General features: G+C 44.9%; 49 protein-coding genes (2 of these 49 only partly in view). 27 read left to right on the forward strand and 22 right to left on the reverse strand.

What is annotated here, in order from left to right:
* From DTQ70_RS24145 to DTQ70_RS24160, 4 genes are all read right to left on the reverse strand, one after another.
* Positions 1 to 1,103: the 5' portion of a PLP-dependent aspartate aminotransferase family protein gene (locus DTQ70_RS24145; RefSeq protein ID WP_122933167.1), read on the reverse strand. Its footprint begins 88 nt before the window's first position; the window shows 1,103 of its 1,191 coding nt (coding positions 1-1,103); its start codon is at positions 1,101 to 1,103; its stop codon lies off the left edge, out of view.
* A gap of 39 nt (positions 1,104 to 1,142) precedes the next feature.
* Complete coding sequence (locus DTQ70_RS24150; protein ID WP_122933168.1) at positions 1,143 to 2,051, reverse strand: sulfite exporter TauE/SafE family protein; 909 nt, start codon at positions 2,049 to 2,051, stop codon at positions 1,143 to 1,145.
* The gene (locus DTQ70_RS24155) at positions 2,051 to 2,827 is read right to left on the reverse strand and encodes a DUF2490 domain-containing protein (RefSeq protein ID WP_122933169.1); all 777 of its coding nucleotides are present in this window, start codon (positions 2,825 to 2,827) and stop codon (positions 2,051 to 2,053) included. The genes DTQ70_RS24150 and DTQ70_RS24155 overlap by 1 nt, the downstream gene beginning before the upstream one ends.
* Positions 2,828 to 2,910: 83 nt before the next feature.
* Complete coding sequence (locus DTQ70_RS24160) at positions 2,911 to 4,092, reverse strand: acyltransferase family protein (protein ID WP_122933170.1); 1,182 nt, start codon at positions 4,090 to 4,092, stop codon at positions 2,911 to 2,913.
* A gap of 131 nt (positions 4,093 to 4,223) precedes the next feature.
* On the opposite strand from DTQ70_RS24160, the gene DTQ70_RS24165 reads away from it, so the two are divergent.
* Positions 4,224 to 5,294 carry an MBL fold metallo-hydrolase gene (locus DTQ70_RS24165; protein ID WP_229600004.1) on the forward strand — a complete coding sequence of 357 codons (1,071 nt, stop codon included), beginning with the start codon at positions 4,224 to 4,226 and terminating at the stop codon, positions 5,292 to 5,294.
* A gap of 144 nt (positions 5,295 to 5,438) precedes the next feature.
* Here DTQ70_RS24165 and DTQ70_RS24170 read toward each other — a convergent pair whose 3' ends face one another.
* The 5 genes from DTQ70_RS24170 to DTQ70_RS24190 form a co-directional block, all read right to left on the reverse strand.
* Positions 5,439 to 7,256, reverse strand: a complete 1,818-nt coding sequence (locus tag DTQ70_RS24170) for a glycogen synthase (RefSeq protein ID WP_122933172.1) — start codon at positions 7,254 to 7,256, stop codon at positions 5,439 to 5,441.
* A 385-nt stretch (positions 7,257 to 7,641) separates the two neighbouring features.
* Entirely contained in the window at positions 7,642 to 8,337 is a 696-nt protein-coding gene (locus DTQ70_RS24175; RefSeq protein WP_122933173.1) for a response regulator transcription factor, read from the reverse strand.
* Between the two features lie 3 nt (positions 8,338 to 8,340).
* Positions 8,341 to 10,176 carry a sensor histidine kinase KdpD gene (locus DTQ70_RS24180; RefSeq protein ID WP_122933174.1) on the reverse strand — a complete coding sequence of 612 codons (1,836 nt, stop codon included), beginning with the start codon at positions 10,174 to 10,176 and terminating at the stop codon, positions 8,341 to 8,343.
* Between the two features lie 30 nt (positions 10,177 to 10,206).
* Positions 10,207 to 10,947, reverse strand: coding sequence for a GLPGLI family protein (locus DTQ70_RS24185; protein ID WP_122933175.1), 741 nt, complete (start codon positions 10,945 to 10,947; stop codon positions 10,207 to 10,209).
* 130 nt (positions 10,948 to 11,077) lie between these two features.
* Positions 11,078 to 13,873, reverse strand: a complete 2,796-nt coding sequence (locus DTQ70_RS24190; RefSeq protein ID WP_164490188.1) for an outer membrane beta-barrel family protein — start codon at positions 13,871 to 13,873, stop codon at positions 11,078 to 11,080.
* A 266-nt stretch (positions 13,874 to 14,139) separates the two neighbouring features.
* Here DTQ70_RS24190 and DTQ70_RS24195 point away from each other — a divergent pair, with 266 nt between their 5' ends.
* The gene (locus DTQ70_RS24195) at positions 14,140 to 14,964 is read left to right on the forward strand and encodes an aminotransferase class IV (RefSeq protein WP_122933177.1); all 825 of its coding nucleotides are present in this window, start codon (positions 14,140 to 14,142) and stop codon (positions 14,962 to 14,964) included.
* 83 nt (positions 14,965 to 15,047) lie between these two features.
* On the forward strand, positions 15,048 to 15,458 hold the full coding sequence (locus DTQ70_RS24200) for a DUF6326 family protein (RefSeq protein WP_122934542.1): 411 nt from the start codon (positions 15,048 to 15,050) through the stop codon (positions 15,456 to 15,458).
* On the opposite strand, the gene DTQ70_RS24205 is transcribed toward DTQ70_RS24200, so the two are convergent.
* The 5 genes from DTQ70_RS24205 to DTQ70_RS24225 all read right to left on the reverse strand — a co-directional run bounded on the left by DTQ70_RS24205 (position 15,430) and on the right by DTQ70_RS24225 (position 18,259).
* Positions 15,430 to 16,008, reverse strand: a complete 579-nt coding sequence (locus DTQ70_RS24205) for a Crp/Fnr family transcriptional regulator (protein WP_122933178.1) — start codon at positions 16,006 to 16,008, stop codon at positions 15,430 to 15,432. The genes DTQ70_RS24200 and DTQ70_RS24205 overlap by 29 nt on opposite strands.
* A gap of 50 nt (positions 16,009 to 16,058) precedes the next feature.
* The gene (locus DTQ70_RS24210) at positions 16,059 to 16,544 is read right to left on the reverse strand and encodes a hypothetical protein (protein ID WP_122933179.1); all 486 of its coding nucleotides are present in this window, start codon (positions 16,542 to 16,544) and stop codon (positions 16,059 to 16,061) included.
* A 6-nt stretch (positions 16,545 to 16,550) separates the two neighbouring features.
* Entirely contained in the window at positions 16,551 to 17,027 is a 477-nt protein-coding gene (locus DTQ70_RS24215) for a helix-turn-helix domain-containing protein (protein WP_122933180.1), read from the reverse strand.
* A 68-nt stretch (positions 17,028 to 17,095) separates the two neighbouring features.
* Positions 17,096 to 17,524, reverse strand: coding sequence for a hypothetical protein (locus DTQ70_RS24220; protein WP_122933181.1), 429 nt, complete (start codon positions 17,522 to 17,524; stop codon positions 17,096 to 17,098).
* 159 nt (positions 17,525 to 17,683) lie between these two features.
* On the reverse strand, positions 17,684 to 18,259 hold the full coding sequence (locus DTQ70_RS24225) for a Crp/Fnr family transcriptional regulator (RefSeq protein ID WP_122933182.1): 576 nt from the start codon (positions 18,257 to 18,259) through the stop codon (positions 17,684 to 17,686).
* Positions 18,260 to 18,418: 159 nt separating this feature from the next.
* On the opposite strand from DTQ70_RS24225, the gene DTQ70_RS24230 reads away from it, so the two are divergent.
* Complete coding sequence (locus DTQ70_RS24230) at positions 18,419 to 19,456, forward strand: alpha/beta fold hydrolase (protein WP_164490189.1); 1,038 nt, start codon at positions 18,419 to 18,421, stop codon at positions 19,454 to 19,456.
* Between the two features lie 20 nt (positions 19,457 to 19,476).
* Positions 19,477 to 19,977, forward strand: a complete 501-nt coding sequence (locus tag DTQ70_RS24235; protein ID WP_122933184.1) for a cupin domain-containing protein — start codon at positions 19,477 to 19,479, stop codon at positions 19,975 to 19,977.
* On the opposite strand, the gene DTQ70_RS24240 is transcribed toward DTQ70_RS24235, so the two are convergent.
* From DTQ70_RS24240 to DTQ70_RS24255, 4 genes are read right to left on the reverse strand one after another with little or no spacing between them, the layout of a single operon-like run.
* Positions 19,974 to 20,648, reverse strand: coding sequence for an ABC transporter ATP-binding protein (locus tag DTQ70_RS24240; RefSeq protein WP_122933185.1), 675 nt, complete (start codon positions 20,646 to 20,648; stop codon positions 19,974 to 19,976). The genes DTQ70_RS24235 and DTQ70_RS24240 overlap by 4 nt on opposite strands.
* A gap of 24 nt (positions 20,649 to 20,672) precedes the next feature.
* On the reverse strand, positions 20,673 to 21,929 hold the full coding sequence (locus tag DTQ70_RS24245; protein ID WP_122933186.1) for an ABC transporter permease: 1,257 nt from the start codon (positions 21,927 to 21,929) through the stop codon (positions 20,673 to 20,675).
* Positions 21,926 to 23,026: an efflux RND transporter periplasmic adaptor subunit gene (locus DTQ70_RS24250; protein ID WP_122933187.1), complete on the reverse strand. Its 1,101-nt coding sequence runs from the start codon at positions 23,024 to 23,026 to the stop codon at positions 21,926 to 21,928. The genes DTQ70_RS24245 and DTQ70_RS24250 overlap by 4 nt, the downstream gene beginning before the upstream one ends.
* 29 nt (positions 23,027 to 23,055) lie before the next feature.
* Positions 23,056 to 24,354, reverse strand: a complete 1,299-nt coding sequence (locus DTQ70_RS24255) for a TolC family protein (RefSeq protein ID WP_122933188.1) — start codon at positions 24,352 to 24,354, stop codon at positions 23,056 to 23,058.
* 161 nt (positions 24,355 to 24,515) lie between these two features.
* Here DTQ70_RS24255 and DTQ70_RS24260 point away from each other — a divergent pair, with 161 nt between their 5' ends.
* The 4 genes from DTQ70_RS24260 (at position 24,516) to DTQ70_RS24275 (ending at position 27,711) form a co-directional block, all read left to right on the forward strand.
* Complete coding sequence (locus tag DTQ70_RS24260; protein WP_122933189.1) at positions 24,516 to 25,652, forward strand: DUF819 domain-containing protein; 1,137 nt, start codon at positions 24,516 to 24,518, stop codon at positions 25,650 to 25,652.
* Between the two features lie 14 nt (positions 25,653 to 25,666).
* Positions 25,667 to 26,296, forward strand: coding sequence for a hypothetical protein (locus tag DTQ70_RS24265; protein ID WP_164490190.1), 630 nt, complete (start codon positions 25,667 to 25,669; stop codon positions 26,294 to 26,296).
* Between the two features lie 79 nt (positions 26,297 to 26,375).
* Positions 26,376 to 27,248: a glycosyltransferase family 2 protein gene (locus DTQ70_RS24270; RefSeq protein ID WP_122933191.1), complete on the forward strand. Its 873-nt coding sequence runs from the start codon at positions 26,376 to 26,378 to the stop codon at positions 27,246 to 27,248.
* A 46-nt stretch (positions 27,249 to 27,294) separates the two neighbouring features.
* Positions 27,295 to 27,711, forward strand: coding sequence for a DUF1801 domain-containing protein (locus DTQ70_RS24275; RefSeq protein ID WP_122933192.1), 417 nt, complete (start codon positions 27,295 to 27,297; stop codon positions 27,709 to 27,711).
* Positions 27,712 to 27,767: 56 nt separating this feature from the next.
* Here the strand turns inward: DTQ70_RS24275 and DTQ70_RS24280 are convergent, their stop codons facing one another.
* Entirely contained in the window at positions 27,768 to 30,572 is a 2,805-nt protein-coding gene (locus tag DTQ70_RS24280) for a pitrilysin family protein (protein ID WP_122933193.1), read from the reverse strand.
* A 179-nt stretch (positions 30,573 to 30,751) separates the two neighbouring features.
* On the opposite strand from DTQ70_RS24280, the gene DTQ70_RS24285 reads away from it, so the two are divergent.
* Positions 30,752 to 31,366 carry a YigZ family protein gene (locus tag DTQ70_RS24285; protein ID WP_122934543.1) on the forward strand — a complete coding sequence of 205 codons (615 nt, stop codon included), beginning with the start codon at positions 30,752 to 30,754 and terminating at the stop codon, positions 31,364 to 31,366.
* On the opposite strand, the gene DTQ70_RS30870 is transcribed toward DTQ70_RS24285, so the two are convergent.
* Both DTQ70_RS30870 and DTQ70_RS24290 read right to left on the reverse strand, forming a co-directional pair.
* Entirely contained in the window at positions 31,359 to 31,535 is a 177-nt protein-coding gene (locus DTQ70_RS30870; protein ID WP_164490191.1) for a hypothetical protein, read from the reverse strand. The genes DTQ70_RS24285 and DTQ70_RS30870 overlap by 8 nt on opposite strands.
* Positions 31,536 to 31,902: 367 nt before the next feature.
* Positions 31,903 to 34,158: a S9 family peptidase gene (locus tag DTQ70_RS24290; protein WP_122934544.1), complete on the reverse strand. Its 2,256-nt coding sequence runs from the start codon at positions 34,156 to 34,158 to the stop codon at positions 31,903 to 31,905.
* 156 nt (positions 34,159 to 34,314) lie between these two features.
* Here DTQ70_RS24290 and nth point away from each other — a divergent pair, with 156 nt between their 5' ends.
* From nth to gldG, 3 genes are all read left to right on the forward strand, one after another.
* A complete protein-coding gene (nth, locus tag DTQ70_RS24295) occupies positions 34,315 to 34,974 on the forward strand; it encodes an endonuclease III (protein WP_122934545.1) in 660 nt (219 codons plus the stop codon).
* A 55-nt stretch (positions 34,975 to 35,029) separates the two neighbouring features.
* Positions 35,030 to 36,115, forward strand: coding sequence for an aminotransferase class V-fold PLP-dependent enzyme (locus tag DTQ70_RS24300; protein ID WP_122933194.1), 1,086 nt, complete (start codon positions 35,030 to 35,032; stop codon positions 36,113 to 36,115).
* A gap of 238 nt (positions 36,116 to 36,353) precedes the next feature.
* Entirely contained in the window at positions 36,354 to 37,985 is a 1,632-nt protein-coding gene (gene gldG, locus DTQ70_RS24305) for a gliding motility-associated ABC transporter substrate-binding protein GldG (RefSeq protein WP_122933195.1), read from the forward strand.
* A gap of 52 nt (positions 37,986 to 38,037) precedes the next feature.
* Here the strand turns inward: gldG and DTQ70_RS24310 are convergent, their stop codons facing one another.
* Positions 38,038 to 39,924 carry a DNA topoisomerase IV subunit B gene (locus DTQ70_RS24310; RefSeq protein ID WP_122933196.1) on the reverse strand — a complete coding sequence of 629 codons (1,887 nt, stop codon included), beginning with the start codon at positions 39,922 to 39,924 and terminating at the stop codon, positions 38,038 to 38,040.
* A gap of 406 nt (positions 39,925 to 40,330) precedes the next feature.
* Here DTQ70_RS24310 and DTQ70_RS24315 point away from each other — a divergent pair, with 406 nt between their 5' ends.
* From DTQ70_RS24315 to DTQ70_RS24380, 14 genes are all read left to right on the forward strand, one after another.
* Positions 40,331 to 42,817, forward strand: a complete 2,487-nt coding sequence (locus tag DTQ70_RS24315) for an SLBB domain-containing protein (RefSeq protein WP_122933197.1) — start codon at positions 40,331 to 40,333, stop codon at positions 42,815 to 42,817.
* Positions 42,818 to 42,841: 24 nt separating this feature from the next.
* A complete protein-coding gene (locus tag DTQ70_RS24320; RefSeq protein WP_122933198.1) occupies positions 42,842 to 43,921 on the forward strand; it encodes a hypothetical protein in 1,080 nt (359 codons plus the stop codon).
* Positions 43,922 to 44,191: 270 nt separating this feature from the next.
* Positions 44,192 to 45,034, forward strand: coding sequence for an ABC transporter permease (locus DTQ70_RS24325; protein WP_122933199.1), 843 nt, complete (start codon positions 44,192 to 44,194; stop codon positions 45,032 to 45,034).
* Between the two features lie 35 nt (positions 45,035 to 45,069).
* Entirely contained in the window at positions 45,070 to 46,320 is a 1,251-nt protein-coding gene (locus tag DTQ70_RS24330; RefSeq protein ID WP_122933200.1) for an ABC transporter ATP-binding protein, read from the forward strand.
* 21 nt (positions 46,321 to 46,341) lie between these two features.
* Positions 46,342 to 47,415, forward strand: coding sequence for a DegT/DnrJ/EryC1/StrS aminotransferase family protein (locus tag DTQ70_RS24335; RefSeq protein ID WP_122933201.1), 1,074 nt, complete (start codon positions 46,342 to 46,344; stop codon positions 47,413 to 47,415).
* A 2-nt stretch (positions 47,416 to 47,417) separates the two neighbouring features.
* Positions 47,418 to 49,487 (forward strand): glycosyltransferase family 39 protein, encoded by a 2,070-nt coding sequence (locus DTQ70_RS24340; RefSeq protein WP_122933202.1) that lies wholly within the window; start codon positions 47,418 to 47,420, stop codon positions 49,485 to 49,487.
* Positions 49,488 to 49,577: 90 nt separating this feature from the next.
* A complete protein-coding gene (locus tag DTQ70_RS24345) occupies positions 49,578 to 50,276 on the forward strand; it encodes a WbqC family protein (RefSeq protein WP_122933203.1) in 699 nt (232 codons plus the stop codon).
* A 4-nt stretch (positions 50,277 to 50,280) separates the two neighbouring features.
* Positions 50,281 to 50,934 (forward strand): acetyltransferase, encoded by a 654-nt coding sequence (locus tag DTQ70_RS24350; RefSeq protein WP_122933204.1) that lies wholly within the window; start codon positions 50,281 to 50,283, stop codon positions 50,932 to 50,934.
* A 93-nt stretch (positions 50,935 to 51,027) separates the two neighbouring features.
* Positions 51,028 to 52,020 carry a glycosyltransferase family 2 protein gene (locus DTQ70_RS24355; protein ID WP_122933205.1) on the forward strand — a complete coding sequence of 331 codons (993 nt, stop codon included), beginning with the start codon at positions 51,028 to 51,030 and terminating at the stop codon, positions 52,018 to 52,020.
* A gap of 3 nt (positions 52,021 to 52,023) precedes the next feature.
* Entirely contained in the window at positions 52,024 to 53,127 is a 1,104-nt protein-coding gene (locus DTQ70_RS24360) for a glycosyltransferase (protein ID WP_122933206.1), read from the forward strand.
* 93 nt (positions 53,128 to 53,220) lie between these two features.
* Complete coding sequence (locus DTQ70_RS24365) at positions 53,221 to 54,405, forward strand: glycosyltransferase family 4 protein (protein ID WP_122933207.1); 1,185 nt, start codon at positions 53,221 to 53,223, stop codon at positions 54,403 to 54,405.
* Positions 54,406 to 54,492: 87 nt separating this feature from the next.
* Positions 54,493 to 55,470 (forward strand): glycosyl transferase, encoded by a 978-nt coding sequence (locus DTQ70_RS24370; RefSeq protein ID WP_122933208.1) that lies wholly within the window; start codon positions 54,493 to 54,495, stop codon positions 55,468 to 55,470.
* A gap of 147 nt (positions 55,471 to 55,617) precedes the next feature.
* Complete coding sequence (locus tag DTQ70_RS24375; protein WP_164490192.1) at positions 55,618 to 56,541, forward strand: hypothetical protein; 924 nt, start codon at positions 55,618 to 55,620, stop codon at positions 56,539 to 56,541.
* Between the two features lie 83 nt (positions 56,542 to 56,624).
* Positions 56,625 to 57,671 carry the 5' portion of a glycosyltransferase family 1 protein gene (locus tag DTQ70_RS24380; protein WP_122933210.1) on the forward strand. 63 nt of this gene lie beyond the right edge of the window, so only the first 1,047 of its 1,110 coding nucleotides appear in the window; the start codon lies at positions 56,625 to 56,627; its stop codon lies off the right edge, out of view.

A 57,671-nucleotide genomic window follows, 5' to 3' on the forward strand; every position in this document is an offset into this window, starting at 1 on the left:
GAAATGCGAATCAAGCCTTCCGTAATTCCCAAGGCTGCTTTTTCATCGGGTTTCAATTTAGAGTGAGTAGTCGTGAACGGATTGGTAATGATGGTACGAGTATCTCCTAAGTTTGACGACAAAGTCGGAATTTGGAGGGCTTTCATAAAAGCACTTACTCGTTCAAAACCACCTTCTAATTCTATCGTGACAATGGCGCCACCTGCGTTCATTTGCGCTTTGGCAAGCTCGTATTGGGCATGACTTGGTAAAAACGGATAGTTAACCTTTTTCACTTCGGGTAATGCCTCCAACGCTTCGGCCAATTGCAATGCGTTTTGGCTGTGTTTTTCCATACGCAATTCTAGCGTTTCGAGGCTTTTGCTCAATGTCCACGCATTAAACGGCGACATCGACGGCCCCGTGTGGCGGCAGAAGAAACGGATAGGAGCGATGTATTCGGCTTTCCCAACCACTACCCCACCCAATACACGGCCTTGCCCATCCATGAATTTGGTAGCTGAGTGAACCACTAAATCGGCGCCAAAATCAATCGGTGTTTGGATGATAGGCGTAGCAAAACAGTTGTCAACGTTGAATATCAAATTGTGTTTTTTGCACAAACGGCCAATCATCGCCAAGTCCACCAATTCCAATCCAGGGTTGGAAGGGGTTTCTAGGTAAACCATGCGGCTGTTGGGCTGTACGGCTGCTTCCCACTGTTCTTCGGTAGCGTCGGCGTCCAAATAGGTATAGGTAATACCCCATTTGGCAAAAATTTGGGTAATAATTTGGTGCGCCGACCCAAACAAGGCACGGCAAGCAATGATATGGTCGCCAGACTTGAGAATACCCGCCATACTTGCGAAAACGGCTGCCATACCTGTAGCGGTGGCGAGGCCATCTTCCGCTCCTTCGAGCATACACACTTTGTCCACAAATTCTTGAACGCTAGGGTTAGAGAAGCGGCTGTAGATATTGCCTTCTTCTGTTTCGTCAAACAATGCCTTACCTTGTTCTGCCGACTCAAATGAAAAACTTGAGGTAAGAAATAGGGGCGTTGAATGTTCGCGGTACTGCGTTTTTTTCGTTTGCGTACGAATCGCTTTCGTCTGACGTTTCATGATTTTCCTTAAAATTAGATCGCAAAATTACACATTATACTATAATATCGCTTTTAAAACTACGCGTAAGCCCAAGAAAATAACCAAACAACCTACAATGACCATCAGCGGTTTACGATTGACTTTGTTGACCAAATAAGCCCCAAGGGGTGCCGCCATGATACCGCCTATCATTAGCCCTAACACCACTTGCCAGCTGTTGATTCCTTCAAAAAGCAAGAAAGTAATGCCACTTGCGAAGGCAACCGCAAATTCGGCGGCATTGACCGAGCCAATGGTGTAGCGAGGGTCACGTCCGCGGCCGATAAGTGTAGAGGTAACGATAGGCCCCCACCCGCCGCCGCCAACGGCGTCCATAAACCCGCCAAAAAGCGCCAATCCTCCTAAACGCTTGGTTGGCTTTTTAACGGTGGTTTTCTTCAACCCTTTGCTGACAATGATGCAGCCAAGCACAACCATGTAGGCGGAGATATACGGCTTAATGAGGTTTCCGTCGATGACGTCTGATAATAAATAAGCGCCTGTTATTGAACCAATTACGCCAGGAATCAAAAGCGTGCGAAAGAGCTTTTTATTGATGTTTTTAAACTTAAAATGTGAAATGGCAGATGCACCCGTGGTAAACATCTCTGACAAGTGAACGCTCGTACTGCTCACAGCTGGCGGTACGCCTAAAGTAAGTAAAAAGGAAGTGGCACTAGCTCCGTAGCCCATTCCTAACGCTCCATCCACGAGCTGGGCGAAAACCCCAACCAACAGGAAAAAAGCAAAGTCAGAATTAAATCCCGCTTTAAAATTCTCGAAAGAAAATTCAGACCCGTGTTTAATGAGGAGATACCCGAGGGTGAGGGTAAGCAATGTGACAGGAATCCCAATCCACATCCACCTTTCGGAGTCGGGTTGGTTTTTTTTTGCTGAAACAGGGGCCGTTTTCGTGGCTGAGTTCATCAGGGTTTTAGGTTAATTCGGTGGTATATCGTAAGTCTCGTAATATCTCGATTAAAGAACTGATACCCATTACTTCGCTGCTGGTACCAGTGTAAATAGCCTAGTTCGAGGGCTAGTTTTTTGCCAAGGCTTTGTTCAAGTCCGATGTAAATTCGGTTTTGATCAAATTGGTTGAGGGTGACGTTCTTGCCCGCATTTACCATCAATTCGTTGGCTATTTTAAGATAGGTGCTATGGTCGGTACTTTGCTTCGACAATAACACAATGGCTTGCGCCCGTAGTCGTATCCTAAAATTGAAATCATAGCCATCTAGCAATTGCTTTCCGTCATTTCTATGAATAAACCGCTCGTCAACTCTTAGCCGCTGAGCCAATACCAGCCGTTTTCCAAAAGGCATTGTTAGGTTTATTTCCTGAAAAGGCCGAAGCTCAGGAACAATCAAATACACCGTTGCGTCAGGACTTTGGGGACTTTGCCGCGAATACGTAAAACCCGCTGCAATGTCAACGTTAGGCAAAACTTTGTAATGAAGATGGCTGTGTATAATCAAGTGATGTTGGGTATTGGCCTGTAAAAACCGACGATTGTCGATTTCGTTGTGCCAAGTCCACCTTGGGTGAAAATTCAACTGATTATAGTAGCGCGTCCAGTACAAAGTTTGACGAGTTACTTCTTTTTGTTGGGCTATCGTTTTATAACCAATTGCTTGAAGAAGAATGAAAATAATAATCCTAATTCCAGATATGGTATATAATCTATATAGACTTTTTCGCATAAATTAAATGCCGCCCTTTCGGAACGGCATGACAAAAGTAGGTGCTCTATTTGAATAGTCCAAAAAAGGGCGTGAAAATCTGATTAAATTCTTACAAAAATCCGATTTTTATACATCCAGTACAAAATTGACCACTCTACAAAAAGAATAAGCCCGCCGCGCACAAGCGGTTCATAGGTCATTCCAAAGGCTTGGTCATAGGTTTTTGAGATGTGAATTTGAATAGAGTGATGAATAAACTCTACTATGGTGTGGGAGATTACGTAGGCCGCAATGGAGTTCATGCCAATCACAATCAGCCAAAAGAAAGCCTTTCGGTAACCCTGAATATCTACCAACCAAAAGAAAGCGGCCAATAAAATAAAGCACCAGCCACCGCTGAACAATACCCAGGTGGGCGTCCAGATGCGTTTTACATTGGGGCAAATACCCAACCAGTTGAGAGTTAAGGCAATGATTAATAAACTGACGCCCATGGCCACAAATTTCAGAGCTTTTTCTTTAGGGGAAGTTTCGTCTTTGAGCCATTGCCCTGCCAATAGCCCCAGCGTCATGGTACCGAGGGTAGGGATAAAACTTAGCGTAGAATAGCCGCCACCGTTACGAATAAAGGGTTTTTCACGTGGGAAAAGGTTCATAAACCATTGGTCAAATGCCCAAGCTGCATTGGTGTTTTTGTTCCAATGAGCCGCCAACCCTTTCAAATTGTGTTCCCAATCGGGCGTAACACCCACGGCCGCGTAGTCAAAACTGGCATCAGGAAGTGGATAAAGGAAAAAAAACAGCCAATAGCCTACTAAAATAGTAGCCAATGCAATCAGCTGGGTACGAACCGACTTGAAGCCAAACCAAAACAAAAATGGGTAACCCATCCCGATTTGCGAAAGGGTATCTTCAAAGGTAAAGTTGGTTTGTTCACGGTGCATGGAGCGCAAAAATACCCCCAAGAAAATAAGAATAAGCGACCGCTGAAGCGTATGGCCAAACATATCGCGGAAAGTTTGGCCTTTAGCCACCCGACTCGCGACGGAATAGGGCAGTGCTACTCCTACCAAGAATGAAAACGACGGCTGGATAAGGTCGTGAAGCGAACAACCCACCCACTCGACGTGGTCTTGGTTAAAGGCTAAAAAAGCCCAAAATGAACTTTCGGGAAGGGCTTTTGAAATATGACCAAATTCGAGGACTTCGGCCATCATCAAGAACATCACAAAGCCACGGTACGCGTCAACAGAAGAAATTCGGTTAGGTATAGTTTGTGCCATGAGAGAAAAGGGTTTGATGCAAAAAGGTAATGCAAAGAGTTTTATAACCTTGGCGAACTATGAACTTCTCAAGGGTGTTTCTGATACTACTAATTCTTTGTGCTTTGATACCTTTTCTTCGGTCAAAAAAAATGCTGGTACTTCTGGTTGTAGCTTCCTTGGGGAGCGTATTTTATTTTTTTATGTACGAAAAGTTCGACTGGAAGGTTGAGGGCTTTCGTTCAAATCCTGACTTGAAAACCATTCGAGCCGATTGGAAAGGGAACCCTGTCAATCAGCAAGGGCGTTTTTTGAACGATCCCATTTCTCCCCTTCCTGCTTTCAGTGAATTGTGGCGGTGGCAAACGGAAACAAACCCACAAAAGAAAGAAAAGAAAACCGATACATTTCGCCTGACTGTTACCAAAAATTCGGACTTTCTACACTCAAACGAAGATTGTGTGGTATGGCTAGGGCACGCTACGTTTTTTATCCGACTCAATGGGGTTACTTTTTTGACCGACCCCGTACTCGATAGTCCTTCGTTTATGATGAAACGTTTTAGCGAACTTCCCGTGGCGATTTCAGACCTCAAAAATTTGGACTACATCATCGTTTCGCACGACCACCGCGATCACTGCGACGAACAAAGCCTAAAAGCGCTAGCTCCTCAAAACCCCAATGCAGTCTATTTGACTGGTTTGGGGGTAGAGACGATATTTGGAGATTGGGTAAAAAGTACAAAAATTCAATCAGCGGGCTGGTTTCAGGCGTATCAAACCGATACCACAAAAATTGAAGTCATTTATTTGCCTGCGCGTCACTGGGGGCGGCGCTATCTCAACGATACCAACAAAAACCTGTGGGGTTCGTACTTGATTCGGGCCAATGGAAAAAGTGTATATTTTGGGTCAGATTCGGGCTACGGGGCGCATTATCAGGAGTTGGGTCAAATGCTGGGCGGAGTGGATGTAGCGTTGTTGGGCGTAGGTGCGTACAAACCCGAATGGTTTATGTCAGCCAGCCACATGGGTCCCAAAGATGCTGTAAAGTCAGCCCATGAACTTAACGCAAAACGTTTGATTCCGATGCACTACGGAACGTTTGATTTGTCGGATGAACCACTGGGCGATCCTTATCGGGTGTTGCAAGAATTACAGAAAAAGCCCGAAAATCAAAACCTCATTCACTTGGCGGGAGTAGGAGAAGTGGTGAGGCTGTGATGGAAAATTGTGGAATCGGGAAAGAGGAGATGAGAGATGAGAAATGAGAAGAGCGGCGAAGAAAACCCTTCGCCGCTCTTGTTTTTAAGTGCCTAGGTCGTGGTGGCCACGGTTAACAAATAACAGTTAACAATTAACAGTGCTCTAGCTAACTCTTGTTTTATGTGCTCTTTTGGCGGCCAAGTCGTGGGCGGTGTCGTAGTACGAACGGAGGTTGTTCCAATCGAACACTTCGGCAATGTTTTCCACTTTATTACGCTGTTGAATGCGTTCGCGGAGGTTCATTTTGACAAACTTGAATAAAATGTTGGCAAGTTGGTCGGCTGCTTGGTCGAAGTTCTGTGTGTTACGATTGATAACATAAATACCACGGTTCTCATAGTCGCGCATGATTTGCATGATAAAGTCCCCAAAACCAGACAAATCACTCGTCACGGTCGGAATTCCACGCACGACGCACTCAAGTGGCGTATAGCCCCATGGTTCGTAGTAACTTGGGAAAATACCTAAGTGACATCCACGCACAAATTGCCCATAATCTAAACCAAAGAGAGGATTGGTAGATGCAATAAAGTCGGGGTGATATACAATCTTCACGCGGTCTTGCTCGTGGTTTTTAAGTCCCGAACGCTCGCAGAATTCGGTGATAGAATCGGGCGTTTTTAAGTCGTGCGTCACGTACGGCGGAAGGCGTTTTGTTTTCCACGTCTGAATCGTACGACGTAAACGCAAGCGCCAGTATTCGTCCACAAACTGGTTTAAATCAGGTAAATTGTGGTCGCTCGATGCGGCCGAAGCCATGTACAATTTCTCGCCTAATTGTTTTTCGATGGCGCTACACGTATCCTGAATTTCCCCTAGAACGGCTCGTGATTGGAGTACATCAGGATTAATAGAATGATATGGCTGTTTGGTTACGATAAACATCACCACCGTCATGTCCATTTTGGCTTGTACCATTTTCCAGTTGAGGCGCGCTAGGGCTTCAAGGGTAATGTCGTAGCCTTTGTTGACAAACTCATACCGCCCCGACGTGAAGAAATAGAGCGTTTTATCAAGATTGAAGGAATAGCTTTGGAAGAAATGCCCCATCACGAAATCGTGGATATTCTCCTTGTATTTCATGTGAAGGTTTTGGAACTCGTGGACAGCCGCAAATCGCTGAATGTTAAGGCCGTTGGGGAGAACGAGGTCAGGCGTTTTTCCAAGAAATACTTCACATTCGCGAGCGGTTACGTCGCTGACCGTGGTGCTGACGTGGGCATTCAAGTACGCGAGTCGTTCAACCGTCGCTTGTGCTTCAATGCCATAGTGTCGAGCTTCGTGTTTCCAGTCGAAGTAAGGGAGTTTGTGGTAAAAATCGCGCTCGTTGGAAGCGATATAACGCCCTAGCATGGTGGCATGGGTAGTAAATACGGTCGCTACCCGCACGTCGTCGCGGCGCAAATCAGGCAATCCCGAACTTGCCATCCACTCGTGGAAATGAGCCGTAATATCAAACTTACGAGCGTAATCTTGGGCGTAATAGGTCAAAAACATCCGCACCATTTCGCCAAAGCAAAGGGTTTGGTTGACGAGGTCTTCAACATTGACCGTCGAGATTTGGTGGCGTTCCCACAAGCCATATTTGATGGCATCTAGGCGCGGCATCATGCTACGAATGTCAAACAAAACCACGCGCGGTTTGCCCGTAATGAGCCAATATCCATACTCGACTGCCAAGCCTTCTTCGCGCATTTTTTGAACAACTTGGTAAAGACCTGAGCCGTCGTCCGACGTGATGGGTTCATATTCGGTGAGTGCGCGTTGTGGGAAATAAGGGCCAAGACAGACGTATTCGTCGCCCCACTGGTCAACCATGGCAGGGACCTTGCTTCTTATCACGGTATAAATCCCCCCAACTTGGTTGCAAACCTCCCAAGCGATTTCAAAGAGGAGACTCTTTTTTTGTTTTTTTTCCACGGTTAAGTGCGGGTTAATGTACAATTCAAAGTAAAAAATGAATTATTTCAAGATTGTATTTTGCAATAATAATGGATATTTAGCCTTCCACCAAAAAATGAATCTTCTAAGTGGCGTTGTGAAAAATTAATACTATTTGGTAAAAATACACCAGCCTCAGCGTGTCTAATTATTGTCCTACAAATACCCCGATTTTTGGGTGCAATGGCTTGAAATAACCCAAAAACAGGTTTTTAGGAAAAGAATATTTAGAGTTTCACTAACAATTGTGGCGAGTTTGCTACTTCAAAAAAGTAGTTTCTTCTCCAACAATACTAAAGAAAAAATGAATAAAAAACTACGGTGGCTTTGAAGGAAAGTAATAATTTGTTGACAAAGAGTAGGGTTAAGCTTTAAAAAGATAACCAACTCCTTTGAGGGTAATGATTTCGAGGGTGGAATCGTCGCGGAAGTAGTCGCGGAGGCGGGTGATATAGACGTCAAGGTTGCGTGAATTAAAAAAGGAGTCGTCGCCCCAAACGCGCAAAAGGATGTCGCGACGCTGTACGGTGAAGTTGAGATTTTCGGTCAAAATAGAAAGCAGTTCGGTTTCGCGGTGGGAGAGTTTCCGAACGTTTCCTGCTTGGTGAAGTTCGTAGCGGTGTGGTAAAAATTGGTATTGGCCAAGGGCGATGGCTTGGCTGGGTGTGGAGGCCGCAGAAGAAGCAGCTTTTTGTTGAGTAAGGAAAAGCAAATTCTGAATCCGCACGATAAGTTCTTCCATGCTGAATGGTTTTCGGATAAAATCATTGCCACCCACTTGAAAGCCCTTCAAAACGTCTTCGGTTTGGGTTTTGGCCGTCAAAAAAATGATGGGCATATCGGGTTGTAATTGCCGAATATCTTGTGCCAATGCGTACCCGTCGCGGTAGGGTAGCATAATGTCGAGCACACAAATAGTCGGACGAAACGATTTAAATTGAGTAATAACTTCCCTCCCGTCGGCAACCATACAGACCTCAAACCCGCGGCTTTCGAGGCTTTCCTTTACAATTTTTCCTAAAAATGGTTCGTCTTCGACGTAGAGAATTTTGGTTGACATGGCTTACGCTTTGGGTAATGTAATGGTAAATGTACTGCCTTTTCCTGCTTCGCTGTTCACGGAAATCGTTCCCTGATGCTGTTGTACTACCGAAGCGACGTAGTTGAGTCCCAAACCGTAGCCTTTGACGTTGTGGGTGTCGCCCGTGGGTACGCGGAAAAATTTATCGAAAACACGGGTTTGGTATTCAGCGGGGATGCCAATGCCCTCGTCGCTAACGGTGAGGGTAAGTTGGGTGGGTGTTTCAGACAACTGTAAGGTGATTTCGGGAGTATTTTCGCTGTATTTCAGGGCGTTGTCTAATAAATTATAAATAACGTTGGTCAAATGAACGCGGTCAGCGGTGAGTAAAAAGTTGCTGCCTTGGGTTGTAAACTGCACGTTGGCGCGGAATTTCTCAAACTGAATTTTCATGGATTGAAGCACTTGCTCGACCAATTGCGCGGCATCCAACTCCTCTTGATTAAGCTGCAAACCTTGTTGCTCGAAAGTTGCCATCTTTAGTACTTTGTCCACCAAAAGCGTCAGCCGACTAAGCTCATTTTTAGAGATTTCGAGGTATTCTTGGGTCAACTTGGGGTTTTGAGCAGCGCCAAAATTTTGCAATGCTTCGATGGCAACACTCACCGTAGCAATGGGCGTTTTTAGCTCGTGGGTCATATTGCTGATAAAATCATTTTTCAGCTCGGTCAATCGGCGTTGCTGCTGTAAGTTTCGGTAAATAGCCCCAAAAGCCAAGCCCGTGATGGCCAACAAAAGGAACGAAAATAGACTTTGGGGAATGATTTTTTTTAACAAATATCCTTGATAGTCAGCAAAAACGGCGCGATAAGTACTTCCCATCGGCAGGGCTGTTTTTACGGCCGACGTGGCGAGGGAGGCCAGCGAGTCGGAGGTAGCGGTGGTATCGGTTGTTTTCTTACGAATGACCTTAAACGGCAAAGGAAGGCGTGCTTGCCGAATTTGACGCTCATAGACTTGCTTTATGTCGTTGAGCTGGATCGAATCTTCGTCGAAACGAATGACGAACTGCTTTTCTGAGGCAGTGGTACTTTTTACAGTAGAGAGTCCCAATTCTTGTTTCTTGCTTTCCGTTTCCGTTTTACGAATGGATATTTTGATATTACCGATTTGTTTAAAATCGGATGGCTGACGAATACTGTCTTTAGGGACATTGAGACGAATAAATGCCCTCGCGACTTTTCCCACCATATCTTGTAGGGTATCTGTTTTGGGTAAAGAACGCACAAACATAATGTCTGACTTCCCCGTCGCAGAAGTATCTTGAATAGTCATGGTGGTAATCGTAATATTTCCAACCTGATTAACTCGAATGGCACGTATGTCCTTCGGTTTGGTATTCATCAACACTTCATGAAACTTATCTTTTGCGAAAACACTGCTGTCTTTGAGGTGAGGAGCGTTAAAGCGGGAAGTGAAACGATAAACAGAAGCGTTAGTATCTTTAAACGTTTTGTTAGATTTGATGATAGTGTAAGCAGGAATCGGCGGTGTAAAGTTTTCTACTTTAGACGAAGCTCTCACGGTTGCTTTAGGAAAAGCCTTTTTTTTGAGAGTGGTTTTTGTCGTTAGGGTTTTGATGGAGTCAATAGGCGCAGAAATCTTCCGCTGAATGACCGAATCTTCCATGCTTTGAATGGTGGTTCGGAAGACAATATCGGTTTCTTTTTGTAGGATACTTTTTTGTTCTTGGTATTCTTTACGCAGCCAAAATACCAGAAAGGCCGCTAGTAATAGCATACTAGCGACCATAAGCAGCCCTCCTGTGCGGGTAGCGTACGACCCCGACGATAACGTATTTTGCGTTTTTTTGCTCATTTTTCTCCCCTTTTACTGGGTCAAGAGTTTTTAATTCCGAATAATCCGAAAACCGCCTCCCGAAGCACCCATTTCTTTCATGTACTCGTCGCGCTTCTTGTTAAACTCGGCATTGGTGATTTTCTTGCCTCCTGATGGCGCTTTTAAATCGTTACTTGTGAGGCTTTTGAAGTCAATTTTGGTGGTTTGGTATACCATGTCACCATCGTTGACATCAACTTCCAAAATTAAGCCAGGAAGTCCACCAAAACTAGCAGGGCCGCTTGGAACTGGAATTGCTTCGGTAAACCACGCTACGATTGGCTGATTGTTGACTTTGTTCACCATCGTGGCTTTCATGCAGTCGTAGTTCTGAATTTTCTTGGTTTCGCCCGTCAATTTCCACGGCATCCGTTTGAGGGTATCTTCTACCAAAAACTTTTGCCCCGCTAATTCACGAATTTCGATGTTTTTTTGCAAATCATAATTACGATAGGTCTCGTTTTGTGGAACCCGAATCACCATCCGTACCGTTGCACCATTACCGTCGGTACTTTCCGATTCTTCATTGGCTGGTTGTTCGGCGGCTTTGTAGAGCGATTCGCTACCTTTAAAACTAAGCTGCATTTTGTTGGTACGAAATTCAGGAATCATGGCCTTCATCGATTCATCTTGGAGGCGTTTGTGCATGTTGATTTTTTGGTCGTACGACACCATTCCTTCGTTTTGCTGGGCCATGACGGTCACTAAAGGACTCACCGCCAAAAGAAATACTAAGAGTTGTTTTTTCATTGGGTTTGATGGTTAAAGTTGATTATTCGTTTTAATGTCGAATTTGGAATTGTTGTACACTCGGGTTGTGAGCAACCCTCAGCACTGACACACAAATTCGACACTCTGTACTCTACATTCGACACTCCCTCTATCCTCGTTGAATCACTCGAATACCGCCTGAAGGCGCGCCGCCCAGTAGGTTTTTGAGGCTGTAAGTAAAGCTTAGCAAATAGTAGCGTCCGAGCGAACGAATGCGCTCATCTTGAACAAAATTTGCCTGCGCCGTTCGGTTGATACCCACGTTGCGATTGAGCATATCTACAACCGAGAATTTGAGTTCTCCCCGTTTGTTTTTCAAGAAAAACTGTGAGATAGAAGCGTTCCAAATGGGTACTTTTTGGTTGAACGACGAACCCGCAAAGTTGTAAATACTGTAATCGAGCGACGAGCTTAGGTTGAGCGACTTGGTGAGTTTAAAGTTTCCTTCTACGTCGTAGCGTTGGTTGACAAACGATTGATTTAGAGCGCTATTGAGCGAATAGGCCGTTTGGTTGTACGTGATGCTTCCGCTGCTCGAAATGTCAAAAAACTCTTTAAAGCGGTATTCCAAACGGAGGGTGTTGCGGCTTTCGAGGCGGCGCGTGCGATTATCGACATCATTGACGGGAGTGATGCCACGGTTGAGGAGCAAATTGCTACTAAAATTCACCCGCGTATTGAGTGCCTTAATGCGGAAGCCTTTCGATAAGTTGGCGTTTAATGTATAGTCGTCTTTGACATTAACGGGGCGGTAGGTTCGCACCAAGTTTGCATCTACTTGCTGGGCGTTGGTAATGCGGTTAGCGGTGTAGGTAAAATTGGCAAACGCAAAGAAATTGCTAAAGTTCAACTGGTTGAAATTGAAAAAGTTGAGATTCAGGCGATGGTTGTATTCGGGACGTAAGTTGGGGTTTCCCAAGACAATGTTAAGCGGGTCGCTGTTGTCAACAATCGGGGAAAGTTGCTGAATACTCGGCTCACGCACGTCGGCGTCGTAGGTAAGGCTGAGGTTACGGCTGGTTGAGAAATTATATTGGTAACGGAGGTTGGGCAAAAGATTGGTAAACGAGCGTTTGATTTGGGTATTTTGTAAAATCAATTCCCCGTCCAAGGTCGATTGCTGCACGCTTAACCCCGTCGAAAAGTTGTGTTTTTTGCCGTTGAAACGCAGGTTAAAACCGCCTCGTTGATAGATAAAATCATTACGGAATTGATTGCTCAACAGCGCATTGAATCGAGGCAAGCGGCCGTCGCCGTTGACGTCAAAGACTTGTCGGTTGACGTCGTTTTGGGTCAAATTGAGGGCATAATTTAATTCCAAAAAGCGACGTTTTCCCAAAGGCTCCGTGTAGGAAGCCGTAAGCCCATAACTTTGGCGGTCGTTGGTTTGGGTATTGGTTTGGCGCAGGGTATCCACGCGGTTTTTCGCTCCCGACGGCGCATAGAATGAATTGACGGCTTGAAGGTTCCCGTTACGATCGCTTTGTTCTACCCCAAAGGTGAGGTTGGTAGAAAGTGTACGTCCTTTTTTTGCAAACTTATGACGCCACAACAACTCTGAGTTCAACCGAAAGGTATTGCCTTTGGAAAAAGACTGGCGCGTACCCTCGTTTTCCAATAACCCATTGGCGTTGGTGGTGCTGGAGCTGCTACCCGTGTTGGCACTGTTTTGGGCGTAGTTGGCATTATTCGTCCATTTGAGGGAGTTGAGTGAGTCAATTTTATGGTCAATCGTCCAGCTGGCTCGGTGGGTGTTGTTGGTCGTATTTTGGGCGGTGTTCTGTTTCGATACAAAACTACCCGTAGGGAGAAACGATTCTCTATTGGTTTCTCTGTCAATGAGTTGGTCGAGTTGGTTGTAGAAATAACTGCTTTGAAGCTCCGTTTTTTTGCTGAGCTGGTCGTTGTAATTGATTCCTAACCCACCCGATTTGACAAAACCATTGTTACGACCGTTAAAATTGAGGGGAATAATGGCGTCGTCGTCGGAGTTAAATTGTAGGCGAATTCCCCCACCTGCCATCATTCTTTGGGCAGCCCCCGTAAAATTCATGTAATCGTCGATGGAAAAACCTTGCTGATTGATGTTGTTGGCCATTCCCAAAAAAGAGAATTGGCGTTTTTTGCTAAATCGGTTGAGGTTGGCCTTCACCGAATAGCGGCTGTCGGGGCCTAAACCCGCCGTAGCCATCCCAAACATTCCTTTTTTCTTCTCTTCTTTGAGCGTCAGATTGATGGTTTTTTCTCGTTGGCCGTCGTCGATGCCTGTAAACTGCGATTGATCCGACTTGCGATCAAATACCTGTACTTTATCCACGGCATCGGCAGGAAGGTTTTTGGTCGCCATTTTGGGGTCGCGCCCAAAAAACTCTTTGCCATCCACCATCACGCGGCGTACTTGCTGTCCTTGGGCTTTTACCGTTCCGTCGCGCTCTACTTCCACGCCAGGAAGGCGTTTGAGCAAATCTTCCACGACGGCGTTGGGTTGTACCTTAAACGACCCCGCATTGTATTCAATGGTATCTTGTTTAATCTTTACAGGGTCACGTTCTCCTTTGACCACCACCTCGTTGAGGTCTTTGGGAATGGGTAACATTTTAATAAAACCAAGGTCAAGGACTTCGCTTGTTTGGGAGGCAATGTTTTGCTGAACGGGCTGTAAGCCAACGTAGGTTATTTTAAGAAAATAGGCTTCGTTGGCCAAGTTTTTAAACTCGAACGCTCCCGTACTTTGAGAACGAGCAAAAGAAACCAACGACGTGTCTTTCCCGTCGAGGAGCATCACGGTGGCACCGTCCAATGGTCGGTTGGCTGAGTCGCGCAGGGCGCCTTTGATGCTGATTTTTTGGGCAAAAGCAGCACTTGAAATCAGGACAAGTACTAAAACATGTACATAGTTTTTCATATAAAATAGCTGATTAAGTGGCGAGGGTTGCTCACAACCCGAGTACGCTAGCCGATACTCGGGTTGTGAGCAACCCTCAGCACAGATTAGAAAAAATAGCTGTTGGGTGAATGGTAATTGAAAAAATTCATGGCTGTAAGGATTTTGATGGGACAAAACTAGGGCAGCGTGCGGAGGAAGTAGGTTAAAGGCCGTTGAAAGAATGTTAATTAAGGTTAAAGCCAAATCCCTATCTTTGTGAATCCTCATCTTATCCTCTCAAAACCATGCATTGTTACTTCAACGGCGCTATTATGCCTGTCGAGCAGGCTTCTGTCAACATCAACGATTTGGGACTGTTGCGCGGCTACGGCCTTTTTGATTATTTCCGTACCTACAACGGCGTTCCTTTTCAGTGGGACGGATACTGGGCGCGTTTTGTCCGTTCGGCGGAGGTACTGCATTTGCGCGTACCATTGACCCAAGCCCAAACGGCCGAAATTTTGGCAGAACTCCATCGCTTATCGGGACAACCCGACGTTGCGTTTCGTTTTGTGCTGACGGGCGGGTATTCGCCTGATAGTGTGAGTGTTGTCGAGCCTAACTGGTTGATTATTGCCGAAAATTTGCCCAAAGACAACCCCGAAGGACGTGTGCGGGGCATCAAGGTACTTCCTTTTGAGTTTGTGCGTGATTTGCCCGAGCTTAAAAGCACGAATTACCTGCACATGATTCGCTTGGCGGCTGAGATGAAGTCACAAGGAGCGGCGGATTTGCTTTACTACAAAGACGGCGAAGTAAGTGAGTTGACGCGCAGTAACTTCTTTATTTTTAAAGGAGATACGTTGGTAACGGCCGATAAAAATATCTTGCACGGAATCACGCGCAGGGTGGTGTTAGAACTTGCCGAAAAAGAGTTTAAGGTAGAAGTTCGACCGTTGTTGGTGTCAGAATTGGAAGAGGCCGACGAAGCCTTCACGACAAGTACCACCAAATGGGTCATGCCTGTGGTGCAAATTGGGCGTCAGATAGTGGGCGACGGCAAACCTGGGCCACGTACGCTCAAATTACTGGCTCAGTTTGAAGCATTGGTCAACGGCTATGGGAAATAGTAGTCGCATTACGTTCTTAACCCAAATCAATCATTTTCTTGTTGGTGGCTTCGACCTTTGTGGTTGAAAAAACGAACAAGAAAATGAACAAGAAAGACGTATTATCAACGATTTGGGTATTTGTTACCATCAATTACTTCTACTGTGACCTCATTGGCCTCATGGACGCCTCGTTCTTGAAGCAGTACTTGACGGGGCAGGTCGAAGGCATGATTATTTCTAAAGAATTTTTGTTGTATGCGGGAATTTTGATGGAAATTCCCATTTCTATGATTCTCTTGTCAAAAATCTTACCCAACAAGGCCAATGCCTGGACAAACGTTGCGGCGTCGTTGGTAAAAACCCTTGTGATGGTGGCAACGCTATTTATGGGAACACCTACGATTTATTACCTCTTTTTTGCGGTAATTGAGATTTTGACCACGATTTTTGTTTTTGTCTATGCCCTACAATGGCTCAAAACGCTCAGGGTTTCTTCGCCAATCGCCGCCTAATTCTGCTCAATGACTCGGGCTTGACGCCGATGTAACTGGCAAGCTGGTATTGCGGGATGCGTTGGATAAGGCTAGGCCGTGTTTCGAGCAGGCGCAGGTAACGTTGTTCGGGGGTATCGGTAAGGTAGGTAGTGACGGTCGCTTGAAATTCGGCGAAGGTATTTTCGACAATTTTTCGGGCAATAAATTCAAGACGAGGGTGTATCTTAAATAACGACTGCGCGGCTGCGTCGTTGCCAATAAGCAAGACACAAGCTTCGTCGCATACCCAATAATGAGGGGAAGGTTTGGGCGTGTCAAAACTACTGAGTGAAATAATCCATTGGCCTTCGGTGAAAAAAGCGGTCGTTTTTTCTTCACCGTCCACGAGGCTATATTGCCGTACAAGTCCTTGAAATACAAAAAAAGTAGAAGTGGCCGTTTGCCCCTCTTGGAGCAAAAACGTCCCTTTTTCAAACGTTTTGATGATTGCGCTGTCCGCAATGGCCGCGGCTTCTTCGGGCGAAAGAGGCGAAATCTTGGAAAAATACTCAACCAGTTGGTTTTTCATGATTTTATTGACGTTGTACGTCCATTAACAGCCAAAAAAGAGTACGCCCCTTACTCCTTTGCATTAGTTTTTATCCTGCGTTTCTTTTGACTTGCTTTTTCTTTTATTAAATCAAAAATCGCAATGGAAGGTAAAATATACTTGCCCATTGGGGCATTAGAGGTAATATCCATCAAGACCCCCCTTAACAACCCAATCGACATGGTTAATGCAGATAAATTTTTTAGATTTTCCACTTCTTTCTCAGGCACTATTTCTTTGTCCAAAATATACCGACCAACGCCTTCTAAGAAAAGGGAATAACCTGCTAGAGGCTGTTTAATATTATTAATGCCTATTTTCGTGAATACATCAAAAACTTGATTTGTATCTTCTCTGGAAGAAATAGCTCTTGTGGTGAAATCTATGTCAATGTGGTAATTACCAAAGAGTTGCTCTTGGACGTTTTCCAAAGGTTCTTCTGGTTGGATGAATTTATAACGATTCTCTAGGAGAAAAAAAGTATCAAGAACTAACGGTGATTTCGTTGCTTTCATAAGTGATTAGGCAGCTGTGTAACTTAAAGTATTTTTTTTGGGCGAAGGCTCTTTCCAAACTTCGTCACCTTGGTCATAGTTTATCTCCCCGCCATACGATAACTCTTTCCAATACCCTTTAAATGGCTGGTTTTTAGAAAGAGTTTTTACTGGTTCGGGTTCTTGTCCTTGATAGCTTACAGCTACTACTTCATCTTTCGGTTTAATGTCAAATTCTATACTTAAAGCATTTTGCAATTTGACAATTGTTTCAAAGTTGGGGATTTTATCGCCTCTGAAAAGTTGGGTTAGCCAACTTGCTGAAGTACCAATCTTGGCCGCTAATTCTTTGCGGTTAATGCCTTGTATTTTCATCTCAGTTTGAATGGTACTTAAAAACTGGGCAGCCATCCAAAGAGCATCTAATTCTACTTGATCTTCTTCGGCAAAATCGAAAAGATGTTCGTAACCTTCAGCCACGATATATTTTTCATTGAATTTCATAGTTTGAATAATGGATTGTAGGTTAATTGGTTCGTATTATTTACCATTACCTCAGAAGTATGTGTATTTTATCGGACAGATACTTTTGGAGGGGGTAGAGTAGGTTTGTACTCATATTGACCTACTTTTTCAATTTCGGTAATTTCTCTGTTTGAATTTTTCTGCGACTTTTTTCTTTCGTGTAACCGAGCGGCCACTATTACGAAAACACCTTCGTCGGTGCTAATCTCTTTACAATAAATGCGGTCGTTGGAGCCGCCTTTGAAGAACTTCATTGCCGTCACATCACGACACTTTTCATTAATGTTTTCCTTGTCATATATTTCAGTATTTTTCTTTCCCTCTAGAATATGTTGCAGAAGGTACTGAAATTTTTTCTTGTGTTTTTCAGAACGAGTTAAGTACTCCATTATCTCAGCTTCGTTTTCAGTATCAATGAAAATAGCTCGCTTTCCTGCTTGATTACTTGATAAGAATTTACACGCTCTTAGTGCCACAAAATTAAGCTATTGATTAATTATTGTGCAAATATAATACCAAATATGTTTTTGTATAATTGTTTATCCGTTTTGATGAATTATTTCTACAGCTTAGATAGATTGGGTTTTTAACTCACCTCTATTGTGCTTAATCTATCTTTTCGACTTGTATTGATGTTACTTCTTCGACAGCCGCCGCCTAATTCTACTCAATGATTCGGGGGTGATACCCAAATAACTCGCAATTTGATGCTGAGGAACGCGCTGGAGCAAGTCGGGTCGATTGGTTTGCAAATTGAGGTACCGTTCTTCGGGCGAAGAGGTAATAAACGTTGCAAAATCTTCTTGGGTTTTACCAAAACCTTGTTCTACCATCATTCGGGTGAGCGATTCTAACTTTGGGAATTTTTGGTACATTTCCTTTTCCTCACTTGGATTCCCAACAATCGCAGTCACGTCTTCAACGCACATAAAATAATGCCTCGATGGCTTTTGTTGGAGGTAACTGTCAAACGAGACAACCGCTTGATTCTCTGTGTAAAAGAACGTCGTTTTTTCGGTGCCATCGTCCAATAAATACTGTCTGACACATCCCTTGAGAATGAAAAAGCATTTGGAAGAAATTTCGCCTTCCCGCAAAATGTGCGTGCCTTTAGGGAAAGTTTGAATGTCCAATAAAGCCACAATCGCCTCCATTTCTTGCCGAGGCAATGGCGCGTCTCCGAATAATTGCTGTAGAAGGTCGCTGTTCATCGTGTTACAAATCTGGGTACAAATGTCTGAGTTTTGGCTCAATCTTACGGCTGAAAAATGATGTGTGGTTGCTTTCTTAACCAAAGTCAATGGATACTGTTGGAGGGGACAATAGCTTTGCATCGTTCATTTAAACATTCACTTTATCTATTATCGGCCATGAAAAAAGCGTTTTTAATGATTGCCCTCTTCCATTTATCGTCTTGTGAAGACGACAAACCAACGGTTGTTCAGCCCATTGCTGAATCATCGTATTTGGACATCAACGGCACCAAACAGTTTGTGATGATTCGGGGCGCCAATCCCCAAAATCCCGTTTTGTTACACTTACACGGAGGGCCAGGGGTTTCAGAAATTGGCGGAATGAGAAAATTTAACAAAGAGTTGGAGCAAGACTTTACGGTAGTTTACTGGGATCAACGCAATGTGGGGAAATCATATACCGAAAATTTTCCTGCCGCTGAAATCAAAGTTTCAAAGTACATAGAAGACGTAAACGTATTGGCTAACTATTTGAAAAACAAGCTAAAAATTGATAAAATATTTCTAGTGGGGCATTCGTGGGGCTCGCAGTTGGGGATGTTGGCCATTCAAAAATACCCCCACCATTTTTCGGCTTTTGTCAGTACGGGTCAGCAGGTTGCGGCAGCCGACGGCGAATTGCAGTCGTATCGTTATACCTTGGCCAAAGCAAAAGAGTTTAAAATCGATTCATTGGTACAGCAATTGGAGTTTATTGGTGAACCCAAAGGAGGTGATTTTAGAACTATGTATCCTTTTGCGGAAGCGTTTTCTTTGCAGAAGTACATCCTTTTGGAATTAAACCGAAAGATTTATGAAGGCTTTACGATTGAAAAACTTTATGCCAATTTTCAAGAATCAGAGGAATATACCCCAAAAGAAAAGGAAACCTATCTAACGGGAGCTAATTTTGCCAATGAACACATCGTCAACGACCCAGAGTACAACAATTACGATTTGCGAAAACAAGTCCCTGAGGTAAAGGTGCCTGTGTTTTTTATTGCGGGTAAGTTTGACTACATCAATCCAACACCTTTGGCAAAAGAGTACCACGATGGGCTAAAAGCACCCAAAAAAGAGTTTATTTTGTTTGAAAAGTCGGGCCATGACCCTGCGTGGGAAGAAGCCCCGCGTTATCATTCCGAATTACGTAGAATACATCAATTGGTCAAATAAGACACTACAAACTTACATCAATGAAACCAGCGAATTATTGGGTTGAAAAATACAACATGTTGTCGCATCCCGAAGGTGGTTACTTTGCTGAAACGTACCGTTCAGCGGAAGTGATTCCGCAAAGCGCGTTGCCTGCCCGTTTTGGGGGCGACCGAAGTTTCAGTACAGGCATTTATTTTTTGCTCGAAAACCACCATTTTTCGACATTACACCGCATTCAGGCCGACGAAATGTGGCATTTTTACGCAGGAGGTCCGCTGGATGTGTACGTCATTTATCCCGACGGACGCCTAGAAATCATCCAACTAGGCAATAACCCCGATGCGGGCGAGGTACTTCAGGCGGTAGTACCTGCAGGAACTTGGTTTGGCTCTAAACCCAAGGCTGAAAGTGCGTATTCGCTGGTGGGATGTACGGTGGCGCCTGGTTTTGACTTTGCTGATTTTGAGTTGGGCGAACGGGCACAATTGTTGGCGCTTTTTCCCCAACACCAAGACGTGATTCACTTATTGACGCACTAATGGCGAACGATGCGCCCGTCCGACATTTCGATGATGCGGTCGCTGCCGTTGGCAAAGTCAGGGTCGTGGGTGACGGTAATGATGGTTTGTCCGTTTTCGTGAGAAATTTGGCGAAAAATGTCAAAAACTAGCCCCGAATTGGCTTTGTCGAGGTTGCCAGTCGGTTCGTCGCCCATGATGATGGTGGGGTCGTTGATGAGCGCCCGCGCGATGGCCACCCGTTGCTGCTGCCCTCCCGAAAGTTTGGAAGACTGTTTGCGGGCGTGTTCGGCCATGTTGACAAGGCGTAATTTTTCGTAGGCTCTTTCTTCAATCTCTTTGTTGGAATATTTTCCCAATTTCAGCGCGGGCAACATCACGTTTTGCAAGACCGTAAACTCGGGCAGCAAAAAGTGAAATTGAAAAACAAAGCCCAAATGTTCGTTGCGAAAAGCGGCCAGCGTGTCTTGGGGCAATCCCGTAAGGCGTTGGCCGTTTACTTCGAGCAATCCTTCATAGTCGGTGTCCATGGTCGAAAGGATGTACAAAAGGGTGGACTTTCCACAACCCGACTTGCCGATGATGGATAAAAACTCGCCTTTTTTTACTTCAAAATTCACGTCTTGCAACACCTGAAATTTTTCAGGTTCAAAGAAATATTTGTTGATATGGGATGCACTGAGGACGTTCATAGGGTTGTTTTTTTAGGGTCGAGTTTAGCCTCTCAATATCGCCACGGGGTCGATTTTGGCGGCTTTACGCGAAGGAAAATAACCTGCTAAAATGGTGGTAATGACGCCAAACGCCAGTCCCATGAGGTAATACTGGGCCTCAAAAAGGACAGGAAAGGTTTTGAGGCTAATCATGTCGCCCGTCTCGAAAGGCGTAATCGAAAGGGCATAACTGATACCAAAACCGATGAGTAATCCTAAAAATCCCCCCAAAATTCCGATGATAATGGCTTGGAGCAAAAACACGGCGACGACGTCTTTGCTTCCAAATCCTGTGGCTTTCAGAATCGCAATGTCTTTAAGTTTGTTGATAACGTTCATGTTCATGATGTTATAAATCCCAAATCCTGCCACTACGAGTAAGGTCATCGAAATCACAAAGGTCATTACGTTCCGAATCTTCTTCCCAGCCAGAATCGCTTGGTTGGCCGTGCCCCAGTCTTCGGTGTGGATGTCAAACTGTTTTTGAAGGGTTTGGGCAAAATCAAGGGCTAAAAGTGGGTCGGTCATTTTGATGTGAATGTCGGTGATGTAGCTGGCATCTTTTCCCAAAATCTCCTGCACGGTACTGATGCTGGTGTAGCAGCGGATGTTGTCAATGGTGCCAATCCCGAACCCAAAAATCCCCACTACCCGAAGGGTAAGGTTGCCGCCCGTTGGGGTCGTAACACTGACCTTGTCACCGACGTTGACGTTGAGCTTTTTAGCTAAATTGGCTCCTACCACAATGCCTTTGGGGTTGGTCAACAGCGACTGAAAACTTCCCGATTTGATGCGGCTATCTAGGTTATACAGGCGATTTTCGCGCGGGTAATCAATTCCTGCAATGCTACCCGAAATTTGAATAGGGCCGTTGTTGAAAAAGGCTTGTGAGCTTACTTCGGGTGAGACGCCTAAGACGCCTTTCATTTTTTCGATAAGTCGCACCATTTGCAACCCATTTTTGATGCGAGGAAGTTGCTGCTTGGGTTTTTGGTGATAAACGACATTGACGCTGCTGTCGGAGGTGCGATTTTGGTCTAAAATACTGGGACGCTGAGTGTTGACTTCGTTGTAAATCCGAACGTGCGGGCTGGCGTCAAGCGCCGAATCTTCCAAAAATTGGTTGACACCCTGCATAAAACTAATCATGACGATAAACATCGCAATCCCAAACGTCACGCCGAGCATGGCTACGAGGGTTTGGCGTTTTTTTGCCAAAAGGTGGGTTTGGGCTATTTGGAAAGAGAGCTTGAGGTTCATGGTTTTACAATGACGCTTTTGTCGGTGAGGCCATTTTTGATTTCTACAAGTTCAAAATTCTCCGCGCCTTTGGTGATTTTTATCTTTTGCTTGTCTTTGTCGGCACGTACCCAAACGCTGTCTTGGCCTACTAAATAAGCTTTGGGAATTGTCAGGGCTTTGGGATTGTTCGAAATCACAATGTTAGCCTCGACCGTCAGGCCATAATAGGCTTGCGGAACTTCGCCGACAAAATCAGCATCGACTCGAAACGACTGATCTACCTTATTGAGTTTGGGATAAATCTTCGTGATTTGGGCGTTAAATACTTTGTCGCCATAGGCATCCATTTTTACCACAATGGCTTGCCCGGCGCGGAGTTTTGAAAAATCAGTTTCGTCCACTGCCAATTGAAGATAAACGTCTTGAGGGTTTCCCAACAAAGCCACGGCTTCCCCTCGGCGCACCAGTTCTCCTACTTTTTTATACACTTCATACACCCGAGCCGCTTCGATGCTCTTGATGCGGTAGTTGTCGCCTTCACGAGCATTGACCCGAAAGTTGGAGCGGGAATTTTGGAGATCAACGTACAATTGATTTTTGGTACGTTGCCACGTTTTTTGGCGGGCTGCTACGTCATTTTTGGACGTGCGATAGGCCAATTCTGCCCGTTCTACCTCGACTTTGGCCGTGGCGTTTTGGTCGTAGAGGGCTTTGAACCGAAAATAATTGACCGAATCGTTTTCCAGTTTGGTGCGGGCATTGCGAAGGGCAACTTCCAACTCAGCCAACACGGGCGAGCTGTCCGAAAAATTGGCTTCAGATTGGCGGTAAATATTAGCAGCGGCTTCGGCGCGGGCATCTTGCGACAGGCTTTCCAGCGAAAACAACAATTGCCCTCCTTTTACCACATCGCCTTCGGTTACCAGTTGTTGTTGGAGGTAGCCGTCGGCATTGGCTACAACCTTGTACTCATTTTTGGGAAAAACGTTGCCTGAGGCATACACGGCTTCGGTGAGGTCTTTATAGACGGGAGAGGTGGTTTCGGATTTGGAAGAACAGGCCGCAACAAGCATCGAAAGGCTCAAAGCGACGGCAGAAGGGATATAGCGTTTCATGGTAAAAATCGGTGTTAATGGGGCAGTGGTTAGTTTCTCAACTCTAGCAATTTTGCGTTAATCATCACATCGGCCAAGGTGCGCAGGTACTTGTTTTGGGCGTTTAAGGCTTCGTTAAATACGTTGAGGTACTGGTCGTAGCTCAAAATTCCGCCTCGGTATTTGATAAGCACCAATTGCAAATTTTCTTGGCTCAATTGATACGCTTCTTCGTTGGTTTTCAGTGAACTAACCGCTTGGCGGTAGTTGAGTAAAAGCTCATCGGTTTCGGTCTGAAACTTTCGTTTTTCGTTGTCAAGTTGAAGTTGGGCGATGTCTGCATTCACCTGCGCGCGTCCGATGGCGCTCTCGCGAAGGCGAGCCGTATAGATGGGCACTTCAAAGCGAAGACCCGTGACGCCGATGCCGTACCATTTTTCGTTGAAATTCAGGAAATTAAACGCAGAACGTTGTGCTTGTTCTTGGTAGCGAGCAAAGGCCGATAAAGTGGGCAGGCGGAGTAATTTTTCTTTTTTGAGTTGGGCTTGGGCTACCACGAGTTGCTGGGCACGAAGCTGCAATTTGGGGTGACTTTCTCCTACGCTTTCTTTGACTGTCGGTAATGAAGCAGGAAGAATATACGGAGCCAACGTCAAGTCTTGGGTATGGAGCAGCAACCGCAGTTGGTTGAGATTTTTGGCATACGCCAATTCATTTTGCTTTAACACATCTTCCACACTGAGGCGTGTGGCTCGGCTGCGGTTGTATTCGAGCTGGTCGATGAGTCCTTTGTCTTTGCGTTCTCGCGCAATCGCCACGATGCTGTCGGCATTGGCTAAGTTCCGTTGGAGCAGGCCGAGGTATTGTTGGGTAAACACCGTAGCAAAGTACAAACGAGCGACTTGCGTGCTGAGGTCGTCGGTGAGTACAAGCGTTTGTAAATCAGTTAGTTTTTGGTTTTGTTGGGCAAGCTGAATATCTTGTTTTAATCCTGCATTCCAAAGCGGGGCGCTGGCTTCGAGCCCAGCGGTGAGGTTAAACGGAACCCCAAATTGAACGCCGCGAAACTCTCCCTCCTTTCCTCCAAAAAACTGCGCAGGAATAAGCTGAGTAGGCAACACAAAGTTGTAATCCAATGCGGTTGTAAATTTAAGTTGGGGAATACGCGCACTCTGGGCAGCGGTGACGTTCCAAGACTGGATGCGGGCATTTTGTTGGGAAATCAGAAGGTCGGCGTTTTGCTTTTTGGCCAGCTCGATGGCTTCGTTGACCGTCGAAATGACCGTTTGGCTGAAGCCATGAGGAGACCCTAACAACAACGAAATACAGGCAAGAATGAGCTTTTTCATACGGCTCTAAGTTTCAGTATCTGAGGTGTAGTGATTACATTTGGTAAAAATCACGGAACAAAGCAAAAGTATCCATGACGAATGTCACCTACGAAGGTGAATGAAGCGGAAGAAAAGCTGCTGAAAACGGAAAATTTGAAAGCAAAACCCTTTAACTCGTAATGAATTCTCTCTACATCTTGACGATGCTCTGTGCCAATGTGGTACTGGCCGAATGGCTGACCAAATTCCCTTACCTGCGCTCAATGGGAGCGGCGTTGCTGGTGATTATCACCACGGCTATCACCGCCAATCTGGGCCTGATTCCATCGTCGAGTGAGGAAGTGCCCGTTTATGATGGTATTTTTTCGTACCTAGCGCCCCTATCTATTTTCTTTTTGATGCTCAAAGCCAACTTGCGCAGCCTCCGAAAAGCGGGAGGTGTTATGCTTTCGTTGTTTTTATTGGGGTCAATTGGGACAATTTTAGGCGTTATTGTAAGCCTACAACTTTTTGATGCTCCCCGCTCCTTGGGCGAGCTTCATTATGCCATTGCGGGCATGTTTACGGGGACTTACATCGGGGGAAGTGTCAATTTCAACGCCGTTGCGCTGCATTATGGAGTTTCCAAAGCTGGAACATTATACGCAGCAACTACGGCGGCTGATAATATCATTACGGCTATTTGGATGGTAGGAACACTGGCCATCCCCCAATTTTTGAATCGCCTTTATCCGCGTAAAAAAGCCCAAGAAACTCTAAAGTCGGCCGATTTGGACGAACAATTGAGTGAAAACGAAACTGTAGGCCCCAAAGACGTGGCGTTGTTGGTCGGGTTAGGGGTTCTGAGCATTTACCTGTCCCAGCAAATCGCCCAGTGGATTCCTTCTATCCCTGTGGTGTTGATTCAAACGACCTTGGCGTTAGGTTTGGCCCAAATTCCCGCCATTCATCAGTTGGCAGGCTCGCGGATGTTAGGGTTGTTGTGCGTCTATTTATTTTTGGCAGTTATTGGCGCTTATTGCGACATTCCTGCGCTGGTAAAAGACGGGAAATTGGCGTTTACTTTGTTGGGCATTATTACCGTTTTGGTGTTGATTCACGGAAGCATTGTTTTTGGCATAGGTGCGTTGTTAAAACAAGATTGGGACATGTTAGGCATTGCTTCTCAGGCCAATATCGGAGGCGCAAGTTCGGCGTTAGCCTTGGCCAAAAGCCTGCATCGCCCCGATTTACAGCTTCCTGCAGTACTCATTGGCGTGCTAGGAAATGCCATTGGAACGTATTTCGGGATTTGGATTGCTGAATGGATGAAGTAAAACAAAATGTAACAGTGAAGACATTCGTAAAGCACGTATTTACCAAACAGTACGGAAAAAAATTCTTAATCTGGGCAGGCATCTGTGTGGCATTCTGTGTATTGGTTATTATTAGCCCTGAGCTTGTCCCCATTTTAGTATTATGCGGAATTGCATCATTTTTTACCGTTCCTCTGGGAATCCTTCTATTATTCATTGTACCCATTTGGTACTTACTAGCACCCAATAAACATCTAGTCACGGCATTACAACTTGCTCTCCTAATGATAGGACTACCCGCCGTATCTTGGACTACCTACTTGGTGGGCGATGAAAAGGCATTAGATATTCGAGCAGAATGGCGTTACCAAGCAGCCGAGGAATTGATTGCTGAATTAGAAGAATACAAACGCAAGCATCAGACCTATCCAGTATCGACGGGAGGAGTTCCTCTTGAATTCAAATCAAGAGAAGAGTGTCGGAAGAATAACATTCGCTATACCAGTCAAGGACAGTTTTTTAGGGTTTATTTTGACTTGTCTTCTCATTCGTTTATCGTTTACAACTATACCTATTGTTCTGATTGGTCGAAAGTACCTCAAGAATCAATCGTAGGCCAACCGACTGAGCGAGCAAACTGGCGACTAATCAGTAGAGCCGATTAATTCTGGGGAGATTATATCAATGAATGGGCAAAACAGCGGCGATAAATCGTAAATTTGACCCAAAAATTAGACCGAAATAATGCACGTTACGGGTTTTACCTTTATTCGCAATGCCGTCAAGTTCGACTTCCCGATTGTGGAAGCCATCACCTCTATTCTACCCATTTGTGATGAGTTTGTGGTGGCTGTAGGAAAAGGAGAAGATGAAACGCTGGAACTCGTGCGGCAGATTGACCCCCAGAAAATCCGTATCATCGAAACCGTATGGGACGAATCGCTCAAAGACGGGGGAGTAGTGTATGCCAAAGAAACGGACAAAGCCTTTCGGGCGATTTCGGCTCAAAGTGACTGGGCATTTTACATTCAGGGCGATGAGGTGGTACATGAAAATGATTTGCCCAAAATCAAGGCCGCCATGGAACGCTGGAAGGACGACAAAAACGTGGACGGGCTGTTGTTTCACTATACCCATTTTTACGGCTCGTACGACTATATCGGCGATTCGCCCACCTGGTACCGTCACGAAATCAGGGTGGTGCGCAACGACAAACGCATTTATTCGTACCGCGATGCCCAAGGATTTCGGAAAAACAACAACGAGAAGCTACGAGTGAAGCTAGTAGATGCCCGTATTTACCACTACGGTTGGGTCAAAGACCCGCGCGTGATGCAAGAAAAATACGTGCACATTCACCAATATTGGCACGGCGGAGACGTAGAAGGCCACGTGAATGTATCGGCGGAAGGTTTTGATTATTCACAAATTGACTCGTTGGCTAAGTTTACGGGAAGCCATCCGCGCGTGATGCTGCCCCGCATTCAGCGCCAAAATTGGCAGTTTAGCCACGATATTTCGCACAAAAACCTCCGTTTTAAGTACCGTCTCAAAATGTGGTTAGCACGCCTAACGGGCTGGTATATTGGTGAATACAAAAACTATAAGCTGCTCTAAAAGGAATCCATTTGACACTCTCCCCTCCTAAACTCGACACTCAAAAATGGTGGAATACGCCGATGCTGATGATTTTTTGGCCAGTCAAACCCCCGAAATTCGGCAGTTGTTGTCGTACGTTCGGCAGTTGGTGATGGTGGCGCACCCCAAAATGAGAGAGCGGTTTATGTACAACAATACCCTCTTTTTTATGTGCCTAGATTACGTTTGTTATTTTGGCAAAATTCAAAAAACCAAAGGTGTTGAGATTGCCTTCGTAAAAGGATTTTTACTCAAAGATGAAGCGGGGGTATTGGAGTCTAAAGGCCGAAAAATCATTCGTGGCATGACGTTTCAGAACCTGAAAGACTTTCAGGCGCGGGAGGAAGCGTTTTTAGAAGTGTTGCAAGAAGCCATTTTATTGAACGAAACCCAGCCCCAAAAAACCTTCGCAAAGATTATGTTTGAGCGTCGCAAAAAATAAGGGCTGCCCAAAAGCCTTTGCTTTCAGACAGCCCCCAAAAGAGAAGGACTCCGTTGTTATTTTTTCTCAGGAAGCAACACTACTTTGATAAAGTTGGCGTCGTTGAGGTACTTGTTGGCAGCAGCTTTGGTACTCTCTACGGTTACTTTGTTCAATTGTTTTTCCCAACCCAAAATATCCGTAGGGTTTTCGCCAATGCTGTACGCTCCAATCAATTGGTTTTGCCAGAATCCATTTTCTTTCATCTGAACCTCCATTGAGCGGCGAGTTTCGGCTTTAAACTTGTCAATGTCCACTTGAGTTGCGCCGTTTTTCTTGATTTCGTCCAAAACAGCCAGTGTCTTAGTCGCCAATTCTTCTACGCGCTCAGGGCCTGTACCGTATCCGATACGAACTGAAAAGCGAGGGGCAGGAGTTTTGCTGTAAGAAGCACGTGCACCAATACCGTACACACCGCTTTCTTTTTCACGAATCACCTCGATAAGCTTGATATTCAAGATTTCTTCGAGGGCGTCGAGTTGCCAGTTGTTGTCTTCGTTGTAAACATAGTCACCGCTGAAAATCAACGAAGCTTGGCTTTTTTGCTCAATTCCTTTATAGACTTTCTTGTCAAGACGTCCCGATGGAGTGCGAATGCCCAAGTCGCGGAAGCTTTCTTTTTTGTTTTGTGACGGAAGCGCACCCAAGTATTTTTCCAACAAAGGCTTCACTTCGTCCACTTTGAAACTTCCCGTGAAGAAGAACGTAAAGTCAGACGCATCAGCAAAACGCTCTTTGTAGATTTGGTACGCGCGGTCAGGATTAATCATGTCCCAACGCTCTACCGAAATAGGCTGACGGCGGAAGTTGTTGTTGCCCAAAATACGACTCAACGAATCTTGGAACACCACTTCGGGGGCAGGAGAAGCGTTGCGGTTTTGGATGGCAGAGCGCTGCGACGTCAAGAAACCTTTGATGATGTCGTCGTCTTTGCGAGGTTTAGTGAAGTATCCATACACCAATTGTAAAGCTGTTTCGAGGTCTTTAGGGCTACAGTTTCCGCTAAATCCTTCTTCGTTTTCCCCCACAAACGGGCTAACGTTGGCAACTTTACCCGTAAGGTATTTTTTCAACGCAGGCGTATTGAACTCGCCAATTCCACTTTCTTCTACCACCGCATCGGCCATGCCTGCGCTCATATAGTCTTTTTCGTCGTAAAGTGACGTACCGCCTTGGCTGCGAGCGCCAATCAAGATTTCGTCGTTTTTGAAGTCAGTAGGCTTCAATACTACTTTCACGCCGTTGCTCAAGGTCAATTCCGTCACGCCGATTTCTGGGATTTGCTTGGTAGAAACCGTACGACCAGCAGCAGGAAGGTTCTCGATAAGTGGTTTGTTGACCACCTTGTCTTCATAGGCCGTAACGTCTTTGCCTGCACCATTAATCCATTCCAAAATGGTGGCTTCGGTTGGTAATTTTGCTTTGTCTTTTTCAGAAGCAAGTACCAAAACCGTGCGATTATCAGGAATCAAGTATTTGTTGGCAAGAGCATTGATTTCTGCAATGGTGATGCCGTCTAGCTGTCCTTGCACAAATTCAAATTGAAATTCAATACCTGGAATAGGGGAATCTTCAAGAAAATTTCCCATGTATTCGTTGACGTAAGAAGCTGACTTGGTTTTGTCTTTTTCCTTGAAACGTTTTTCGGTAGCAGTGAGCAATTGCTTTTTTGTACGGTCTAATTCCGTAGCTGTAAAACCAAATTTCTTCACGCGAGCGCCTTCGTCTAACACCGCCTTAACGGCGCGTTCTAGGTTGCCATCTTTTGCCACGGCGATATTGATAAACGAATCATAATCACCAATGAAACCGCCGTAACCCGCACCCCCAAATAAGAAAGGAGGGTTGGCTTGCTGCGTTTGTTCCTGCAAACGTGCTTGGAGCATTTGGTTAAACAAATTACGCTTGATGCTTTCGCGAGAATCACCGAGCGTTTTTTCTTCCGCTTTTGGCAACTTCGTGATTATCTGCGCCATCATGTAAGGTTGTTCTGGGTCAGTTACGATGGCCACACGGGTTCCTTTAAAATCAGCTACGGGGAATTTGCCCAATGGACGAGGCTTGGTAGCCTTTGGAATCGCACCGAAACGCCCTTTAATCATTTTTTCTACTTGGTCGATGTCAAAATCCCCCACGGCAGCAATTGCTTGCAAGTCGGGACGATACCACGTTTTGTAGAAGTTACGGATGGTCTCATGGCTAAAGTTTTTCAAAATATCTTCAGTACCAATGATGTTACGCTTACCGTATTTTGAATCTCCCACCAAGATAGGAAGCCACTTGTCGCGCATCCGCTGTTGTGCCCCTTTACCACCACGGAGTTCTTCCAAAATAACGCCGCGTTCTTTGTCGATTTCAGCACCTTCAAACGTAATGTTGTGTGCCCAGTCTTCCAATACGACAAACGCTTTGTTGAAAATATCGGCTGAGTCGGTAGGGACTGGCAACTGATACACCGTTTGGTCTTGACCTGTGAAGGCGTTAAGGTCATCACCAAACTTCACCCCTGCGCGTTGGAGGTAGCTTACTAGCTCGTTTTTGGGGAAGTTTTTGGTACCGTTAAACGCCATGTGCTCGGTAAAGTGGGCGAGTCCGTTTTCTTTGTCTTCTTCTTGAATCGCCCCCACTTTGTTGATGAGGTACAATTCAGCACGTTTTTTGGGTTCTTCGTTTTTACGGATGTAATAGGTCATACCGTTGGGAAGTTTGCCGTAGCGAACTTTGGGATCCATCGGAATCGGTTTCTTGAGGTCGGTTTGGGCATTGGCTGCGGTTGCCCAGCCGAAAGCTACAGTAAGAAAGAGTAGTTTGGCTTGTTTCATAGATGTTTGAAGTCTATTTGAGAGATTGATTTGGAGGTAAAACAACTTATTTACGGAAGTGTTCATAAATTATTGTGATAAACGGTCTGAAACGAGGTTTAGAGATAATGTCCTACTTTTGAATGTTTTTTAAAGGAACGAATGTATTAGTTTTTTTTCTAAAAAGAAATAATTCTGAAATGTTATTTGACGATAGTTATAAAACCATTGAGACTCCTTCGGAAGGATTTTTTCGCGACCGAGGTAGCAAATTTTTGGCCTACGCATACCCCATCAAGACCGAAGACGACGCCAAAAGTCACCTCAACGAACTGTACGAACTACATCCCAAGGCGGTGCATCATTGTTACGCCTACCGACTAGGGCTAGACCGTACCCAATTTAGGGCTAACGACGACGGCGAACCGTCGGGGTCGGCGGGAAAACCGATTTTGAATACTATTTATGCGCACGATCTCACCAACGTATTGGTCGTAGTGGTGCGGTATTTTGGGGGAACCCTGCTGGGAGTCCCTGGCCTTATCAATGCCTACAAAGTTGCCACCGACGACGCCCTCAAAGTAGCAAAGGTGGTGACTTTGCACGTGCGTGATGTTTATACCTTGGTCTATCCTTATGAGCAAATGAACGATGTTATGAAAGTCATCAAGGCGTTTGAGCTAGTGCCCCAACACCAGCAATTTGACAACGAATGTAGCCTTCAACTCGAAATCCGAAAAACGATGCTCAACCAAGTGCTTGGCAAACTAGAAAAAATCGATTCGTTGAGATTGGAGTTTGAAGGGACTATTTAGAAAGCCATTTTTTTGGCGCTATAGCATAAAAAACAGCACCCACTTCAATAAATATTCCCATACTCAGCAGAACCCTGCCAAGTATATCGGCCGTTCCTGAGATGAAGAAATAACAACCTGCTAAAACAATGGCTATGCCAATTAAAAGAAATTTGAATCTAGTAGGCATTATTCTATTTGTTTAAAAAGTACAATTAATGGTTAGGTACAATCAACCACATTGTTATGATGAATTTCAATAGAAAATCACGTAAAAACCAAATTGTAACATTAGTTTTTTGGTAAAAAACCGTGAAACCTACATTTTAGCCCGTGAAATCTACACAGAATCGCATTTTATCAAATGTTTCACGGAGAGGTAAAAATGAAGAGAAGTACTATTTATATACTATTGGTATAGTGTATAAGTATATTTAATAAAACGACTAGAAGAAAGAACTACTGGAAAAATACAAAATTTGAAGCTTGTTGATATGTAAGATAAAATACACCGATAACGCAAGCTAATATCAACGCGCTATCGGTGTATTGTGTTTTTACAAATTCTTCAAAACCCAATCGGTCATCATTTGGTAGCGGTGAATGAGGGTATTTCCGCCGCCTATGCCGTGGTTGCGGTTGGGATAATAAAACGAATCAAACTGCTTCCCTGCTTTGATGAGGGCGTTGACAAAATCAACGGAGTTCTGGAAATGCACGTTGTCGTCGCCCGTGCCGTGAATGAGGAAAAACTTGCCCTTGAGTTTATCCACGTGCTGAATCGGCGAGTTGTCGTCGTAGCCCGCAGCGTTGTCTTGGGGGCGTTTGAGGTAGCGTTCGGTATAAATGGTATCGTAGTAGCGCCAAGTCGTGACGGGTGCGCCCGCAATTCCCGCTTTGAAATAATTGGCCCCAATCGTCATGCAAAGCGAGGTCATGTAGCCACCGTAGCTGTGGCCGTGAATCCCGATGCGGCTCGCGTCCACGTACGGGAGGGTTGCCAAGTATTTCGCCCCTTCGATTTGGTCTTCCGTTTCTAGTTTCCCAAGTTGGGCGTACGTGCACGTACGGAAAGCGTTCCCGCGCGCGCCCGTTCCGCGCCCGTCCACCGACACAATCAAGTAGCCTTTGGTTGCCAGCACTTTAAACCAGCCGATGAAGGCATTGGTCCAGGTGTCGGTGACGGTCTGCGAGCCTGGCCCACCGTAAACGTACATCAGTACAGGGTATTTTTTAGCAGCGTCGAAATTCAACGGTTTAATCATCCAACCATTTAGCTCGGAACCTTGGGTGGTGGTAAACTTGAAAAAGTTTTGGGTGGGAAGGTCGTACTCGGCCAAACGCTCGCGGAGTTTTTGGTTGTTTTCGAGCACTCGCACGGCTTGTGTGGCAGTGCTTTGGTGTAAACTCACCGTCAGAGGCTCTTGTGCCGATTGATTATATACCAAATAGTAGCTACAATCAGGGCTCATGTTGATGGCGTTATTGCCCGCTTTTTCGGTGAGTTTGACGGGTTGAGGCGCAGCCACTGGCGCGGCTTTTTTTGATTTTTTGGCCACAGGCGCCGCAAAACTCAAACTGTACAAATGGCGCTCCATGGGCGACACCATCGACGAAGTAAAATAAATCACTTGTTTTTTCTCGTCAATGCCCACAATATCAGTCACTTCCCAGTTGCCCGAAGTCAGTTGTTTGACCAGCGTGCCATTGATGTCGTACAAATACAAGTGCTTGTATCCGCTTCGCTCTGAAGTTTGGATAAACGATTTGCCGTCGGCCAAGTAGGTAAGGTCGTCAGTAAACTCCAAATCCACGTACGTTTTACTTTCTTCACTCCACACGGTTTGCGACTGCCCCGTGGTGGCATCGGCGTGCAAAATATCCAAGCGGTTTTGAAGGCGATTCATGCGCTTGAGCGACAACACATTGGCATTTTGTGTCCACTTGATGCGGGCAATGTACTGGTCGGTTTCGGGGCCAACGTCGATTTTGGCTTTTTGGTTAGTAGCCAAATGGTGTACCCAAATCTGGACTACGGAGTTGGCTTCACCCGCTTTAGGGTATTTATAGCGGTAATCTTTGGGATACAAATCACCCCAAATTTGCATGTTGTATTCAGGAACGCGGCTTTCGTCGAAACGATAATAGGCGAGTTTGGTACCATCGGGCGACCACTCAAAGGCTTTGGCAAAGCTAAATTCTTCTTCATAGACCCAATCGCAGGCACCGTTGATGATTTCGTTGCGGCGTCCATCGGTCGTAATGGCGCGCTCGGTCATGGTGGTTAGGTCGGTAATGAAAAGATTGTTATCGCGCACAAATGCTACTTTCGAGCCATCAGGCGAAAGGGTCGCGAGCATTTGTTTGCCGTTTTTAGAGAGCTGAACCAGCTTTTTGGTTTGTAGGTCGTACACGTAAAAATCGGCTTTGAACGAGCGGCGATAGATACGCTCAATGCCCGTGGTGAGCACCAGTTTTTGTTCGTTGGCGCTCAACTCGTAGCTATCAAACTGAATACTTTGGTTCGTGCCTTCGACCTTCACGGCCGTTTGGTCAAACAACGTTTCGACGGCTTCACCCGTGGCAATGCTGTATTTGACCACTTTACCTGCTTGCTGAGCAGTATAAAACCCTCCTGCTTGCATCCAATTAACACCCGTAACTGTGCGGGGAGTGAAAACAGAACCTTGTGGGCCATAAATTTCATTGAGGGTGAGGGTTTTCTTTTGGGCTTGTGATGGGCCTGCTAGGGTAGCGAGTAACAAAGCTAGCGAAACACCCCAGTTTTTAAGGGAAATAGTGGTTTTTCTCATGTACGATTGATGAATAGGTGAACTGATAAAACTCGACAAAGATAGCCAAATCTTATCCATGAACGACATCACCCATATTGAGGGAAAAAAGTATCTTTGGGGGCTGTTTTGGAAACATACAACCACCAACGGATAACCGTGCGAAAGCACTCAGATATGCTAAAGAAAGAACGTTACCGCCAATTAATCGAACATTTCTCGCAAAAATTCCCGCAAGCCGAAACCGAATTGCACTACACCAATCCCTATGAATTGTTGGTGGCGGTTATTATGTCGGCACAATGTACCGACAAGCGGGTAAACATGGTGACGCCAGCGTTGTTTGAGCGTTATCCAGATCCGCAAGCATTGGCCGATAGCACCTCTGATGAAGTTTTTCAGTACATTCGAAGTATTTCGTATCCCAATAATAAAGCCAAACATTTGGTAGGAATGGCGCGAATGCTGTTAGATAAATTTGGCGGGGAAGTGCCCAGTTCGATTGAAGAACTTCAGCAAATGCCAGGCGTGGGGCGAAAGACCGCCAACGTCATTGCTTCCGTCATTTATAATCAACCAGCCATGGCCGTTGATACGCACGTTTTTCGGGTATCGCACCGATTGGGCTTGGTTCCCAAAACCGCCACAACGCCGCTGGCCGTTGAGAAAGAACTCATCAAATACATTCCTGATTCGGTGATTCCTGTGGCGCACCATTGGCTCATTTTGCACGGACGCTACGTGTGTCTTGCCCGCAGCCCGCAGTGCGACAAATGCGATTTGACGCATTTATGCAAGTATTTTGAAAGCCAACAGAAGAAAAATAGTCCGAAGTAGTCAGCAATTTCGCGTATTTTTGTAGCCTACTTTCATTTTGACCACCTACTTACCGATGAAACAAGTGTATTTTACGGCAGGACCCGCAGAGATGTATCCTACCTTCGAGCAACATTTACGTACGGCTGTCGAAAACCAACTTGGCTCCATTTCGCACCGAAGCCAGAAATTCAGAGACATTTACAAGTTCACGGTCGAGCAACTCCGCGCATTGATGAACATTCCCGAATCTCACGCGATTTTCTTTACGGGGTCGGCATCGGAAGTGTGGGAGCGGATACTGCTTAATTGCGTAGAGCACGAAAGTTTTCACTTGGTCAATGGCTCGTTTTCCAAGAAATTCTACGAGTATGGAGTTTCCTTGCGGAAATTTGCCCACAAACAAGAAAAGCCGTTTGGTGAGGGGTTTGATTATGGCGAAGTAGAAGTTCCCGAATACGCCGAGGTGATTTGTGTGACTCAAAATGAAACGAGTTCGGGTGTTCAGATGCGCGAACCTGATATTCATAAATTGAAGCGGAGCAATTCTAAGAAATTGATTGCGGTTGACATGGTTTCGTCGGCGCCTTATCCCGAATTGGACTTTGGGGTGATTGATACGGCTTTCTTCTCGGTACAAAAAGCCTTTGGCTTGCCTGCGGGGCTAGGGGTATGGATTGCCAACGACAAATGTCTTACCAAGTCGGAGCGGTTGAATAAGTACGATGACATCACGATTGGGGCACACCATAACCTTCCTGCGCTTTGGAAAAATTTCAAAACCTACGAAACCCCCGCTACCCCCAACGTATTAGGCATTTATCTGTTAGGTAAAATAGCCGAAGACCTCAACGCCATCGGAGCGGATGTGGTTCGTAAGCAGACCGAAGAAAAATACAAGGTTCTTAATAAATACGTAGAAACAAGCAATGTGTTTAGCCCAGCCGTAGCTGAGGAAAGACACCGTTCTCGGACGGTTGTGGTAGCCAATACCAGCAAGTCATCGGCAGAAGTAATTGCGGAAGTGAAAAAGGCTAATATGGTGGTTGGAAGTGGCTACGGGCCTTTCAAAGATAGCCAGATTCGCATTGCTAATTTTCCAGCGGTTTCGCTTGAGCAAGTGGAATTGCTGATTGAAGAATTGAAAAAATTAAAGAATTAACCCGTCTTCCGCCGTCAGACGATAGTCAGACGGCGGGTTCGGCGATAGTCTGACGGCAAAAGTAGTCGATAGTCAAACGACAGAGGTAGGCGATACTCAGAAGGAGGGTAGTCAGACGATAGTCTGACTACCGTTTCATCGTCTGACTTTTATTTTGTCACAACAAAAAAACGCCCTGCCAATGCGATAAAGCTTCGTTGTTCGTTTTTGGTGTATCTTTGGCCGAAAATTGGGACGTATGAAGTCGAACCTTGCACGCATTGCTCTTTTTATTGGGATTTTAGTCGGGATAAATGCCATCGCAGCATTTGTTTTTTTTCGTTGGGATTTGACCCAAGAAAAACGTTACACTATCTCGGACGCTACTAAAAAACTCCTCCAAAACTTGGATCACCAAGTGGTGATTAAGGTTTATCTGACGGGCGACTTTCCCGCAGGTTTTGAACGTTTGGAACGCGCCATTCAAGAAACCCTAGAATCATTTGCTGATTATGGCGGAGGCAATGTGGCCTATCGTTTTATTGAACCTACTGATCCCAAACTTCAGGAAGAACTCATTGGTAAAGGCTTGATTCCGACCAATTTGTTTGCCAACGAAGAAGGAAAACGTACCGAACGCTTGGTGTTTCCAGGGGCTGTTTTGGTATATGAAGGCAAGGAATATCCCGTCCAACTACTCAAAGGGAATAAGTCAGCTACGTCGGAAGAACAACTCAATCAATCGTACGAAGGGGTAGAGTTTGAGTTGGCATCGGCGATACGCCGATTGGCGCAAAAAGACCGCAAGCGAATCGGGGTTTTGGTAGGTCATACCAAGGTTCCGCCTCCACGTTTTTCAGATTTTTTGGCCAACCTCCAGCAGAATTACGACCTTTACTTTGATATTCAAAACCCCGACAATTGGGACAAAGGTGACTTGTTGGTAATTCCCAAACCTGATAGCCCTTTTAGCGAAGATGAAAAGTACCGCCTCGACCAGTTTGTCATGCGTGGAGGAAAACTACTACTATTTGCCGACGGCGCGCGGGTTGATAGTGTAAGTTTGGAGGGGACGTTTGCGCAGCCCTTGGACGTCAATCTCGATGATTTGTTGTTCAAATACGGGTGTCGAATCAATCAGAATTTAATCAAAGATTTGAGCTGTGCCATGATTCCCCTCAACGTGGGTAACATGGGAGACAAACCGCAGATTCAGCCCATGCCATGGCGCTTTTTTCCCTTAATCAATAACTTTGGAAAACACCCGATTGTCCGCAATCTGGATGCTCTTTATGCGCGTTTTCCCAGCAGTATCGATACCATTCAGGTGGACGGTATCAAGAAAACGCCACTGCTTCTAACCTCGCGCTATACCCAGCTACGCAAAGCGCCTGTGTTGGTAGGTTATAACGAAGCTCGTCAGCAACCCGACCCGCGTGAGTACAACGCAGGTGAAAAGCCGATTGCGGTGTTATTGGAAGGCTCGTTTTCGTCGTTGTACAATAATCGTTTGTTGCCCAACGACCCACGTACAAAATCGTTTTTGGGAAAAAGCAAGCTGACCCAAATGATTGTAGTATCTGATGGTGATTTGATTGTGAATGACATTGATTACAAACGCAATGCCCCTTTGCCTTTGGGTTACGATCGCCTTTCAGGAAATACGTTTGCTAACCGTGATTTTGCGTTGTACGCGGTAGATTACTTGGCTGATTCTGAAGGGTTAATCACGGCAAGAAACAAACAAGTAACGCTGCGACCGTTGGATAAACTGCGCCTTAAAGAAGAGCGTACGCAGTGGCAATTGTTAAATTTGCTAGGCCCTTTGGTATTGATTGGTGTCGTGGGTTTGGTGTGGCAATGGAATCGTAAACGCCAATACGGAAGCTAAAATCAAAGTTCCCTGCGTACCGTGTTTGCAACGGCACGCAGGGAAAAATAAGCTAAGCAGCGAGGGTGGGGTCTTCAACCACGTCTTTTTCGACCCGCAAATTATCAATGATAAACCGCTGACGTTCGGGGGTGTTTTTGCCCATGTAATACGTCAACAATTTGGGGATAGTCGTTTCTTTTTCCAAAATCACGGGTTCGAGGCGAATGTTTTCACCAATAAACTTTCCAAACTCTTCGGGAGAGATTTCCCCAAGCCCTTTGAATCGCGTGATTTCTACCTTTTTGTTACCTCCTAGTTTTTTGAGTGCCTTTTGGCGTTCTTCTTCGCTGTAACAATAAATGGTCTCTTTGTGATTTCGGGGATTTCGGACGCGGAAAAGTGGCGTCTGTAAAATGTACAAATGCCCGTTTCGGACTAAATCAGGGAAAAATTGCAAGAAAAACGTCAACATCAACAAACGAATGTGCATCCCGTCCACGTCAGCATCGGTCGCAATCACAATGCGATTGAAACGTAAATTTTCCAGCCCCTCTTCGATATCTAAAGCGTGTTGAAGGAGGTTGAATTCTTCGTTTTCATATACCACTTTTTTGGTTAAACCAAAGCAGTTCAGTGGTTTACCTCGTAAGCTGAAGACCCCTTGGGTTTGTACGTTACGCGATTTGGTAATCGAACCACTCGCCGAGTCTCCTTCGGTGATAAACAAGGTCGTTTCGTAACGGTCGTCCGATTTTACGTCTGGCAGGTGAATGCGGCAATCACGTAGTTTTTTGTTGTGCAAACTGGCTTTTTTGGCCCGTTCGTTCGCCAATTTTTTGATACCCGCTAATTCTTTCCGCTCGCGTTCTGATTGCTCAATCCGTTTTTTCAATGCTTCCTTAACCGCTGGATTCATGTGAAGGAAATTGTCGAGCTTTGCTTTGAGAAAGTCGTTAACAAATGTCCGTACGGTAGGGCTATTGGGATCGGGAGAGATATTGCTTGAGCCTAGTTTAGTTTTGGTTTGGGATTCAAAAACAGGTTCTTGTACCCGAACGCTAACGGCGGCTATGATAGATGCCCGAATGTCTTCTACGGCATAGTCTTTGCCGAAGTGGTCGCGGACGGTATCGACCAGCGATTGCCTAAATGCCATTAAGTGAGTGCCGCCTTGGGTGGTATATTGACCATTTACGAACGAGTAATACTCTTCTCCGTATTGGTTGCCGTGCGTCATCGCAATCTCAATGTCCGAGCCTTTGAGGTGGATAATAGGGTAGCGAATCGAATCTTCGTCGGTTTTATTACGGAGCAAGTCGAGCAAACCGTTCTGAGAAACGAACTTTTGCCCGTTATAGTTGATGGTGAGGCCAGCGTTGAGATAACAATAGTTCCAAATCATGTTATCTAAAAACTGCGGGATGTAGTGGTAATTTTTGAAAATGGTATTGTCAGGCTCAAAAATCATCAAGGTGCCGTTGCGTTGGTTGGTATCTTCTTCGCCCGATTCTGTTACAATTTCACCTTTGCGAAATTCGACCCATTTGGTTTTTCCTTCGCGGAAAGACTGCACTTTGAAATAAGACGAAAGGGCATTGACAGCCTTTGTCCCAACTCCGTTGAGCCCTACCGATTTTTGAAAAGCACCCGAATCATACTTTCCTCCCGTATTGATTTTAGAAACGCAATCCACCACTTTTCCAAGCGGAATCCCCCGTCCGTAGTCACGAACTTCAACGCGGTGCTCTGAAATTTTTATATCAATCGTCTTTCCGAAACCCATCGTATGTTCGTCAATGGAGTTATCAGCAATCTCCTTGACCAAGACATAGATGCCATCATCGGCGGCTGAGCCATCGCCGAGCTTGCCAATGTACATTCCAGGACGTAATCGGATATGTTCTTTCCAATCGAGCGAACGAATACTGCTTTCGTCGTACTTTACTTGTTCTGCCATTAATAGTTCAAAGATTATTTGTAGCAGGCTTGTAGATAGCCTTTGGTATGATTTTACAAACTTACAATTTTAAGTCTTGAAGCACAAGTGTAACCTTATCTCAAAATATTTCTGACCAAACGCTTGTCATATTAAGGGTTAAAGTATTTACTTTGTAAAACAAAGTTCTTTTTATTTGTTTTTATTTAAAGCTCTACGAAAAAAACAAAGTAGTAACAAAACCATGAAAATATCGGAAAAATCATACAATAAGCCCAGAAAATGGCCGTAAAAAAGAAAAAAGTTTAAAAAACTAAAAAAGTTACGTTACTTTGTCGGCCAATTTGATTCTGTATAAATATTGGCTTGTCTATCGTGTTAATTTATTGTTAATCAGAATCTACCTTTTTTCTCTGAAACACATTTCATGAAGAAGTTTTTTAAAGATTTTAGCGCAGGACGCGCAGTCTTACACCTATTTTCGATTAGTTTATTAACAGCCACTTTAGTAAACGCCCAAACTCCTGCTAGTACAGGAAGTAGTAGCTCAAGTTCAAGTTCGGCGCCTGCGCAGGGTCAAGCCCCTGCCTCTACAACGCCAGGCTCAACAGCTCCTACCACGACAACGTCGTCTACCACTACTACGGCCGACAAAGGAACAGATGCAAAGAAAAGCGCTGATCCTAAAGCCCTTATCAATCAGGTAGAAAAAGCAAATGACAAAGAAACGACAGCTGCTGATGCTCAGTCAAATGAAGATACAGAAGAAGCGTATCGTCAGGCAGAGTTGAATAAGATGCGTCGCAAGATTTTTGGATACCAGCTTTTTAATAATGCAAATGTATCCTTTGCTCCCTCTGATAATATTGCCACCCCCCGTGACTATACCATTGGGCCAGGAGATGAGTTAATGGCGTACATCTACGGTTACTCACAGTCGATGCTAGAACTGCCCGTCAACTCCGATGGATTTGCCTTTGTAAAGGCGGTTGGCCCAGTTCAATTAAGCGGCCGCTCGATTGAGCAGGCACAAAAAGAATTAATCACTCGCCTTTCGCCTTATTATAATAATCTTGGAGCCCCAGGAAGTAGTGCAAGTACTTTTCTTCAATTGCGTTTGGGGCGGATTCGTACCATTCGGGTAACGGTATTGGGTGAAGTTACTACGCCAGGGACCTACAATGTTTCGTCGCTTTCGACAGCCTTGAATGCGCTCTATCTTACGGGTGGTCCTAATGAACTGGGCTCGTTCCGTCAGATTCAGGTGGTGCGTAAGAACAAAATCGTGGCAACCCTCGATTTATACGAATTGTTGATGAACGGAACGTTGAACTCAGACATTCGTTTGCAAGATAATGACATCATTCAAGTGGGTGTTTACAAAAAACGGGTAGAAGTAAAAGGCAATGTAAAACGTCCAGGCTTGTATGAGCTACTTGAAAATGAAACAATGAGTAATGTCTTAAACTACGCAGGTGGTTTTACGGACAATGCTTATACGGATCGTTTGAAGTTATTAGGACTTACGGCCAAAGAGCGCCGCATTGTGGATGTACGTTCAACAGAATATAGTACATATATTCCTAAAAACGGAGACGAGATTACGGCTGATATGTTGTTGGCGCGTTTTGAAAACATGGTCGTTATATCAGGGCCTGTGTTTCGTCCAGGACAATATTCATTGGATCAAAATAAAACCTTGCTTCAGTTAATTAAGAGTGCAGAAGGTCTGACAGGTGAAGCTTTTACGGGGCGTGTGAATGTGATCCGTACACGGGAAGATTTGTCGGTAGAAAATATTTCGTTGAATCTAGCGGATATGCTTAACGGCAAAACCCAAGATTTGATTCTTCAACGCGAAGATCAAGTGATTATTCCTTCTAAGTTTGAGCTTCGTGAAGGAGCGTTCATTAAAGTAGTTGGAGAAGTAAACCAAGGCCCAGAAGTTAATCTCCCTTATAGTGCTAACTTTACGTTAGAAGATGCGATTATTCGTTCGGGTGGTTTTAAAGAATCCGCATCTACGGCTCAAATCGAAGTGGTGCGCCGCAAGCGTGATGTGAACGTACAGTCTGCCACTGCACAAGTAGCCGATATATTCTTGTTTGACGTTAATCGTGATCTTACACTAGATGGTAATGACAGCCGTTTTGTGCTTGAACCGTATGACGAAGTATTGGTACGCCCGTCTTCAAACTACCAGCCCCAGACATTCGTGACTTTCAAAGGAGAAATCGTAAGTCCAGGTATATACGGGATTAAATCTAAAGACGAAAAACTGTCAGATCTGCTCAAACGTGCGGGAGGATTGACAGCGCAGGCGTATGTAAACGGAGCAACTTTGTTGCGTAAGATTACACTTTCAGACGAAGAAATCGCACAACGCAACCGTGCAGTCTCTGAAATCTCGGACGATGCTAAAAAAGGCCGTTTTGACGACGAGGGAGTTGTAAAAGATAAGCAAGAAGCCATTGGTATTGATTTGGGCCGTATTCTTCGTAACCCTGGAGGTCGCGAGGATATCATTCTCCAAGATGGTGACGTGATTGACATTCCTAAGCGTCTCGAAACGGTACGTTTGCAAGGAGAGCTTCTTTTCCCAACCACCGTAAAATACCGGAATGGTAATTCGTTTATGGATTATGTTTCGCAAGGAGGCGGCTTTACGCGGATGTCGCTCAAACGTAAGTCATACGTGATTTATCCTAATGGTTCGATTGATCGCACACGCAAGTTTTTGTTCTTCAATGTGTATCCAAAAGTAGAACCGGGCTCCGAAATCCACGTACCACAGCGTACCCAATCAGACCTTGCAGAGGCTCAAAGAGCACTACAATCAGTGATTGGTATTTCATCAACGGTGATGACACTCATCACCACTGTGTTGGCTTTCAGAGTATTAGGCGCAAACTAAAAAAGAATTAACTAAGAAGCTTTTATGGAACAACAAGAGCAAGTAACCCTCACGCCCAAGCTGATTTTTCAAAAGATAATCGCTACCAAGAACCTAGTTCTAAAAAACTGGTGGATTATTTTATTAATTACGGCGATTGGTACGGGAATAGGATACTACATAGATGCGGAAAAAAATAAACGTCTTCAATACTTAGCTAAAATTGTTTTTAGCATCAGCGGCGCGTCTGGCGGACAAGACATGGGAGGTTTTGGGAGCTTACTAGGAATGTCAGGTGGTGGACAAGGTGGCGATGCAGGATTATTTAGAGGAGAAAACTTGTTTTATGTCATCAAAACGCGCCCTGTGTTGGAAAGAGCGTTGCTGTCAACGGTGACTTTGAGTAATGGAAAAAAAGAGAAGTTTGTCAATTACTATCTCGATTCGACCTACTTGCGTCAAGACGAGTGGGCGAGCTTTTTGCCCGAATGGATGAATGTGCGCATTACGCACAATCGCCGTGACTCCATGACCAAAGTAGAGCGCCAAGTGTTTGATGGGGTACTTTATCGGGTGAAAGATAGAGAAATTAAAATTTTGCAACCTGACATCAAGACGGCTTTTTATGACCTGACGGTGTCGATGGAAAATGAGCAAGTGTCAAAAACATTTGCGGAGTTGTTGTTGACCACCATCGAAAGAGTTTATCAAGAAACCCAGACGCGCAAGTCGCGCGAGATGATGGGTATCATGCAGCGTCGGGTCGATTCGTTAGGAAGAGTACTGAACCGTACAGAGAGCAGTTTAGCACGGACTGTAGTCATCAATACCGACGCGGTTGCTCCTACAGCGAAAGTGGAAGAAGGACGCTTAACTCGAAGTAATACTTTTGTTTCTTCGCTCTATTTGGAGGCTTCGCGTAGTTTGGAAAACTTACGGATGTCGATTGTCAAAGAGGCCCCGTTATTTACCATCATCGAACCCGCCGTGTTACCGCTCGAAACGAGACTTTTCACGCGTGAGAACACCAAGTTTGGAGCGATGTTAGGACTTATTGTGGCAATTATCTTTGTGCTCGCCAAACAAACATACGGCGAAGCACTAAGAGATATGAAAAAGAACTAAACATAAGACAAGAAAATGAAGCTTTGGGCGGGAGAAATCCTGTTCAAAGCTTTATTTTTGGCATTAAGTAATTGTGCAAAATAGACTTTACGGTTTGCTGCCGCGGTAAGTTTTAGGTATAAACATTTGATAATCAAAGGTACTACAAACTTGGAAGGTCTCAATTAATTGACAATAAACTTGATAATAAGTAACTGGTAATCAATACTGTTAACAGTTAACAAATAACGATTAACCGTGCGTAAGCACTTAAATCTGAACGTAAAAATAATGGCGCACTCAGAACAAGTAATTATAGAAGCAGGCCATGGCGCAAAAAACTACTGGCGCGATTTATGGAAAAACCGTGAATTGTTGTTGATTCTTTCCCGCCGCGATTTATCAGTTCGCTACAAACAAACGGTAGTTGGGGCTGGCTGGGCGGTCATTCGACCTTTTGCAACCATGCTCGTCATGGTTTTTGTGTTTGATAAAGTAGCCAAATTCAAAGGAGACGAAGGAATCCCTTACCCGTTAATGGTATTAGCGGGAATAACCATTTGGAATTTCTTCTCGACGACTTTTACCCAAATTAGCCACAGTATTTTGCTGAATTCTAACTTGGTGACTAAAACCTATTTTCCGCGCTTAATTATGCCATTGAGCTCGGTGGTCGTGGGTTTTGTTGATTTTATCATTTCTATCGTTCTCTACGTACTTATCGCCATTTGGTACCAACATTTTCCAAGTTGGCAACTTTTGCTTTTCCCCGCTTTTGTACTTTTGACATTGGCGGCGTCGCTGGCTTTTGGGTTATTTTTTGCCGTGATGAATGTGCGCTTTAGAGACATTGCTCAGTTGATTCCTTTTATTGTGCAAATCGGGTTTTATGCTTGCCCTATCGCCTACAGTAGCAGTATGGTCGAAGCTAACCAAGGAGCTTGGTGGTATGACTTGTATTATCTTAATCCGATGGTGAGTATTATTGATGGTTTTAAGTGGTGTCTTTTGGGCGACGGTGCCTTCTTTAAAGTGAGTAGTTTGTACAGCACAATAGGTTTCACAGTAGCCGTATTAGGAATTTCGATTTACTATTTTCGTAAAGAAGAAAATTCGTTTGTTGACTACATTTGATTACTTTTGAAACTAGAACAATACCTATACGACCAATGGAGGTTATCGTTGCGGAAGATATTAGCAAAAAATATATCATAGATCACCAAAAAAAGGCTCGTAAGAATTATACACTACGAGATACTTTTTCGGAGAAGTTTAAGCATTTTTTTGGCAAGGGAGAAGAGGACGAAGTCGAGCATGAGGAGTTTTGGGCCTTGCGTGATGTGAATTTTAGCGTGAACCAAGGCGACCGCGTTGGTATCATTGGTCACAACGGTGCAGGTAAATCGACTTTGCTGAAAATTTTGAGTAAAATCACGGAGCCTACCAACGGTCGAGTGACCATCAAAGGACGAGTCGCTAGTTTGCTTGAAGTAGGAACTGGGTTTCACCCCGAACTTACTGGCCGCGAAAATATCTTCTTAAACGGGGCTATTTTGGGCATGAAGCGCCACGAAATCAAAGCTGCGTTTGATAGCATTGTCGATTTTGCGGGAGTCGATAAGTTTTTGGATACGCCCGTAAAACGTTACTCTTCTGGAATGTACGTTCGTTTGGGCTTTGCCATTTCAGCGCACTTGAGCCCTGAGATTCTTATCATCGACGAAGTATTGGCCGTAGGGGATGCTGATTTTCAGAAAAAATGCCTCGGTAAAATGCGTGATGTCTCGGAAAGTGGTCGTACCATCTTGTTTGTGAGCCATAACCTTGCCGCCGTGCAGTCGTTGTGTAACCGCGCTTTCTATTTTGAACACGGCCGTCTCAAACTACAAGGAGATACGACACACGTAGTTAACAACTACTTGAGCCACGTTGCCAAAACTACCCTTGAGCACACTTGGGAAACTCCCGAAGAAGGCCCAGGCACCGATGATGTGCGTTTCCGTAGTATTCGGGTGAAGCCTGCGTATGCCAGTGGAAAATTGTACATCGACGTAACGACCCCCATAAAAGTACACATTGAGTTTTGGAACATGGCCGAGCGCGCCGACCTTAACTTGAGCCTGCACCTTTATGCCTTTACTGGTGAGTGTATTTTTAACGTTGGGACGACCTCTCAGTCTTTTGACAAAGGTTTGGTGTCGGCGACGCTTGATATTCCTGGAAACTTCCTAAATGATGGTTCCTACGTAATATCAGTGATGGTGGTCAAAGATACCTCTACCGTTTTATACCAATTGGCCGAAGCGGTTTCGTTTGAAGTAGAAGACCACCGCGAAGGTGTGACGTGGTATGGCAAATGGCCTGGTTATGTACGCCCTCAGTTTAACTTTCAAATTAGCCAATCAGAAGTATTGGTTTAAACGGCTGGATTGTCCAAGCGAATGATTAACGTTACTAAAACATACCTTCCCGATTTTGATGAATATGTTTCTTATTTAAAACAAATCTGGGACAATTCACAGCTGACCAACAATGGCCCCTTGGCCCAGCAGTTGGAAAAAGGACTTAAAGAATACCTTGGAGTCGAGTATTTGTCTTTTTGTGGCAATGGCACCATCGTGCTCCAAATGGCATTGAAGTTACTCGAACCCGCTGGGGAGATTATTACGACGCCTTTTTCGTACGTAGCGACTACCAACGTTATTTTGTGGGAAAACCTCAAACCCGTTTTTGTTGACATCGACCCTGCGACCTATTGTATTAATCCAAATCTCATTGAGGCGGCTATCACCGAAAATACACGGGCGATTTTGGCCACCCACGTCTATGGCAATGCTTGTGACGTGGAAGCCATTGAAAAAATAGCCCAAAAATATAACCTCGTTGTCATTTACGATGGCGCTCATGCCTTTGGGGCTAATTATTTGGGGAAATCACTGCTATCTTACGGTGATTTTGCCACGTGTAGTTTCCACGCCACCAAATTGTTCCATACCGTAGAAGGGGGAGCAATTGTGACCAATACTCCTGAACGCCATGAGAAAATGCACTTGATGCGCGCTTTTGGACACCGAGGAGATGACTATTTCTTTATGGGGGTCAATGGGAAAAACTCGGAAGTACACGCTGCAATGGGGCTTTGTAACTTGCCAATGGTGCCTCAATTGATTCAGGCACGGAAAGCTGTTTGTGATATATACACGGAGCTTCTCGACTGGAGCCGCTTGTCGGCACCTCAGTGGGCCGATGGACTAGAGCGTAACTACTCCTACTACCCAATCGTTTTTGAGTCAGAAGAAAAACTACTTCAGGTAAGAGACGTTTTGGCGCAACACGAGATTGTACCACGTCGTTATTTTTATCCTTCGCTCAATCAGCTTCCGTTTTTAAAGGAAGCCGAAGCTTGTCCCGTGTCAGAAGACATTTCGTTGCGGGTGGTGTGTTTGCCGCTTCACGCGGAACTGCCTCATGAAGATGCTAGACGAATTGCTACGTTGATAAACCAACATCTATAACTATGGCATTGCTTAGTTTAGTATGTTTCGGGGTATTCGTTGGATACATCGGACGGACAGCCGCTCAAATTTGTCGCCCGTCGCTTATCGATTGGCTCTTAACTTCGTTTCTGCTTTTTGCGAGTAGTATTATTCTCACGGGTTTTTGTCTATCCCCTTTACACCTTACCAGTGCTACGTGGGCTTGGGCATTGGGAGTATTTGTGCCCCCTACGTTGATTTGGGGTGTTTTCTCAAAAATAGCTCCTCAAAGAACACCCTTTGCCCCGCTAACAATGCTGGTGCATCGGTGGCACGCGGCGCAACGCTGGTACGTGAGCGGTGGTGCTTACCTTCGTTTCTTGTTTGGAGTAATGATCCTGACCCTAGCGGTCATTGGCATCACCAACCTAATCCTTGTCTTGTTTACCGTTCCCAACGAATGGGATAGTATGACAGGTCACCTCAATCGGGCTGTACAATACATCCAACGGGGGACGATGGCGCATTTTGGTGGCACCAACTGGAACATGGATACCTACCCTAAAAGTGTGACTACCATTCAAATTTATTCCTATTTGATAACGGGGGGCTTTGAAAATGCTTTTAAACTCATCCACCATTTATCGTACTGGATGACCATCGTGGCCGTGTTTGGTATTGCTCAACGCGTTGGGAAAAACCGCTTGAATGCGAGTTTCTTTGCTGCGTTTGCTTTTGCCATGTTCTTGGATTTTTTAATGCAAGCCATCACCACCGAAACGGACATCGTTCTGACGGCTTACTTTAGTACGCTTTTGTATTTTTTGTTCACTTACCGCATCACGCGAGAAGACCGTTATTTATACTTGGCGGCATTAGCGTTTGGGGTAGTGTATGGCCATAAAGTAACGTTTACGCTGTTGCTACCTTCGGTATTTGTGGTGATGATTTATACCGTATTTTTACAAAATGCGTGGGGAGAAAAAAAGGGGCTAAAAAAAGGCTTTTTTAACTGGTCGGCTATAGCAAAATTGGCGATTGCAATTCCACTCTGTTTTTGTATTTGGACATTACCAACGGGCTATTTAAAAAACATTGAAGTATTTGGCCACCCCATTGGCCCACCTACTTCTCTCAAACACCAGTCTATCGAGCGAGCGACTTCTAACGGAGGCTTTCGGAATTTATTTGAACAAGGTTCGCGCAATGCGGTGCGCTATGCGTACGATTTTGTCAATTTAGATGGTATTCGCAATGTGGAAATAGGCCAAAAAGCCAACCGCGTTATGCGTAAGCCACTCGTTTATTTGGAAGATAAACTGAAGATGCGTTTGGACGAAACGACAGAGTTTTCGATTGTTCCTTTTACGTTTGAACGCCGTTTTGAGTTTATTAACGGAAATCCTTACTGGGGAATTTTCGGTTTTGCATTGGTGTTCCCTTTGCTGTTTTTGGTACTGATTGGCCTAGTGCGCTCACCTGTGCATTGGTTCTTAGGCATCGCGTTGCTGTTGCACTTTGCGGCCTTATCCTATTCTGCCCCTTACGACCCCTGGAAAGGACGTTATTTTCAGGAAACGGGAGTACTGGGCGTGCTATTTTTGACGCTACTGTTTAGCCACAAATATAGCCTCGAAAAATCGGGATACTCGTGGGCGCTTAAAACGTATGTTGGTATTGTAACCGTATTGGGCTGTATTTCGGCCTTGTTAGCGGTGTTTTTGAACGTGCGCTGTTTGCCCTTTGATGCACTTGGTCACAAGTCAGCGTTTAAGACCGAACGAATTGAATTGATGACCTTTGCCCGTCCTGATATTACCAAAGCCTACCAAAAATTTGACCAAATGGTGCCCGACTCCGCCACGGTGGCCTTGGGTACTATCAACGATGACTTTGAATATCCGCTGTACGGTAAACACCTTTCGCGGCGCCTAATTACTATTAATCCTTTTGAAAAAGGCGTTCAGCCCATTCCTAAGGAGGCTGATTATCTGTTTTTCTCAAAAAATGTCATTCCTCCACTTCCAACCGATATTCGTTTGGGGACTGATACCACTATGAAAGACCTGATTGTGCCAGGGGAAGATTATTATCTAAGAAAATTGAAATAAATGAACTTCTCGAAAGTTTTGAACTTTCGAGAAGTTAGCTCTCTACACCTGCGTACTTCTTTTATTCATCATTCTAAAAACGATTACTTTATGCGTCTTGCCATTATGCAACCTTATTTTATGCCGTACATCGGGTACTTACAACTGATGAATGCCGTAGATAAGTTTGTGCTGTACGATGACGTCAATTACATTAATAAAGGCTGGATAAATCGGAACCGTATCTTGGTCAACGGGCAAGAGTATTTGTTCACGATTCCGCTTAAAGATGCCAGCCAAAACAAGCTCATCAATGAAATTTACCTCTCAAATGACCCAAAATGGAAAGGTAAATTGTTGAAAACTATCGAACAAGGGTATAAAAAAGCGCCATTTTATTTAACGGCCTTTGAGGTAACGGAAAAAATTATCAATTTCGATGCCGAGAAATTGAGTGACTGGATTGCGGCGAGTTTTGGGGTTTTGGCAGACCACTTGTCGATTAAAACGAAAATTGTACCTAGTTCGGCCATTTACCAAAATACGCACCTAAAAGCACAAGAACGAATCTTGGATATTTGTTTGCAGGAAAAAGCGCAGCATTACATCAATCCGATTGGTGGCATGGAGCTTTACGACAAAACGGTGTTTGAAGAAAAAGGAATTCGGCTCAATTTTATCAAATCGAAACCTGTGGCGTATGCTCAATTTAAAAATGAGTTTGTCCCTTGGTTATCGGTCATTGATATTTTAATGTTCAATGAAGTAGTTGACATTCAGCAGTTTTTAAACGAATACGAATTGGTATAATCTTATGGCAAAAGTGGTCATCTTTGGGGTCCTTGACACCGCAGAACTAGCTCATTTTTATTTGACGCACGATTCCGACCACGAAGTGGTGGCATTTACGGTCAATCAAGAATACCTGAAAGAAACTGAATTCAAAGGTCTCCCAGTAGTGCCATTTGAAGAGGTAGAAACGTTTTACGCGCCGTCGGAGTTTAAGTTTTTTGCACCTATGACGGGCCGAAAAATGAACAAAAACCGAGAAAAAGTCTATCTCGAAGCCAAAGCAAAAGGCTATGAGTTTATTAGCTATATCAGCTCAAAAGCAACGTTGTTTGGCAACGAAATCGGCGAAAACTGCTTTATCTTGGAAGATAATACCATTCAGCCTTTTACCAAAATAGGCAATAATTGTGTGCTTTGGAGTGGCAACCACATTGGCCACCACGGAATTATCAAAGACCACGTATTTTTTACTTCGCACGTCGTGCTCTCGGGGCACTGTGTGGTAGAATCGTACTCGTTTTTCGGAGTAAACGCGACCATCCGCGACTACACGACCATTGCCGAAGGCACACTAGTCGCTATGTCGGCATCTATCACCAAAAATACCGAGGCTTGGGGCGTTTATATGGGCAGTCCCGCCGAAAAAAGACCTATTCCAAGCTATAAAGTATATTAAAAGAGCAGTCAGCGGTTAGCAGACAGTGGCAGTCAGTCAGAAATACTGATTGCTGTATGCCAACTGCTAATAGCTGACTACTGACCGCTGAATATGGACGTTTCGATAATCATTATTCATTATAAAACGCTCAAACTAACCACCGACTGCATTCGGTCGATTTATACGCATACAAAGGGGGTTAGTTTTGAAGTGATTGTGGTTGATAACGACTCCCAAGACGGGGCCGACGCCATCATTACCAAAGAATTTCCTGATGTTCAGTGGCTGCAAATGGGCTACAATGCAGGTTTTTCAAGGGCTAATAATAAAGGCATAAGAGCCTCCAAAGGTCGTTATTACCTACTTCTGAACTCCGATACTGAGTTTTTGGATGATATTCTGACCAAGTGTGTTACGCGCCTCGATAGCCAGCCCGAAACGGCCGCTTGTGGGGGAGTTCAGATGTTTTCAGACGGTACGCCACGCCCTTTTTACCGTAGTTTAGCCATATTTAAGCGGACTTTATACGTGATGCCTCCTGGGCGTATTTTTCAACGTATTCTCGAAAAACTCATCCCCGAAACGCATTACGACGACCCCGACCAAGTGGATTGGGTACCTGCAGCTTTTTTGTTGGTAAAACGCGAGGTGGTCGCCAAGGCGGGTTTGTTGGATGAAGATTTCTTTTTATACGGCGAAGATGTCGAATGGAACTGCCGTTTGGGGCGCGTCGGGAAGCTGAAAGTGTTTGAAGACTGTGGGTATATTCACCACGAATGGGGAAGTAACCCGAAACGAAAAGAGGTCTTGATTACGATTATCAATCGTTTTTATCCCCAAATCCAACTTTCTAACTTGGTATGGATACGTAAAGAGTTCGGAATTGGCCGTTTTTTGGGGTTAATGCTCAATTATTACTTGATGATTCCCATTTATTTTGGTTGGAAAATAGCCCTCAACGTCTCTAAGTTTCGCAATCCGTTTGGAGAGTTAGAGCAACAAAAAGACTTTACCCGTAAAGTGTGGTTGTTTTCTACCTATTTTTGGAAAATCATTCGTAACAAACCCTATTTCTACAAGCTCGACCCAAAGAGCCACGTCTAAGGCATGAAGATTTTATTTTTTACACCGACAGGAGCGCGGACGGGTTCAGAGATGGTTCTTTGGTACATGATTAAACACCTTTCGGGGAGTGACATCAAAACCGCTGTTTACTCGCGCCAAGCGGGGGAATTGTTTGCCAAACACTCTCCTGCCGATGCTACCTATCTCCATAAATTTCACCGTGGGCTTCCGTACTATTCCGTAGAGGCAGTCTATCACAAAATCGTTGGACTTACGCCCGAGGAGAGTTATATCAAACGGATTCATAACGAGTTTAAGCCTGATTTGTGGTATTTTAACACCATGACCATGCCGCAGTTTGCCAAGCTTGCGCGCAAACTCAACGTACCGTACGTGGTGCATGTGCACGAGTTATGGGAAACGTACGATATGGTGCGCGCTGATTCGTTTTCGGAGATGCTTACCCATGCCAAAGCGTCGATTGGGTGTTCTAGCGTGGTGGCAGAGCAACTAGAGCGAATGGGCACGCCCAACGTAAAATTGCTGCATTCATTTATTGATACCGAAAAAATCACCCTCAAAAAAGACCCCGCCGTACTGAGAAAAGAACTTGGTTTGCCAAGCGATGCCTTTGTGTGGTTGATGTCAGGGACGATGTGTATGCGCAAGGGATACGACATGATTCCTGATATTTTGGCACAATTGCCCAAAAATGCCTACATCGTGTGGCTGGGAAGCAAAAGCGACTACGGCATTTCATACTACCTCGAACAGCGCGTGCAGCGTGAGGGTTTAAATTTTCTGGCATTAGGCTCAAAAGGAGGGCAAGATTATTACGATTACCTTAATATCTGCGATGGCTTTGTGCTTACGTCCCGCGAAGACCCCTTTCCATTAGTGATGATAGAGTCGGCGTACTTGCAAAAACCCGTCGTTGGATTTAACTCAGGAGGAATTAGTGAGTTTGTGCAAAAAGGAATGGGGGAAGTAGCACCCGCTTTTGACATTCCCAAACTGGCTCAAATCATGAAAGACGTGATGAGTGGTCAACTTTCGATTGACAAAGAAACTCTGCGTAATCGAGCGATGGAGTTTGATATTCATAACCAACTGGATAACTGGAAACAATTTTTTGCGACACTTTAAACGATGTGCTTTTGACCTTCCTTGAACTTCCCGAAAGTTTAAAACTTTCGGGAAGATAAAAACTTTCGGGAAGGTGTTAGTTAGCTTTAACCGATGAAAAAAAATCTCTTCATAAGCCACGATGCAAACCGAGCAGGGGGGCAGATTGTCTTGTTGCAGTTGCTACGACAATTGAAGCAACAGGGGCTTACCATGCACTTATTGCTTTGTAGCGATGGCCCATTGGAAGAGGAGTTTCGGGAAGTCGTTCCCACTACGCGCTTGCCTCGTTTGGGAGACATTCATTTTTCCCCTTTCGTAACGAAAGTATTACGCTTGGTTGGTTGGGAAGAACGTATTAAACACCGAGTATTGGTCAAGCGTTGGGCGCAGTTTCGGGCTGAGATGGAAGCTCAAGACTTCGGTTTGATTTTTGCCAATACCATTGCGGCGGCCGCAGCTTATCGGCACCTGAGTTTTTTACCCGTGCCTACTGTCTTGTTTGCACACGAATTGGAAATGTCCATCAAAAAATTCAGCCATCCCGACGATATGGCGTATTTGATGACCAATACTAATCACCTCATTGTCGTGTCGAAAGCCGTTGCTAATTATTTCAAGGCTACCTATCAATACCCTGACGCTCAGATTAGTACGTTTCAAATTATAGACATTCCATTAATTCTTCAAAGAATAGAAGAAGGCCGAAAAACGGACATTCGGAAAGTGCTGGGAGTTCCTGCCGAGGCGGTTCTTATAGGCGGGTGTGGCCATGCCGAATGGCGAAAAGGCAACGACATCTTTATGATGGTAGCCCAGCAAGTCATTCAGCATTTTGGTGAAGGCCCCGTGTATTTTGTGTGGGTAGGGATGCGCGAAGACTCGGAATGGTACGAGGTTCAGCGCTTTGATGCCGAACGCATGGGGTTATCGGAACGCATCATTCACGTGGGGCTTACGTCGGAAGTATTCCAGTATTTAAGCCAATTTGATGTATTTACGCTCACCTCCCGTGAAGACCCTTACCCATTGGTGGTGTTAGAAACGGCTTTAGCCGAACGCCCCATTGTGTGTTTTGAAAAAAGTGGTGGAGCGCCCGAATTGGTTGAAGAAGATGCAGGTTCTGTGGTGCCTTATTTAGACGTAGCTGCGATGAGCAAAGCCGTTATTACGCTAATTGAGAACCCCGATTTACGCCGTCAGCAAGGGAAGCGGGGTAAAGAAAAGGTATTGGAACGGCACGCAACCGACGCCAGCGTTGCCAAAGTAGTAGAAACCATTCGCCGTTTAAACCCCTAAAGTTTGTCGATTAGATAACGGAATAGTTGGCATTTACCCGTGTAGGTCAGATATTTGTACATTGATTAGCACGATAGCACCCAAACAATGACATTAGCTTTTACGCTGTGTTCGATTAACTACTTGGCTCAGGCACGTACCTTGGGCGATTCGTTAAAAAGAACCAACCCTCATATTCGTTTTATCATCGGATTGGTCGATCGCTTGGACGTGGCCCAAGTACCAGAAGATAAACTCCCTGATTTTGAGCTTTTAGAATTGCACCGCATAGGCGTTGATGGCCTAGATCAGATGTGTGAACATTATAACATCACTGAACTCAATACGGCCGTCAAGCCTTATTTTATCCGCTATTTTTTTGAAAAAGTACCGCAGGTGCGAAATGTGATTTATTTCGACCCCGATATTATTGTTTACCAGCCGTTGACGCAGCTCGAAAATTTGCTCGAAACCAACGATATTGTGGTAACTCCACATCTTGCCACTCCTATCGATGACCAATTGACGCCAAACGAACTTCACCACCTCAATACAGGTGTGTATAATCTTGGTTTTATCGCCTTGCACAAAAGCGTTGAAGCCATGGAGTTTGTGAAATGGTGGGAGGACAAGCTTTTTGATGAATGTAAAATAGACCTTTGCGATGGATTGTTTGTGGATCAAAATTGGGTCAACTTCGCTCCTATTTTTTGGAATAATATCCACGTCGAAAAGCACCCAGGATGGAATGCTGCCTACTGGAATATGCACGAACGGCGCTTCTCCCAGCACGAAGGCCAGCATTGGGTCAATGATAATCAGCCCGTTGTGTTTTTTCATTACAGTGGCTATGACCCTGCCAAGCCAAGTGTGGTATCAAAATACCAAGACCGTTTTGATTTTGAAAAACGCCCCGATTTGAATCCTTTGTTTGACTATTATCGGGAAGAATTGCTCCGAAATCACAATGCCTATTACCGACAGTTTCCTTGTTTTTATATCAAAAAAGAACCTGTCTATAAATACCAGCGCGTTCGTCAGCTGTTGATTAAACCGTTGGAAGCCGCTTTGCGTTTGTTGAGCTAAGAAGTGACCTTTCCGAAAGTTCAAAACTTTCGGGACGATTCCGAAAAGGAACTGGCTACGTCTCAAAAAAGCGACCTTCTCGAAAGTTCAAAACTTTCGAGAAGGTTCTGTAAAAAATACCTGTTGAATCAAAATTCCTCTGTCCGATTGAAAACGATTGTTTTTACTGTTTGTACGCCCGACCAATATCCTTTTGTGAAAGTATTGGCCGAAAGTCTGCCTGCTAGTGTTTCTTTTAAAATTGGAACCGTCGCAGGAACGTTGGAAAAGGGAGTTTCATTCGCAGACTTGGGCCATAGCGAAGTAGCATCGATGCAGCAACGCTACGATGCTACGGCACTTGCCGCAGCGAGCAAACCTTTTTTTGCCGACTATTTTTTGCAAAAAGAGCAAGCAGACGCAATTGTTTATTTTGACCCAACCATTTGGTGGTTAGGGGATTGGGCAGAGTTAGAAGCCCAGCTTCAAAACAATGAGGTAGTGTTGACACCGCGCTTGACGCGTACTTTCGGCCAATCGTCGTACGGAGATGAAAAACTATTTTTGAATACAGGCATGTACGATGCAGGTTTTTGGGCCATGAAAGCGACGGACAACACGCGGAAATTGTTAAAATGGTGGCAAGAACGCCTGACCGACCGCGCCTATTTCGACGTGTGCAACGGCATGAACCACGACCAGCTTTGGCTTAATTACATCCCCATTTATTTTGATAAGGTTACGCTAAACAAAAATCTAGGCTGGAACGTCGCTTTGCACAACCTGCACGAACGCATCATCACTTCGACGTCCAACGGCTGGCGAGTTAATCAAGAAACACCGTTGACATTTTTTAATTTTAGAGAAAGCCTTTCCAATAAGATTATAAGCCAGTATGCGGGAGCACTGGCGCTGCAAAAAGCTTATCTCCAGCGCGTTCAGTCGCACGGAGAGGTGCCAGTTTCACCTTTTTCGCTGCGGACTCAACTTCGCCCAACGGTGCCTGCGTGGAAACAATCGCTCCGACAAAGTATTCAATCTATGATTGATTCAATTCGGTACTTTCCACTTTACCATAAAATCGACCAGTAACTCAAACTGTTAACCCTTTTTTTGTACTTTTGCGGGAAATCTCCGCAAAATGCGGTTCGTTTTTTATCGGTAATGCGTACTGCATGAAAATTTTATATGACCACCAAACCTTTACTGGTTCCCAGTACGGAGGTATTTCGCGGTATTTTTTTGAGTTAATGAACGCTTTTTGGGAACGAAAAGATGTTGATTTTGAGCTCTCTTTGAAGTTTTCTAACAACGAATACTTACGTAATGTGCCCTATGCTCACCCTTGGGGCTACGCACGTTTGGCAAATAATTTCAGGGCCAATCAAGCCTTCTCGCTGGTTAATCGCCTTTGCAGTTCTACCAAGCTAAGTGCGGGTGATTTTGATATTTTTCACCCTACCTACTACCACTCTTATTTTTTGGATAAAATAGGGAAAAAGCCCCTTGTTATAACATTTCACGATGCACTAAGTGAAAAATACGGAAAACAATTCCCTGTGCTTGGTGAAGGTCTGACCGAACTAAAACAACGCCTGCTGACGCGTGCGGATGTGGTTATTTCCGTTTCGGAGGCTACTAAACGCAGTATTTTAGAGTATTTCAAGATTGAAGAATCCAAAGTTAAGGTCGTACCGTTGGGGAATTATTTTGAACGACCCACGGCCAATCATTCATTGGCACTGACCTTGCCCGATCGCTTTGTACTTTTTGTAGGTAAACGCGATTTTTACAAAAACTTCGACCGTTTTTTTGAGTCGGTGGCGCCATTGTTAAAAAACGACAAAGACTTACACCTCATTTGTGCGGGAGGAAGAGGGTTTTCCCCCGAAGAAAAACAAGCGATTGCAGCACAAGGGCTTCAAAATCGGGTAATATATCAACCGATTATCGACGACATGACCCTGATTCAGTTGTACGAAGAAGCGCAAGTATTTGTGTTTCCGTCGTTGATGGAAGGTTTTGGGCTTCCCATTTTGGAAGCGATGAGCTGCGGTTGTCCCGTGGCTGCTACCACAGGGACATCATTTGATGAAATTGCCCAAGATGCGGCGGTTTACTTTGAAGCTGAAAACAAGGAGTCGATTCGTGCAGCGGTAGAAAAGGTGGTTTATGATGAAGCCCTCCAGCAAACCATGCGTCAGCGAGGCTATGAGCGTGTG

The organism is Runella sp. SP2, from assembly GCF_003711225.1.
GTDB lineage: Bacteria > Bacteroidota > Bacteroidia > Cytophagales > Spirosomataceae > Runella.

Coding starts and splice junctions, on each gene's coding strand:
- DTQ70_RS24160 (WP_122933170.1), bottom strand. CDS start 4,092: ATGGCACAAACTATACCTAACCGAATTTCTTCTGTTGACGCGTACCGT.
- DTQ70_RS24300 (WP_122933194.1), top strand. CDS start 35,030: ATGAAACAAGTGTATTTTACGGCAGGACCCGCAGAGATGTATCCTACC.
- DTQ70_RS24315 (WP_122933197.1), top strand. CDS start 40,331: ATGAAGAAGTTTTTTAAAGATTTTAGCGCAGGACGCGCAGTCTTACAC.
- DTQ70_RS24190 (WP_164490188.1), bottom strand. CDS start 13,873: ATGAAAAACTATGTACATGTTTTAGTACTTGTCCTGATTTCAAGTGCT.
- DTQ70_RS24350 (WP_122933204.1), top strand. CDS start 50,281: ATGGCAAAAGTGGTCATCTTTGGGGTCCTTGACACCGCAGAACTAGCT.
- DTQ70_RS24195 (WP_122933177.1), top strand. CDS start 14,140: ATGCATTGTTACTTCAACGGCGCTATTATGCCTGTCGAGCAGGCTTCT.
- DTQ70_RS24215 (WP_122933180.1), bottom strand. CDS start 17,027: ATGAAATTCAATGAAAAATATATCGTGGCTGAAGGTTACGAACATCTT.
- DTQ70_RS24285 (WP_122934543.1), top strand. CDS start 30,752: ATGTTATTTGACGATAGTTATAAAACCATTGAGACTCCTTCGGAAGGA.
- DTQ70_RS24325 (WP_122933199.1), top strand. CDS start 44,192: ATGGCGCACTCAGAACAAGTAATTATAGAAGCAGGCCATGGCGCAAAA.
- DTQ70_RS24365 (WP_122933207.1), top strand. CDS start 53,221: ATGAAAAAAAATCTCTTCATAAGCCACGATGCAAACCGAGCAGGGGGG.
- DTQ70_RS24240 (WP_122933185.1), bottom strand. CDS start 20,648: ATGAACGTCCTCAGTGCATCCCATATCAACAAATATTTCTTTGAACCT.
- DTQ70_RS24200 (WP_122934542.1), top strand. CDS start 15,048: ATGAACAAGAAAGACGTATTATCAACGATTTGGGTATTTGTTACCATC.
- DTQ70_RS24335 (WP_122933201.1), top strand. CDS start 46,342: ATGATTAACGTTACTAAAACATACCTTCCCGATTTTGATGAATATGTT.
- DTQ70_RS24270 (WP_122933191.1), top strand. CDS start 26,376: ATGCACGTTACGGGTTTTACCTTTATTCGCAATGCCGTCAAGTTCGAC.
- DTQ70_RS24150 (WP_122933168.1), bottom strand. CDS start 2,051: ATGAACTCAGCCACGAAAACGGCCCCTGTTTCAGCAAAAAAAAACCAA.
- DTQ70_RS24330 (WP_122933200.1), top strand. CDS start 45,070: ATGGAGGTTATCGTTGCGGAAGATATTAGCAAAAAATATATCATAGAT.
- DTQ70_RS24230 (WP_164490189.1), top strand. CDS start 18,419: ATGAAAAAAGCGTTTTTAATGATTGCCCTCTTCCATTTATCGTCTTGT.
- DTQ70_RS24210 (WP_122933179.1), bottom strand. CDS start 16,544: ATGAAAGCAACGAAATCACCGTTAGTTCTTGATACTTTTTTTCTCCTA.
- DTQ70_RS24235 (WP_122933184.1), top strand. CDS start 19,477: ATGAAACCAGCGAATTATTGGGTTGAAAAATACAACATGTTGTCGCAT.
- DTQ70_RS24175 (WP_122933173.1), bottom strand. CDS start 8,337: ATGTCAACCAAAATTCTCTACGTCGAAGACGAACCATTTTTAGGAAAA.
- DTQ70_RS24245 (WP_122933186.1), bottom strand. CDS start 21,929: ATGAACCTCAAGCTCTCTTTCCAAATAGCCCAAACCCACCTTTTGGCA.
- DTQ70_RS24205 (WP_122933178.1), bottom strand. CDS start 16,008: ATGAAAAACCAACTGGTTGAGTATTTTTCCAAGATTTCGCCTCTTTCG.
- DTQ70_RS24340 (WP_122933202.1), top strand. CDS start 47,418: ATGGCATTGCTTAGTTTAGTATGTTTCGGGGTATTCGTTGGATACATC.
- DTQ70_RS24180 (WP_122933174.1), bottom strand. CDS start 10,176: ATGAGCAAAAAAACGCAAAATACGTTATCGTCGGGGTCGTACGCTACC.
- DTQ70_RS24320 (WP_122933198.1), top strand. CDS start 42,842: ATGGAACAACAAGAGCAAGTAACCCTCACGCCCAAGCTGATTTTTCAA.
- DTQ70_RS24280 (WP_122933193.1), bottom strand. CDS start 30,572: ATGAAACAAGCCAAACTACTCTTTCTTACTGTAGCTTTCGGCTGGGCA.
- DTQ70_RS24155 (WP_122933169.1), bottom strand. CDS start 2,827: ATGCGAAAAAGTCTATATAGATTATATACCATATCTGGAATTAGGATT.
- nth (WP_122934545.1), top strand. CDS start 34,315: ATGCTAAAGAAAGAACGTTACCGCCAATTAATCGAACATTTCTCGCAA.
- DTQ70_RS24225 (WP_122933182.1), bottom strand. CDS start 18,259: ATGAACAGCGACCTTCTACAGCAATTATTCGGAGACGCGCCATTGCCT.
- DTQ70_RS24275 (WP_122933192.1), top strand. CDS start 27,295: ATGGTGGAATACGCCGATGCTGATGATTTTTTGGCCAGTCAAACCCCC.
- DTQ70_RS24370 (WP_122933208.1), top strand. CDS start 54,493: ATGACATTAGCTTTTACGCTGTGTTCGATTAACTACTTGGCTCAGGCA.
- DTQ70_RS24165 (WP_229600004.1), top strand. CDS start 4,224: ATGCTGGTACTTCTGGTTGTAGCTTCCTTGGGGAGCGTATTTTATTTT.
- DTQ70_RS24355 (WP_122933205.1), top strand. CDS start 51,028: ATGGACGTTTCGATAATCATTATTCATTATAAAACGCTCAAACTAACC.
- gldG (WP_122933195.1), top strand. CDS start 36,354: ATGAAGTCGAACCTTGCACGCATTGCTCTTTTTATTGGGATTTTAGTC.
- DTQ70_RS24345 (WP_122933203.1), top strand. CDS start 49,578: ATGCGTCTTGCCATTATGCAACCTTATTTTATGCCGTACATCGGGTAC.
- DTQ70_RS24185 (WP_122933175.1), bottom strand. CDS start 10,947: ATGAAAAAACAACTCTTAGTATTTCTTTTGGCGGTGAGTCCTTTAGTG.
- DTQ70_RS24360 (WP_122933206.1), top strand. CDS start 52,024: ATGAAGATTTTATTTTTTACACCGACAGGAGCGCGGACGGGTTCAGAG.
- DTQ70_RS30870 (WP_164490191.1), bottom strand. CDS start 31,535: ATGCCTACTAGATTCAAATTTCTTTTAATTGGCATAGCCATTGTTTTA.
- DTQ70_RS24255 (WP_122933188.1), bottom strand. CDS start 24,354: ATGAAAAAGCTCATTCTTGCCTGTATTTCGTTGTTGTTAGGGTCTCCT.
- DTQ70_RS24290 (WP_122934544.1), bottom strand. CDS start 34,158: ATGAGAAAAACCACTATTTCCCTTAAAAACTGGGGTGTTTCGCTAGCT.
- DTQ70_RS24310 (WP_122933196.1), bottom strand. CDS start 39,924: ATGGCAGAACAAGTAAAGTACGACGAAAGCAGTATTCGTTCGCTCGAT.
- DTQ70_RS24250 (WP_122933187.1), bottom strand. CDS start 23,026: ATGAAACGCTATATCCCTTCTGCCGTCGCTTTGAGCCTTTCGATGCTT.
- DTQ70_RS24260 (WP_122933189.1), top strand. CDS start 24,516: ATGAATTCTCTCTACATCTTGACGATGCTCTGTGCCAATGTGGTACTG.